Genomic DNA, 55,135 nt, shown 5'->3' with positions numbered 1-55,135 from the left:
CGGGCCTTCGCCGTGGGCGCCCGCGGGGTAGAGTCGGATCGATGTCTCTGCGAACTCTCGAATCCCTCGGTTCGGTCGCCGGCAAGCGCGTCATCGTGCGCTGCGACCTCAACGTCCCGCTCACGGACGGACGCATCACGGACGACGGGCGCGTGCGCGCGTCGCTCCCGACCCTGAACGCGCTGATCAACGCGGGCGCTCGCGTCGTGGTGTGCTCGCACCTCGGCCGCCCCAAGGGGGAGCCCGACCCGCAGTACAGCCTCGCGCCGGTCGCCCAGCGGCTGTCGGAGCTGCTGGGCAAGCCTGTCGCCTTCGCCCGCGACACGGTGGGCGAGTCCGCCCACGAGGCGGTCGAGGCGCTCGAGGACGGCGACGTCGCGGTGCTCGAGAACCTGCGCTTCAACGCGGGCGAGACCGCGAAGGACGATGCTGAGCGTCGTGCCTTCGCCGAGCAGCTCGCGGGTCTCGGCGATGTGATGGTGTCGGACGGCTTCGGCGTCGTGCACCGCAAGCAGGCGAGCGTGTACGACCTCGCCGAGCTGCTGCCGAGCGCGGCCGGCCTCCTGATCGCCGCCGAGCTCGACGTGCTGGACCGCCTCACCGAGAACCCCGAGCGTCCGTACACGGTCGTCCTGGGCGGATCGAAGGTGTCCGACAAGCTCGGTGTGATCGACCACCTCCTGCCGCGCGTCGACCGTCTGCTGATCGGCGGCGGCATGCTGTTCACCTTCCTCGCGGCGCAGGGGCACAAGGTGGGCGCGAGCCTGCTGGAGCAGGACCAGATCGATACCGTGCGCGGCTACATCCGCGCGGCGGAGGAGAAGGGCGTCGAGCTCGTGCTGCCGACCGACGTCGTCGTGGCGTCGGCCTTCGGCGCCGACGCCGAGCACGAGGTGACGGCGGCCGACGCGATCGAGGAGACGGCGTTCGGCGCGTCGGGTCTCGGCCTCGACATCGGCCCGGAGACCGCGGCCGCCTTCGCCGACGCGATCCGCGGCTCGAAGACGGTGTTCTGGAACGGTCCCATGGGGGTGTTCGAGCTCGCGCCGTTCGCGGCCGGCACCAAGGCCGTCGCGCAGGCGCTCACCGAGGTCGACGGCCTCAGCGTCGTGGGCGGCGGCGACTCGGCCGCGGCCGTGCGCCAGCTCGGCTTCGACGACGACCGCTTCGGCCACATCTCGACCGGCGGCGGTGCCAGCCTCGAGTTCCTCGAGGGCAAGAAGCTTCCCGGCCTGGAGGTGCTCGGATGGTCGCTGTGACGACGCGCACCCCGCTGATCGCGGGGAACTGGAAGATGAACCTGGACCACCTGCAGGCGGTCGCCTTCGTGCAGAAGCTGCACTGGGCCCTGAAGGACGCCAAGCACGAGTTCGACGCGGTCGACGTCTCGGTGTTCCCGCCGTTCACCGACATCCGCAGCGTGCAGACCCTGATCGACGCCGACAAGATCCCGTTCGGTCTCGGCGCGCAGGATCTGTCGGCGCACGACTCGGGCGCGTACACCGGCGAGATCTCGGGGGCGTTCCTGAAGCGGCTCGACGTGGCCCAGGTGATCATCGGTCATTCCGAGCGCCGCGAATACCACTCGGAGAGCGATGAGCTGGTCGCCGCCAAGGTCAAGGCCGCGCTGAAGCACGGGCTCGTGCCCGTCGTCTGCGTCGGCGAGACCGCCGAGGATCTCGAGAAGCATGGCGCGAGCGCCGTGCCGGTCGGACAGCTCGAGGTGGCGCTCGACGGCGTCGCCTCGACGGCGGAGATCGTCGTGGCGTACGAGCCGGTCTGGGCGATCGGCTCGGGCCAGGCGGCCACCCCCGACCAGGCGCAGGAGGTGTGCGCCACGCTGCGCGACGTCGTGCGCGCGAAGCTGGGTGACGACGCCGCGGCGCGCACGCGCATCCTGTACGGCGGCTCGGTCAAGGCGGCCAACATCGCGAGCTTCATGCGCCAGCCCGACGTCGACGGCGCGCTCGTCGGCGGAGCTAGCCTGCTGGTCGACGAGTTCGCGGCGATCATCCGCTTCCAGAAGCACGTGGGCGTGTAGGGTAATCCGGTGCAGATCATCGAATTCATCCTCCAGGTGCTGCTGGGCATCACCAGCCTGCTCCTGACGCTGCTGATCCTGCTTCACAAGGGCCGCGGCGGCGGACTGTCCGACATGTTCGGCGGCGGCATGTCGCAGGCGATCGGCTCGTCGGGCCTCGCCGAGCGCAACCTGAACATCATCACCATCGTGCTGGCGCTGGTGTGGTTCTTCTCCATCGTGGGCCTCGGCCTCGTGACCAAGTTCCAGGTGATCTGACATGGCTGTAGGAGGAAACGCGATCCGCGGCACCCGTGTGGGCTCGGGCCCGATGGGCGAGCAGGACCACGGTCACCACGCCGAGCGCATCGCCGTGAGCTACTGGGACGGCCTCGGCAATGAGACGGTCCGCTACTACGCCGCCGGGGTGCCCGAGGAGGAGATCCCGGACATCGTCGACCACCCGAACTCGGGTCTTCCCGCCGGTCGCGACAAGGACAACCCGCCGGCCGTGGCGAAGAACGAGCCGTACAAGACGCACCTCGCCTACGTGAAGGAGCGTCGCACCGACGACGAGGCCGAGCAGCTGCTCGACGAGGCGCTGCAGAAGCTCCGCGAGAAGCGCGGCCTCTGATCCGCATGACGAAGGCCCCCGCCGATGGCGGGGGCCTTCGTCATGCGTGGGGGAGCACCCTCAGTAGTCCGGGTCGATGAGATCCTCGGGCACGTGCGCGGCGGCCTCCCGGTCGACGAACACGATCGTGCCGGCGGTGCCCTCGGCTCCTGCGGCCGGCACGCCCGCATGTCCGGCGCCGGCGAGCATCAGCCCCAGCGCGGATGCCTTGTCGGCACCCGCGACGACCATCCAGATGTGCGCCGACGAGTTGATCACGGGCAGGGTGAACGTGATCCGCTCCGGCGGGGGCTTCGGCGACTCGCGCACGGGGAGCACGGCGCGATCGACGACCAGCACCTCGCCCCGGTCGGGGAACAGCGAGGCGATGTGGCCGTCGGGCCCGACCCCCAGGAAGCACACGTCGAACGCCGGCCACGGGTGCTCGGCGGTGCCGAAGCGCGCGAGTTCGGCCGCATACGCGTCGGCCGCCTCGTCGAGCGTCAGCTCCTCGCCGGTCGCCGCCGGCTCGTGCACGTTCTCGGCCGGCACCCCGACCCTGTCGAGCAGCGCGGCGCGTGCCTGGCCCGCGTTGCGCTCTGCGTCGTCACGCGGAACGAACCGCTCGTCGCTCCACCAGAAGTGCACGAGCGACCAGTCGATGTTGCCGGCCCAGCCGTGCTCGGCCGTGGCCTGCAGCACGGCGGACCCCATCGAGCCGCCTGTGAGCGAGACGTGCACCGTGCGACCCTCCTGGGTCAGCTGGGCGATCTTGCCGACGAACCGATTCGCGACGTTCTCCGCGAGCTGCGCCTTGTCGGGCAGCACCACCACTCTGCGATCCGTCATCAGGCGGATCCTCTCGGCTCGGCCAGTCGCGACCAGCCCTCGCTGATCACACGGCCGTAGAGCCGATCGGGGTCCAGGCGGCGCAGCTCCTCCGCGAGGCACTCGCGCAGGGAGCGACGCGGCAGGTGCAGCTCATGATCCGGCTGTCCGGGCTGGGTGAGCAGCGCGAGCGAGTCGGTCTGACGCTCGAGCACGATGTCGCCACCGGGGCGGGTGAGCCGCACCGAGTGGATCCCGTGATCCCAGACCGACGGGTCCTCGTACTGCCAGTCGACCGGCAGCTCGAGCGCGAGGCCGAGCCACGCGGCCAGCAGCGCGGTCGAGGGCGACGTGGAGGCGCCGCGCACCGACACCGCGGTGACCGGCTCGTAGGGCGGCTGATCGAGCACAGCCGCCAGCTGCTCGCGCCAGCGCGTGAGTCGCGTCCAGGCCAGGTCGGTGTCGCCCGGTGTGTACGAGCTCTCCAGCTCGGTCAGGCGGTCGGCCGAGTGCCGCGCGGTCGACGAATCGGTGATGCGGCGCTGCGCGATACGGCCGAGCGCCGAGGCGCCGGGCCGCACGGGCGGATCGTCCGGCCACCATGCGACCACGGGCGCGTCGGGCAGCAGCAGTCCGGTGAGCAGCGTCGACTCGTTGCTCGCGGCGTCGCCATACGCGCGCAGCACGATGACCTCGCTCGCGCCGGCATCGCCGCCCACGCGGATCTGCGCGTCCAGGCGTGCCTCCCCGCCGGGCTCGGTCATCAGCACGATCACGCGCATCGGGTGCTCGCGGGACGCGTCGTTGGCCGCCTCGATCGCATCCTCGCTGAGCCGGTGGTTCGACTTGATCACCAGGGTGAGCACACGTCCGAGGGCGACGGCGCCGCCCTCCTCGCGCGTGTCGATCAGCTGGCGTGCGACCTTGCTGACGGTGGTGTCGGGCAGATCGATGATCACGGGCGCCTCCAGACGCGGCCGTCGCGGGCCAGGAGCTCGTCAGCGGACGGCGGACCCCACGAGCCCGGGTCGTACTGTTCGACCGGGCCGCCCTGCGCGGCCCAGTACTCCTCGACGGGGTCGAGGATCTTCCACGACAGCTCCACTTCCTCGTGACGGGGGAACAGCGGCGGGTCGCCGAGAAGCACATCGAGGATGAGCCGCTCGTACGCCTCGGGACTCGCCTCCGTGAAGGCATGCCCGTAGCCGAAGTCCATGGTCACGTCGCGCACCTGCGTGCCGGTGCCGGGAACCTTCGATCCGAACCGGATCGTGACGCCCTCGTCGGGCTGGACGCGGATCACGAGCGCGTTCTGGCCGAGCTCGGCCGTCTGACCGCGCGAGAACAGGTGCTCGGGCGCGCGCTTGAACACGACCGCGATCTCCGTGACGCGACGTCCCAGTCGCTTGCCGGTGCGGAGGTAGAACGGAACGTCGGCCCAGCGGCGCGTGGCGATCTCGAGCTTGAGCGCGGCGTACGTCTCGGTGGCCGACTGCGGGTTCATGCCCTCCTCTTCGAGGAAGCCGCACACCCGCTCACCGCCCTGCCAGCCGCCCGCGTACTGGCCGCGGGCCGTGGCCGTCGACAGGTCGTCCGGCAGCCGCACGGCGGCGAGCACCTTCTCCTTCTCGGCACGCAGGTGCTCGGCCGACAGGCTGATCGGCTCCTCCATGGCCGTGAGCGCGAGCAGCTGAAGCAGATGGTTCTGGATCACGTCGCGGGCGGCGCCGACGCCGTCGTAGTAGCCCGCGCGCCCGCCCACGCCGATGTCCTCGGCCATCGTGATCTGCACGTGGTCGACGTAGTTGCGGTTCCAGATCGGCTCGTACAGCTCGTTGGCGAAGCGCAGGGCCAGGATGTTCTGGACCGTCTCCTTGCCGAGGTAGTGGTCGATTCGGAAGATCGAGTCGGCCGGGAAGGCCGCCTCGAGCGCGTCGTTCAGCTCTCGCGCCGACGCCAGGTCGTGCCCGAACGGCTTCTCGATCACGACGCGGCGCCACCGGTCGTCATCGGGATTGTCGTCCACGAGGCCCGAGTCGAGCAGCTGCTGCGCCACGACCGGGAACGCCTTGGGCGGGATCGACAGGTAGAACGCGTGGTTGCCCATGGTTCCGCGCTCGACGTCCAGCCGGTCGACGGTCTCGCGGAGACGACGGAACGCCGCGGCGTCGTCGAACTCGCCCTGCACGAAGCGGATGCCCTGCTGCAGCTGCTGCCAGGTCTCCTCGCGGAACTCCGTGCGCGCGTACTGCTTCACGGCATCGTGCACGACCTTCGCGAAGTCCTGGTCCTCCCAATCGCGGCGCGCGAACCCGACGAGCGCGAAGCCCGGCGGAAGCAGGCCGCGGTTGGCGAGATCGTAGACCGCGGGCATGAGCTTCTTGCGCGACAGGTCTCCCGTCACGCCGAAGATCACGAGCGCGCTCGGGCCCGCGATGCGGTTCAGCCGGCGATCGCCGGGATCGCGCAGCGGGTTGCGCCCGCGCGAGATGTCGACGGTCATCGCGTACGACCTTCCCGGGTGCTGGACGCGTGGGTCCGGGTCACTGCGCCGCCTCGAACAGCGCCAGCACCTCGGCCTGCGGGTCGGTGAGCGTCAGCGTCACGACCGGACGGCCGTGTTCGGCGAGAACGGCCGCGTCGCCGGCGGCCTGCGCCTCGATCAGCTGTCCGAACGTGAACGGGCGCTCGGGGATCTCGACATCGACCTCGGTGCGCTCGGTGATCTGCAGGAACACGCCCTGCGCCGGACCGCCCTTGTGATACTGGCCGGTCGAGTGCAGGAACCGCGGACCCCAGCCGAACGTCGTGGGCCGACCGGAGTCGGCCGCGACCATCTCGCGCAGACCCTGCAGCTGCGGGATCTCCAGGCGATTCACGTAGGCCTGGATCGAGACGTAGCCATCCTGCGGGAGCGTTGCCCACAGCGCGTCGAGCACGCTCTGGATCGTGCCGCCGGCCGCGAGGGCGGGGTCGCTCACGCGCACCTCGACGCCCGCCTCGACGAACGCCGGGGCGGTGGGCTCGGGACGCGCGTCCAGCAGACCGCGGGCGGCGACCTTGGCCGACTCGACGTCGGGCTGGTCGAACGGGTTGATGCCGATCATGCGCCCCGCGATGGCCGTGGCGTACTCCCACACCACGAGCTGCGCGCCGAGCGTGCCGCTGACGAGCACTTCGCCCGGATGGCGGTGCTCGACCTCGTCGGCGTCGTCGACCAGGCGCACGATCTGCAGGTCGCCCGGCTTGCTCTCGAGCTCGGGCGACACGGGCAGCAGCACCACGGGCAGGATGCCCGTGCCGAGCTTGCCGGTCGACTCGGCGATGAGCTGCTCGATCCAGTCGGGGAGACCGACGATGTGGGTGCCGTCGGTGATCAGTCCCAGCTTGTCGCGGCGGACGCCGTCCGGCGAGGAGGAGCCGGCGATCGCGGCCGCGAGCACCAGAGCCGGGTTCTCGGGGGCGTCGATCGCCACCTGCAGCAGCGACGCCTCGGCCTCGTCCAGCAGCTCGTCGATGTCGGCGCCGGCCAGGCCAGAAGGCACCAGGCCGAAGGCGGTCAGCGCCGAGTAGCGCCCGCCGACCGTCGGGTCCGCGTTGAAGACGCGGTAGCCCGCGGCGCGCGCCGACTCGTCGAGCGGCGAACCGGGATCGGTCACGACGATGATCCGCTCTGCGGGGTCGATGCCGAGGTCGCGGAACGCGGCCTCGAACGCCCGCCGCTGCGAGTCGGTCTCCACCGTGGAGCCCGACTTCGACGACACCACGAGCGCGGTGCGCTCCAGGCCGCCGTCGAGCGCCGCGAGCACCTGGCCGGGCGCCGTGGAGTCGAGGATGGTCAGGTCGACGCCGGCGGTCTGCGTGATGACCTCGGGGGCGAGCGACGAGCCGCCCATGCCCGCGAGCACGAAGCGGTCGACTCCCTTCGCGCGCAGCTGGTCACGCAGCTCGAGGATCTCCGGGACCAGCGGACGCGACACGGACACCGCCTGGACCCAGCCGAGGCGCTTCGACGCCTCGTCCTCGGCGTCCGGGCCCCAGAGGGTGGGGTCGAGGTTCGTGATGCGGGAGGCGACCATGTCCTCGATGAGCGCCGGCAGGTGCGTCGCGACCGCGGCCTCCGCAGCGCCCGACACGCGGATGGAGATGGTCACGCGTCCGTTCCCTTCGCCGCTCCCTCGAGCGCGCCGGCGACGGTGGCCTGCAGCTCGTGCCATGAGGCGATGAACTTCTCGACGCCCTCCGACTCGAGCACCTCGGTGACGTCGGAGAAGTCGACCCCGATGGCGGCCAGCTTGTCGAACAGCTCATGCGCCTCGGCGTATGCGCCGGTCACGGTGTCGCCCGTGACCTCGCCGTGGTCGAACGTCGCCTCGAGCGTCTTCTCGGGCATGGTGTTGACGGTGCCCGGCGCGACGAGCCCCGTGACGTAGAGCGTGTCGGGCAGCTCGGGGTCCTTGACGCCGGTCGAGGCCCAGAGCGGACGCTGCACGTTGGCGCCGGCGGCCACGAGGTCCGTGGCGCGGCTCTCCGCGAAGCGCTTCTCGTACAGCTCGTACGCGAGGCGCGCGTTCGCCAGGCCGGCCTGCGACGTGAGCGCCGTGGCCTCGTCGGTGCCGATCGCCGCCAGGCGCTTGTCGACCTCCGTGTCCACGCGCGACACGAAGAACGACGCGACCGAGTGGATGCCCGACAGGTCGATGCCCGCGTCGCGCGCCTTCTCGAGGCCCGCGAGGTAGGCGTCGATCACGGCGTCGTAGCGCTCGAGGCTGAAGATCAGCGTGACGTTGACGCTGATGCCGGCGCCGATGACCTCGGTGATCGCCGGCAGGCCGGCCTTCGTCGCGGGGATCTTGATCAGCACGTTCGGGCGGTCGACGCGCGCGGCCAGGTCCTTCGCCTGCGCGATGGTCCCCTCGGTGTCGTGCGCGAGATCGGGGGAGACCTCGATCGACACGCGCCCGTCCACGCCGTCCGTCTCGTCGTAGATCGGCCGGAACAGGTCGCACGCGTTGCGCACGTCGTCCGTGGTGATCGTGAAGATCGCCTCGTCGACGTCTGCGCCGGCGCGCGCCAGCTGCTCGACCTGGCCCTCGTAGGCCTCGCCCTTCGAGAGCGCGAGCGCGAAGATCGTCGGGTTGGTCGTCACGCCCACGACGTCGCGCGACCTCATGAGCTCTGCCAGGTTGCCCGACAGGATGCGCTGACGCGAGAGGTCGTCGAGCCAGATGCTCACGCCGGCGGCGGACAGCTCAGCGGTGGGGGTGGTCATGCGTTCTCCTTGATGGTCTCGCGGGCCGCGTCGACCACGGCCTCGGCGGTCACGCCGAACTTCTCGAACAGGGTCTTGTAGTCGGCCGACGCGCCGAAGTGCTCGATCGAGACCGAGCGGCCCGTGTCGCCGACGACGGGGCGCCAGCTGAGCGCGAGACCGGCCTCGACCGACACGCGCGCCTTGACCGACGCCGGCAGCACGCTCTCGCGGTAGGCCTCGTCCTGCTCGGCGAACCATTCGAGGGAGGGTGCCGACACGACGCGGGCGTTCACGCCCTCGGCGGCGAGCGTCTCGCGCGCGGCGACGGCCAGCTGCACCTCCGATCCCGTGGCGATGAGGATGACGTCGGGCGTGCCGTTCGGGGCCTCGGCGAGGATGTACGCGCCCTTCGCCGCGAGCGACGCCGAGGCGAACGTGTCGCCCGATGCCGCGCCGCCGTTCTGATCGTCGCTGGCGCGCTCGAACACCGGGATGTTCTGACGCGTGAGCGCGATGCCGGCCGGTCCCTTGCGGCGTCGCAGCATCTCGAGCCATACCGCGGCGGTCTCGTTCGCGTCGGCCGGGCGCACGACCGTGAAGTTGGGGATGGCGCGCAGGGCCGTGAGCTGCTCGATCGGCTGGTGCGTCGGGCCGTCCTCGCCGAGGGCGACGGAGTCGTGCGTCCAGACGAAGATGCTCGGGATGTCCATCAGCGCCGCCAGGCGGACCGAGGGACGCATGTAGTCGCTGAAGATCAGGAACGTGCCGCCGAAGGCACGCGTCGGCCCGTGCAGCACGATGCCGTTGACGATCGCGCCCATCGCGTGCTCGCGGATGCCGAAGTGCAGCACGCGACCGTAGGGGCTGCCCGACCACTCGTGCGTCGACCACTGCTCGGGGATGAACGACGGCGCGTCCTTGATCGTGGTCAGGTTCGACTCGGCGAGGTCGGCCGATCCGCCCCACAGCTCCGGAAGCCGCGCAGCGAGGGCGTTGATCACCTGGCCCGAGGCCGCGCGCGTCGAGACGTCCTTGCCGGCGTCGAACACCGGCAGCGCCGACTCGATGTCGTCGGGCAGCTCGCCGGTCTGGAGGCGGTCCCACAGCGCCTTGCGCTCGGGGTTCGCGTCGGCCCACGCGTCGAACCTCTCCTGCCACTCGGCCTTGGCGGCGGCGCCGCGCTCCGCGAGCGAGCGGGTGTGGGCGATCACGTCGTCCGCGACGGCGAACGTCTCGTCCGGGTCGAAGCCGAGGGCCTTCTTGGTGGCGGCCAGCTCGTCGGCGCCCAGGGCCGAGCCATGGATCTTGCCCGTGTTCTGCTTGCCCGGCGAGGGCCAGCCGATGATCGTCTTGAGCACGATGATCGAGGGCTTCGACGTCTCTGCCTTCGCGGCCTCGATCGCGTCGTACAGGGCGGCGACGTCCTCGACGTACTCGCCGGTCTTCTTCCAGTCGACGGTCTGCACGTGCCAGCCGAGCGCTTCGTAGCGGGCCGCGACGTCCTCGGTGAAGGCGACGTTGGTGTCGTCCTCGATCGAGATCTGGTTCGCGTCGTAGATGACGACGAGATTGCCGAGCTGCTGATGGCCGGCGAGCGAGGATGCCTCGTTGGTGACGCCCTCCTGGATGTCGCCGTCGGACGCGATCACGTAGACGAAGTGGTCGAACGGGCTCTCGCCCGCCGGAGCGTCGGGGTCGAACAGGCCGCGCTCGTAGCGCGCGGCGTAGGCGAATCCGACCGACGAGGCGAGGCCCTGGCCGAGCGGTCCTGTGGTGATCTCGACGCCGTCCGTGTGGCCGAACTCGGGGTGTCCCGGCGTCAGCGAGCCCCACGTGCGCAGCGCCTTGAGGTCGTCGAGCTCGAGGCCGAAGCCTCCCAGGTAGAGCTGCACGTACTGCGTGAGCGACGAGTGGCCCGCCGACAGGATGAAGCGATCGCGTCCCGCCCAGTGCACATCGGCCGGGTCGTGCCGCATGACCCGCTGATACAGCAGGTAGGCGGCGGGCGCGAGGCTCATCGCCGTGCCCGGGTGGCCGTTGCCGACCTTCTCCACGGCGTCCGCCGCGAGAGCGCGGGCCGTGTCCACGGCGCGCCTGTCGATCTCATCCCAACGCAGTTCCGTCACCGGATGCCCTTTCGTGGTGGGGTGGTGCGCCTGTGCGGGCCGCTCGGCGGGGCCGTGTGGGGCCACCGCGGGGCGCCCGGCCCGGGCGCGCGTGTGCCCCCAGCATAGTCCCGGGGCCCACCCCGGACGTGCCCCCTTGACGCCCGCCGAAAGGGGCCCCGCCGCGCCGCCGCGCGCACCCCGCGGAGGCGGCCGCACCCGCCGGATGCCCTAGACTGGACGGGCCTGTGCCTCTGTGTGCGCAGGCAGCGGGACATGGGTGCGGTGAGGAGAGGCATGGCCACGACGACCATCGGCGCCGAGCGCGACACGAGCGGCCGCGACAAGGCCGGGGTGGGGCGCAAGATCCGCGCCTACGTCGCGCTGACCAAGCCGCGCGTGCTCGAGCTGCTCCTCGTCTCGACCGTGCCCGTGATGTTCCTCGCCGCCGACGGGCTGCCGAACCTGTGGCTCGTGCTGGCGACCGTGATCGGCGGCTCGCTCAGCGCCGGCTCCGCGGCGGCCTTCAACATGTACATCGATCGCGACATCGACGCGCACATGCAGCGCACAGAGAAGCGGCCGATCGTCACCGGCGAGATCTCGCCGCGCAATGCGCTCGTCTTCGCGTGGACACTCGCGATCGTGTCGACCGTGTGGTTCCTGGTCACGACGAATCTGCTCACGGCAGCGCTGTCGGCGACCGCGATCTTCTTCTACGTCGTGATCTACACGATGATCCTGAAGCGCCGTACCGAGCAGAACATCGTGTGGGGCGGCATCGCCGGCTGCTTCCCGGTGCTGATCGGCTGGGCCGCCGTCGCGAACTCGCTGGACTGGGCTCCGTTCATCCTGTTCGCGCTGGTGTTCCTGTGGACGCCGCCGCACTACTGGCCGCTGTCGATCAAGTACGCGGCCGACTACGCCAACACCGACGTGCCGATGCTCGGCGCGACGCGCAACGGCGTGCAGGTCGGGCTGCAGATCATCCTCTACGCGTGGGCGACCGTGGCGTGCTCGCTGCTGCTGATCCCGGTCGCCGGCATGGGCGTCGTCTACACGGTCTCGGCGCTCGTGTTCGGCGGGTGGTTCCTCTACGAGTCCCACCGCCTCTACAACCGCACCGTGCGCGGTGAGGTCGCGGGGCCGATGCGCGTCTTCCACGCATCGATCACCTACCTGACCCTCGTCTTCGTCGCGGTCGCGATCGACCCGCTGCTGCCGTTCTGACGTGAGCGAGCCTGCCGAGCGGCGCTGGCCGGCATTCTGGGTCTGCGTCGGCGTCGCCGCCGTCACGCTCCTGGATCTCAGCAAGGTCAACGTCGCGATCCCGTCGATCGAGCACGGCTTCGACGTCGGATCCACCGAGCTGCAGCTCATCCTGTCGGGGTACGTGCTGGCCCTCGGCCTGCTCATGGTGCCGATGGGGCGCATCGGCGACCAGCGTTCCCGCCGCACCCTCTTCGTGGTGGGGCTCTCGCTCTTCACCGTCGCGAGCGCCGTCTGCGCGGTCGCCCCGGACGCGACGGTGCTGATGATCGGTCGCGTCGCGCAGGGCGTGGCGGCAGGCATCCACATGCCGCAGGTGATGGGGCTCATCCAGCAGCTGTTCCGGGGGCGCGAGCGCGGTCGGGCCTTCGGGCTCTTCGGAGCCACGGTCGGACTCGCCACGGCGCTGGGACCGGTCGTGGGCGGGATCTCCATCGCTCTGGCGGGCGAGGAGTGGGGCTGGCGGGCGATCTTCTGGATGAACGTGCCCCTGTGCGTCGTCGCCATCGTGTTCGCGCTCCGGCTGCTGCCGCGCGCGAGCGGCCCCCGACGCCGACTGGAGCTCGACCCCGTCGGCATCCTGCTGTTCGGCGGCGTGGTGGTCGCGCTCATGCTGCCGTTCCTGTTCACCACCGGCTCGCCGGACGACCCGCCGGCCCGGTGGTGGTCGCTGCTGCTGTTCGCGGCGCTGATGACGGTGCTGATCCTGTGGGAGCGCCGCTATGCGGCCAGCGGACGCACGCCCCTGCTGCCCCTCGGGCTGTTCGCCACCGCCTCGTTCCGCAATGGCGCGCTCGTGGGCAGCGCCTATTTCATGGGCATGCCCGCGATGTTCCTGATCACGACGCTGTACCTCCAGAGCGGCGTGCGCATGTCCGCGCTCGACGCCGCGCTCGTGGTGATCGGCTTCGCGCTCGCGAGCGCGGTGACGTCGTGGCTGGGAGGACGCATGGTCGCCGACCACGGACGGCGCCTGGTCGTGTTCGGCGTCGCGACCATGCTGGTGGGGATCGCGGGGCTCGTGGCGGCCGCGCTGCTGGCACCGCCCGAGCACGTGGGCTGGATCATGGGAGCCGTGATGGTGGTGGCCGGGCTCGGCGGAGGCTTCGTGGTCTCGCCCAATCAGACCCTGATGTACGCGGACATCCCTGTGAAGCAGGCGGGCCTCGCCGGTTCGGTGGGCCAGCTCGGGCAGCGGATCGGCTCCGCCATCGGCATGCCCGTGGCCATGTCGCTGTTCTACGCGACGATCTACCGGGAGCAGGATCACGAGGCGACGCTGGTCGTGTATCACGACGCCTACGCGTTCGGCATGCTGGCCGTGGGCGGGTTCATCCTGATCGCGCTGGCCGCCGCCGTGGTCGACCTCGCGCAGCGGCGCCGCGCACCCGACGGCCCGCCGGAGGTCTGACCCGGCCCGTGCCGACCGGTGTCCCGGCGCGGCGGGGTGAGCACGTGCGGACGCTGGGCGGCCTCTAGAGTCAGGATCGTGCAACGGAGCATCACCGCGTGGCCCCCTTTTCTGGCGTACGGCGCGATCGTCGCGATCCATCTCGCCCAGATCGTGATCGGCGACCCGGGCCGCGGCATCGGCAAGGCGCTGCTCATGCCGGTGCTGCTCGGCGTCGTGCTGTGGCTCGCGCTCGGTCGCCACCGAGCGGCGTTCCACGGTCGGCGGGAGCGGACGGGGCTCGTGCTGCTCTGCGTGGGCATCGCCTTCTCATGGGCGGGCGACGTGCTGCTCGAGATGTCGTTCCTGATCGGCCTGAGCGGCTTCGCACTCGCCCATATCACGTACATCCTGCTGTTCACGGGCCCGGCGCGCTCTCACCGGCCCACCGCCTGGGCCGTGGCGCCCGTCGCGTGGACGGCGCTGCTCGTGCCGGTGCTGTGGCCTCATCTCGGGGAGCTGGCCGTGGTCGTGCTGCTGTACGCCTTCGTGCTCGCCGGCACCGCGGCGACGTCGACGGGCGTCAGTGCCGCCGTGGGCATCGGCGGTGCGCTGTTCCTGGCGTCGGACTCGCTGCTGGCGTTCCGCCTGTTCTGGCCCGACTTCGCCTCGGTGTTCCCGGATCCGTGGCAGGACGTCACGGTCATGGCGCTGTACTGCGCGGGGGAGGGCCTGATCGCGTACGGGGTGGTGCGCCGGCTGATCGAGGGGCCGCTGTGCGAGGGGCCGCTGAGCGAGGGGTCGGCGACCGGCGGGCAGGTGCGCGAGCGAGGCGGGCTGGACGAGCCGGCGCCGAGCGGTCTGCCACGCCCGCGGCGGCGATAGCCTGGGCGAGGAAGGAGGCTCCATGTTCTCGTATGACCCATACGCCCAGCTGGCCACGTTGCGCGACTTCGCGCCGTTGACGCTCACCAGCACCGACATCGCTCATGACCAGCCCCTGCCGCGCGCGCAGTGGGGCGCTGCGGGCGGAGGATCGGACACCTCGCCCCAGCTCAGCTGGTCGGGGGCGCCCGAGGGGACCAAGTCGTTCGCGCTGTCGTGCTTCGACCCCGACGCCCCGACCGGATCCGGATTCTGGCACTGGGCGGTGTACGACATCCCGGCTGACGTGACGGAGTTCCCGACCGGTGAGACCCCGGCGGGCATCACGCTGCGCAACGAGACCGGCGTGCCCGGCTTCATCGGCGCCGGCCCGCCTCCCGGCACAGGCGTGCACCGGTACTTCTTCGTGGTGGACGCTCTGGACGTCGAGCATCTCGACATCGATGAGAGCGCGACGCCCGCGGTGCTCGGCTTCAACCGGCATTTCCATTCGCTCGCGCGGGGGATCCTGGTGTCGACGGCGACGAGCGACAGCTAGCAGGCCGCTCACGACCGTGCCGTTCGCGGGCGGTCGGGGAGATCTGCCCACCGTCGCGGCTCGGGGCGCAGGCGAAGAGCGGCCGATACTGGCAGTATGCCGTCATATCGTCGCCGCGCCCGTTGGGCACTGGCGGCGGCGGTGGGCATCGTGCTCGCGGCCGGCCTGACGCCCGCCGCCGCGGCAGACGAGAACGGACTGGACAGCGCGGCGCGCATCCTGACGTCCGGCGAGGTGGCGCTGCGCACCGCCGACGCGGACGACGAGGGCTTGGAGCGGGGCAGCGCGTACTGGGAGGTCGAGCTGGCTCTGGCTCCCGGAGCGGCGGGCTACGTCGCGACCTGGCAGCGCGAGGCGGGAACCTGGGGCTCGGCGCACGAGGCGCGTGCCGCGCTCGAGGAGCGCGGCGTGGTGCGCGCCTACGTCGAGCGCCGTCACTGCGTGTTCCGCGGGCTCTCCGACGCTCTGTTCACACGGATGGCGCCCGACGTCTTCATCCGCCGCTACGGCGACGAGCGGGGCGCGTGGCAGGCCCCGCCCGTGCTGCAGGATCGGCTCACGCGGGAGTGCCGCGAGAGCGTCCCCGCCGACGAGGGCGATTGGTCACCGGAACGGATGCCGGCCCGCACCGACCCGGCGACGGGGCACGTGCGCGTGCGGATCCCGGTGGCTGCGCTCGGTGAGGGCGAGCACACGCTGTTCGTCGTCCCCTACGGCTACGCGGACGACGGGTCGTGCGTGCACCGCTGGCCGGAGGGCGACTGGGTGTCGTGGGCGTGCGCGTTCGAATGGGGGGAGCCGTCGGTGGCCACCGTCACGGTGCCGGCCCCTGCGGCCATCAGCGCCTCGACCAGCGGACGCGGGGACCGGCCTGCGGCATCCGCGCTGCTGCTCGGCGTCGGCGGCGTGCTGGGTGTCGCGTTCGTCGGCGTGCTGATCACCCTGGTGACCGTGAGACGCCGCGAATCGGCACGGCGCTCGGCGGACGCGCCGGCGGCGGCCTTCAGTCGACCGGCTTCTTGAGGCGCAGCACGACGACCGTGAAAGCCGCGGCTGAGAGCGCCGCGAGCACCATGTGGATGCCGACGAGCAGCTCGGGCAGGCCGTTGCGCGCCTGGATGACGCCCACGACGACCTGCACGGCGATGATCGCGAGCAGCGCGACCAGCCAGCGCACAGGGCGCAGCCGGCGCACCGCGGCGGCCGCCGCGAGCACGACGACAAGCACGAGCAGGATGTACCCGGGCCACGAGTGCACGTGCGCGAGCACGGTGGCGTCGAAGCCGGTGCGGATCACGTCGGCGTCGCCCGAGTGCGGCCCGTTCGCGGTCGTCAGCACGCCGAAGAAGATGGTCGCCGCCAGGGCCAGCGTGGTGACGTGGGTCAGGATCGCGAACCAGGTCGGCACCACGCGCTCACGCGGCCCCGACCTCTCGGAGGCGCGCACGAGGTACGCGGCTGTCAGGGCGACCAGAGTGACCGACGCGACGTAGTGGAAGCCGACGATGAACGGGTTCAGCCCCGTCCACACCGTGACGCCGCCCACGACGGCCTGGGCGACGATGCCGCCGAGCACGACGGACGCGAGCACGACGAGGTCGCGGCGCGCCCGGCCGCGCCGGATGGTCAGGATGAGCACGGCCAGGGCGAGCAGACCGACCACGCCGGTCATGGTGCGGTTGCCGAACTCGATCAAGCCGTGCACCCCGAGCTCGGCCGTCGGCACCAGCGACTCCGGCGTGCACAGCGGCCACTCCGAGCAGCCCAGCCCGGATCCGGTGAGCCGCACGGCGCCGCCGGTGCCGATGATCGTGACCTCGGCGAGGAACGACAGCCACGCGAGCACGCGCAACAGGCGATCCCGGACGGGCCCGTGTACGACGGAGGCGTCGGCGGAGGCGGCGGAGGCGGTGGTGGTGGCGGCGGAGGCGGTGGTGGTGGCGGCGGACATGGCGGTGAGCCCTCCTGGCGAGCCCTGTGTGCGGGCCGATAGGGCCCTGTGCGCAGGGGCGGGCGGAGCCCCGTGAGGGGCGGAACCTGTAGAATCGTGAAGTGCTTGCGGATGCGCGCGAGAGTCTCGCCGCGCCGCTCCCAGTCTAAGGCGCGAGTTCTTCGCGTCTCATTGAAGGCCCACCACGACAACCGTCCGGTACCGCCGAGCGGGAGTCGGAGCGGCTGACACCGTCTGAGGCCTGAAGAGGAGAGTGTGACGCCATGTCCGATGTGCTGATCGACCGCCCCGAGCTCGAAGGTCTGGGGGTGTACGAGTTCGGCTGGCACGACCCCGATGCCGCCGGTGCCAGCGCGAAGCGCGGTCTCAACGAGGCCGTGGTGCGCGACATCTCGGCCCTGAAGGCCGAGCCCGAGTGGATGCTCAAGACCCGCTTGAAGGGCCTGGACCTGTTCGGGAAGAAGCCGATGCCGACCTGGGGCGCCGACCTCAGCGAGATCGACTTCGAGAACATCAAGTACTTCGTGCGATCCACCGAGAAGCAGGCCCAGTCCTGGGAGGACCTGCCCGAGGACATCCGCAACACGTACGAGAAGCTCGGCATCCCGGAGGCGGAGCGCCAGCGCCTCGTCGCGGGCGTCGCGGCCCAGTACGAGTCGGAGGTCGTGTACCACCAGATCCGCGAGGATCTGGAGGCTCAGGGCGTCATCTTCATGGACACCGACACCGCCCTGCGCGAGCACCCGGAGTTCTTCGAGGAGTACTTCGGAACGGTCATCCCGGCGGGCGACAACAAGTTCGCCGCCCTGAACACGGCCGTGTGGTCGGGCGGCTCGTTCGTCTACGTGCCGAAGGGCGTGCACGTCGAGATCCCGCTGCAGGCCTACTTCCGCATCAACACCGAGAACATGGGGCAGTTCGAGCGGACGCTCATCATCGCCGACGAGGGCTCGTACGTGCACTACATCGAGGGCTGCACGGCCCCGATCTACAAGAGCGACTCGCTGCACTCGGCCGTGGTCGAGATCATCGTGAAGAAGAACGCCCGCGTGCGTTACACGACGATCCAGAACTGGTCGAACAACGTCTACAACCTGGTCACCAAGCGCGCCGTGGCGCACGAGGGCGCCACCATGGAGTGGATCGACGGCAACATCGGCTCGAAGGTCACGATGAAGTACCCGTCGATCTTCCTGATGGGCGAGCACGCCAAGGGCGAGACGCTGTCGGTCGCGTTCGCAGGCCCCGGTCAGCACCAGGACGCCGGCGCGAAGATGATCCACATGGCCCCGTACACCCAGTCGTCGATCGTCTCGAAGTCGATCGCGCGCGGCGGCGGCCGTGCGGGCTACCGAGGAGAAGTGCGGGTGGATGCCAACGCGCACCACTCGGCCAACACCGTGCGCTGTGACGCGCTGCTGGTGGACACCATCTCGCGATCCGACACGTACCCGGCCATCGACATCCGGGTCGACGACGTGCAGCTCGGCCACGAGGCGACGGTCTCGAAGGTCAGCGAGGAGCAGCTGTTCTACCTGATGAGCCGTGGCCTGCCCGAGGACGAGGCGATGGCGATGATCGTGCGCGGGTTCATCGAGCCCATCGCCCGCGAGCTGCCCATGGAGTACGCCCTCGAGCTGAACAAGCTCATCGAGATGGGCATGGAAGGATCGGTCGGCTGATGACGATGTCGACGCAGGCGCCGGAGACGGCGCAGGATGCGCACGCCCACGTGGATCCCGCGGCGCAGGTCGCGCGCACCGGCGAGGCGACCGCCGTGCCGGTGCAGACCCGGTCCGAGCGCCTCCGCTCGTACGAGCCCGCCGACTTCGGCGTGCCGACGGGCCGCGAGGTCAACTGGAAGCACTCGCCGGTTTCGCGGCTGAAGCCGCTGTTCGAGCCCGCCGCCGCGAACGACGGCGTGACGGTCGAGATCACGGCCGGATCCGAGTACGTCTCGACGCCGCTCGCGATCGGCCAGGCGCCGCGCGGCGAGTTCTTCGTGCCGGAGGACCTGCCTGCTGCCGTGGCTTGGCAGGGTGCGTCCGAGGCGCTGCACGTGCGCGTGCCGCGGGAGGCCGAGGTCGCCGAGCCCATCGTGGTGCAGGTCACCGGCCAGGGGGCCGACCGCCGCGCCGACGGCCACTTCGTGATCGAGGCGCTCGAGCACAGCAAGGCCACGGTCGTCCTGCGCCACTCGGGTTCCGCGCAGTACGCGCAGAACGTCGAGATCATCGCCCGCGACGGGGCGAACCTCACGGTCGTGACGGTGCAGCAGTGGAACGACGACGCGGTCCACGCGTCCGCCCATCAGACCCGTGTCGACCGCGACGCGTCCGTGCGCCACATCGTCGTCAGCTTCGGCGGCGGCGTCGTGCGTGTGAACCCGAACCTCGAGCTGGCCGGCGCCGGCTCGAACGGCGAGATGTACGGCCTCGCGTTCAGCGACTCGGGCCAGCACCTCGAGAGCCAGGTCTACCTGCACCACAAGGGCATCGAGACCACGGGCGACGTGCTCTACAAGGGCGCGCTCCAGGGCGAGAGCGCCCGCACGGTGTGGATCGGCGACGTGCTGATCGGACCGGATGCGACCGGCACCGACTCCTACGAGGCCAACCGCAATCTGGTGCTGACGAACGGCGCGCGCGCCGACTCGATCCCGAACCTCGAGATCCAGACCGGCGACATCAAGGGCGCCGGCCACGCGTCGGCGACCGGTCGGTTCGACGACGAGCAGCTGTTCTACCTGCAGGCCCGCGGCATCGCCGAGGACGAGGCACGCCGCCTCGTGGTGCTCGGCTTCCTCGCCGAGACCGTGCAGAAGATCGGCATCCCCTCGCTCGAGGAGGAGCTCACGGCGCTCATCGAGAAGGAGCTCGCCGAGGGGGCGTCCGCGTGAGCGCGACGCGCGTCTGCGCGCTGAGCGACCTCGAGCAGGACACGCCCCTCAAGGTCGACGTCGACGGCGTCGCGATCGCCGTCGTGCTCGACTCGGCCGGCGAGGTGCACGCCATCGGCGACACCTGCACGCACGGCGACATCTCCCTCTCCGAGGGCTTCGTCGAGGGCGACACGCTCGAGTGCTGGGCCCACGGCTCGGCGTTCTCGCTGCGCACCGGCAAGCCCCTCAACCTCCCCGCTTACGAGCCCGTCCCCGTCTTCGTCGTGCAGATCGACGGCGACGACGTGCTCATCGATCCCACCCTGAAGAAGGAAATCTGAAATGGCTGTCCTCGAGATCCGCGACCTCCACGTCACGGTGGAGACCGACGAAGGCACGACCCCCATCCTCAACGGCGTGAACCTCACGGTGCGCTCCGGCGAGACCCACGCGATCATGGGCCCCAACGGCTCCGGCAAGTCGACGCTCGCGTCGACGATCGCGGGCCACCCGAAGTACACCGTCACGAGCGGCTCGATCACGCTCGACGGCGAGGACGTGCTCGAGATGGAGGTGGACGAGCGCGCCCGCGCCGGCCTCTTCCTCGCGATGCAGTACCCCGTGGAGATCCCGGGTGTCACGGTTACCAACTTCCTCCGCACGGCCAAGACCGCGATCGACGGCGAGGCGCCGTCGCTGCGCACGTGGACCAAGGAGGTCAAGGAGGGCATGAAGAACCTGCGCATGGACGACAAGTTCGCCCAGCGCAACGTGAACGAGGGCTTCTCGGGCGGCGAGAAGAAGCGCCACGAGATCCTGCAGCTCGAGCTGCTCAAGCCGCAGCTGGCGATCCTCGACGAGACCGACTCGGGTCTCGACGTCGACGCGCTGAAGATCGTGTCGGAGGGTGTGAACCGCGCCAAGGAGAACACCGGTCTCGGCGTGCTGCTCATCACGCACTACACGCGCATCCTGCGCTACATCAAGCCGGACTTCGTGCACGTCATGGTCAAGGGCCAGATCGTGGAAGAGGGCGGCCCCGAGCTTGCCGAGCGCCTGGAGGCGGAGGGCTACGCCGCCTACCTCCCTGCCGACGCTCCGCTCGAGGCGTAGGATCGCCGCATGAGCGCGACCCTGACCCCGGAGAAGTACGACGAGGTCACCGAGGCCCTCAAGGACGTCATGGACCCCGAGCTGGGGGTGAACGTCGTCGACCTCGGTCTGATCTACGACCTCGCGTGGGATGACGAGAACGACGCCCTGGTCATCCACATGACGCTGACGAGCGCCGGATGCCCGCTCACCGATGTGCTGGAGGAGCAGACGGCGCAGGCGCTGGACAACGTCGTGGAGCGCTTCCGGATCAACTGGGTCTGGATGCCGCCGTGGGGTCCTGAGCGGATCACCGACGATGGGCGCGACATGATGCGCGCACTCGGCTTCGCCATCTGAGGTGCCCTGAGACGATGCCCCCGGTCCGCCGGGGGCATCGTGGTGTCCGGCGCCGGTAGGCTCGAGCGGGTGAGCACCGCCCCTCTTGACGCCCTGCCCCTCGACGCGCTGCGGCAGCGCAGCAGCACCAAGTGGGCGAAGTACCCGGCGGATGTGCTTCCGCTGTTCGTCGCCGAGACCGACTTCCCCCTGGCGCCGGCCATCACGCGCGCTCTCTCCGCCGCGGTCGAGCGCGGTGACACGGGCTACACGCCCCCGCGCACACGGCTGCCCGAGGCGTTCGCGGCGTTCGCGCAGCGCCGGTTCGGGTGGCAGGTCGATCCCGCGCGGGTGCGCACCACATGCGACGTCATGATGGGGGTGGCCGAGCTGCTGCGCGCCGTCACGGAGCCCGGGGACCGCGTGATCGTGACGCCGCCTGTGTACCCGCCGTTCTTCGCGGTCAACGAGGAGTCGCACACCGAGGTCGTGCGCGTGCCGCTGCGCGCCGACGCCCGGGGGTGGGCGCTGGATCTCGACGGCATCGACGCCGCCTTCGCCGCGGGCGCGAAGGCGATGCTGCTCTGCAACCCGCACAACCCGACCGGCACGGTGCACGACCGCGAGACCCTCGCAGAGCTGGCGCGCATCGCGCACCGGCACGGCACCTGGATCATCAGCGACGAGATCCACGCGCCCCTGACGCTGCCGGGCGCGACGTTCACACCGTTCCTCGCGGCCGCGCCGGAGGCCGCCGAGGTGGGCTTCGCGCTCACGAGCGCGAGCAAGGCGTTCAACCTGGCGGGCCTGAAGTGCGCATTCGCCGTGACCGCCGCAGACGGCCCGGCGCGCATCGTGGCGAGCATCCCGGATGAGGTCGAGTGGCGCACGTCGCTGTTCGGCGTCTTCGCCGGCGTCGCGGCCTTCGACGAGGGCGACGCCTGGCTCGACGCACTGATCGCCCGGCTCGACCTGAACCGCTTCCTGCTGCGCGATCTGCTCGCGGAGCACGTGCCGGGCGCCCGCTACCTTCCGGGCGACGCCGGCTATCTCGCCTGGGTGGACCTGTCGGCGCTCGGCTGGGGAGACAACCCGGCCGGGAAGATCCTGCGCGAGGCGCGCGTCGCGCTGAACCCGGGTCCGGACTTCGGGGCCGAGGGGCGGGGGCACGCGCGGATCAATGTCGGGACGGGGCCGGAGATCCTGACCGAGGCGGTCACGCGCATCGGCGCGCTCGCCCGATGACCGATCCGCTCAGCGCGGACCCTCGGGGTTTCACCGGCCCCGTGCCGGTGGTCGGCGCGCACGTGCCTCACGTCCGCTCCCTGTGGGACCCCCGCGTGCTCTGGGTGACGCTCGGATCGGTGTCGCTGATCTTCCTCGCGGCGCTGACCTCGCTCGCCCTGACGACCGTCATGCCGATCGTCAGCGCGGATCTCGACGGCGACGCGCTCTACGCGCTGGCGTTCTCCGGCACGCTCGCGACGGGGGTGATCGGCATGGTCGCGGCCGGGGCCTGGTCGGATCGGTCGGGGCCGGTCACGCCTCTCGCCACTGCCGTGGCGCTGTTCGTGGCGGGTCTGGCGCTGGACGCCGCGGCGCCGTCGATGGAGCTGCTCGTGCTGGGGCGCCTGATCACGGGGCTCGGATCGGGTGCGCAGATCGTCGCACTCTACGTCGTGGTGGCGCGCGTGTATCCGGCCGACCTGCACGGTCGTGTCATGGCCCTGTTCTCCGCCGCCTGGGTCGTCCCGTCGCTCGTCGGGCCGTTCCTCGCCGGCCTCGTCACGGAACAGCTGCATTGGCGCTGGGTCTTCGGCGGTCTCGCCGCGCTGACGATCGTCGCGTTCGGGATGATCGCGCCGCGGCTGATGCACCTCTCGGAGCAATCGGCGACTCCCCGTGAGCCCGGAGTGGGGCGGCGGCTGCTGTTCGCGACGGTCATCGCGGCCGCGGCCCTGGCGTTGGGGCTCACGGGCGAGCTGACGGCGTCGATCTCGGCCGCTCTCGGATGGGCGATCGCGGTCGTCGCACTCGCCGTCGTGGGCGTGGCCATCCTGCCGCTGCTGCCGCGGCGCACCTTGCGCGGCGCGCCGGGGCTGCCCAGTGTCATCCTGATGCGCGGGCTGATCGCGGGGGCCCTGTTCGGGGCGGAGATCTACGTGCCGTACCTGCTGATCGACCGGTACGGCTTCTCGCCGGCATGGGCGGGGCTCGGCCTCACGACGGCCGCGATCGCGTGGGCGATCAGCGCACATGTGTCGGGTCGACATGGCGACCGGATCGGCAACGCGCGCATCGCGGTCATCGGCTCGCTCCTGCTGCTGACGGCCGCGGCGGCGTGCGCGGTGTCGGCCATCCTGACGCTGTCTCCCGTCGTGCCCATCGCGATGTGGTCGTTCGCGGGCTTCGGGATGGGGCTCATGTATCCGCGGCTCACGGTGCTGACGCTCGCGTACTCGGACCGCGCGAACGAGGGCTTCAACTCGTCGGCGCTGCAGATCAGCGACTCCGTCGGGGCCTCCGCCACCATCGCGGTCATGGGCTTGGCCTTCACCTCGCTGGCGGCCACCGGCTCCGGATTTCCGGTGGTGTTCGGCATCGCGGCGGTCCTCGCGCTGGCCGCCATCGTGCCGGGCCTGCGGCTGGGACATGCTCAGGAGAGAAGCTAAGGCTCACCTAACGTAGACTCTCGGGCGTGACCTCTCTCGCCCCCGAACTCGTGCGCCCCGCCTACCGCCCCTACCGCGTCGCGGTGAGCTCGGTCGAACGCCTGAGCCCGCACTTCGCGCGCGTGGTCTTCTCGAGCCCCGAGCTCGAGCACTTCGGCACGGCGGGACTGGACCAGCGGATCAAGGTGATCTTCCCGCTCGCCGACGGATCGCTGTGCGACGTGGGGCAGGACGACGAGGAGCGGCAGCTCGCGGGCGACTGGTACGACATCTGGCGCGGGCTCGACGACGCGCGCCGCAACCCGTTCCGCACGTACACGGTGCGTCGCATCGACACCGTCGCCCGCGAGCTCACAGTCGACTTCGTGGTGCATCACGACGCGGGGCCCGCGGGCACGTGGGCGGAGAATGCGCGAGCCGGCGAGGAGCTGGTGATCGTGGGGCCCGACGAGCGCAGCCCGCACGCCCGCGGCGGCATCGACTGGCGGCCCGCGAACGCCTCGCGGATGCTGCTGATCGGTGACGAGACCGCCGTACCGGCGATCGCCGGCATCCTGGCGACGCTGCCCGCGGACCGGATCGCCGACGTGTTCGTCGAGGTCCCGAGCCTGGCCGACTGCGGCGTGTTCGAGGCTCCGGCGCATGCCGACGTGCGCTGGATCGCGCGGGAGGCCGCTGGCATCGAGCGTGAGCACGGCGAGGCGCTGATCGAGGCCGTGACGGCATGGGCGGACGGGCACCGCGATGTGCTGGCTCTCGCGGCCGCGCCGCGGCCGCAGGAGCTCGCCGACGTGGACGTCGACCGCGACCTGCTGTGGGACAGCCCCGAGCCGATCGAGGGAGAGTTCTACGCGTGGATCGCGGGCGAAGCCGCGACCATCAAGCATCTGCGCCGGCTGCTGGTCTCCGGCCATGGCGTCGACCGGCGCCGAGTGGCCTTCATGGGCTACTGGCGTCGGGGCATCGCGGAGCGCACCGGGTAGCCGTCAGGCCTCCCGATCCCGTGCGGACCTCGCCTCACGAGGACGTGCGCTCCTGGCCCAGCCCGCTCAGGATCATCCGGATACCGGCAGTGAAGTCGGCCGCGGTCTCTGCGGCCACTTCGGCCTCGTCGCCCGCATAGGCGCCGTAGCGCGCTGCCTGGATGCGCTGCTGCACGAGCGAAGCGTGGCCGAAGATGAACTGCAGCAGCACGGTCGCCGCCGTTCGGGTGCGCGCATCCGGGGTGGGGGAGAGCGCGGTCACGAGCCTCTGGTGGGCGGCGTCGGAACCGAGCCCGAGGGCGTGCGTGCTCAGCACGACCTCCGCGCCGTCGCGGTGGGCGAGCAGCGCCTCGCGAAGCGAGAGCGCCACGGTGGCGACCTCGTCGGCGCCGCTCGATGCGCGCGCCACCGGACGGGCTGCGGCCACGATGCGGTCGGCGACCGCGGCCAGCAGCGACTGCTTGTTGTCGAAGTGCCAGTAGAGGGCGCTCGGCTGCACGCCGAGCGCGCCGGCCAGTCTGCGCATGGAGAGGTCGGGCAGGCCGACCTCGCTCAGGAGCGTCAGCGCGGCGTCGACGATCCCGTCGCGCGTATGGCGTTCCGTGTCACTCCGCTCTCGGCGCGTGTCACGGACATCCATGTGGCTCACTATACTGAACGCCGTTCAGGTGAACGGTGTTCAGGAGCCGCCGCGTGCGGCGGGAGAGGAGCGGCCATGGCGATCGGCAACGGGTTCGACGGGCGGGATCTGGCGCGAGTGGCGGTGTTCGCGGCACTCATCGTGGTGCTGGGCGTCGCGGGATCCATTCCTGGGCCGGGCGGCGTGCCCATCACGGCTCAGACCCTCGGCGTGATGCTGGCCGGCGTGGTGCTGGGACCGAAGCGGGGCGCCGTGGCCGTCGCGATCGTGATCCTGCTCGCGGCGGTCGGGCTGCCCGTGCTGTCGGGAGGTCGCGGCGGTCTCGGGGTGTTCTTCGGCCCTACGGTGGGATTCCTGCTCGGCTGGCTTCCGGGGGTGGTGGTCGCGGGCCTGATCGCCCGTCCCGCGGCCCGGCGCATCTCCTGGTGGCGCATCGCGGCCGGTGCCGCGGTCGGCGGCGTCATGGTCGTCTATCTCGTGGGGATCCCGCTCCAGGCGGCGATCATGGGGCTCTCGCTCCCGGCCGCGGCCGCCGGAAGCGCGATCTTCCTGCCGGGTGACGTCATCAAGGTCGTGGTCGCGACGCTGCTCGCGCTGGCGCTGCACCGGGCCTATCCGCGCGCGTTCGACTCGCGTGCGGATGCGGCGCCCGCGCGCGCGGCCCGATGACGCCGGTGCGGCCGACGATCGAGGTCGACGGCGTGTCCGTCGAGCTCGACGGGGCGCGCATCCTGCACGACATCTCCGTGCGGCTGGAGCAGCGCCGCATCGGCGTGATCGGCGACAACGGCTCGGGCAAGTCGACGTTCGCGCGGCTGCTGAACGGGCTGGTCACGCCGAGCAGTGGACGCCTCCTGGTGCACGGGCTGGACCCCGCGCGCGACGCGAAGGTGCGAGAGCGCGTCGGGTTCGTGTTCACCAACCCGGACGCCCAGATCCTGATGCCGACCGTGGCGGAGGACGTCGCGCTGTCGCTGCGCGGGTCGGGCCTGGCGCGCGCCGAGGTCGCACGCCGCGTCGCCGAGCAGCTCGAGCGGTACGGGCTGAGCGAACGCGCCGACCAGCCCGCCTACAGCCTGTCGGGGGGACAGAAGCAGCTGCTCGCGCTGATCTCCGTGCTGATCCGGGAGCCGCGGCTCGTGGTGGCCGACGAGCCGACCACGCTGCTCGACAGGCGCAACGCCGCCCGGATGGCGCACCTGCTCACCGCAGCACCGGCCGACGGCGGCATCGACGCGCAGGCCCTGATCGTCACCCACGATCTGGAGCTCGCGGCGCGCTGCGACGTCGTGCTGCGATTCTCAGGCGGGCGCCTTCTCGAGAGCGGCCCACCCGAACCGATCATCGCGCGCTACCGAGCGGACGCCGCGTGATCTCGCTCTATCGTCCGGGCGGCAGCCTGCTGCACCGGATGTCCGCGGGCCCGAAGATCCTCGGTCTCGCGGGCGTCGCGGTCCTGCTGTCCGTGTGGCCGCACACGGGCGTCACGGCCGCTGGCGCCCTGGTCGCCGTGATCGGGCTGTTCGCGCTCGGCGGGTTCGGGCCTCGCGTGTGGGCGGCTCAGCTGTGGTCGCTGCGCTGGATCATCCTGTTCGTCGCGGCGATGCAGCTGATCTTCGCGGGGCCGGCCGAGGCGTTCGTCACGACCGTCCGGATCGTCGCGGTCGTGATGCTCGCCGGCCTGCTCACGCTCACGACGCGATCGAGCGATCTGATCGACGCCCTGGAACGCGGGCTCAGGCCGCTGCGCATCGCAGGCATCGATCCGTGGCGTGCGGCGTTCGTGGTGTCGCTGACCATCGCGCTCGTGCCCGTCATCGCCGATTTCGCGCGACGTATCCGGGAGGCACAGCGCGCCCGCGGGGTGCGGCTCGGGTTCCGCGCCGTGGTGCCGCTGCTGGTCATGTCGCTGCGTCACGCGGACGACGTCGCCGACGCGCTGTCGGCCCGCGGCATCGCCTGAGCGCCCGCGCGGCCGTCCCCGGTCGGCGACCTATACTGGGAGGCTGGCCGTTCGGCCACGCTCCCACCCGATCGCCGCGCTCCGTGCGCGCAGAATGGATGCCGCCCTGTGCTTGCCGTGCACGACCTCGAGATCCGCGTCGGCGCGCGCCTGCTCATGTCGGATGTCTCCTTCCGCGTCGGACCGGGCGACAAGGTCGGCCTGGTGGGTCGCAACGGCGCCGGCAAGACCACGCTCACGAAGGTGCTTGCGGGGGATCTGATCCCCGCGAACGGCCGCGTGGACCGCACGGGCGAGCTCGGCTACCTGCCGCAGGATCCACGCAGCGGCGACCCGGAGGAGCTCGCGCGCACGCGCATCCTGAACGCGCGCGGACTCGGATCGCTGCAGCAGGGCATGCAGGAGGCGTCGATCGCGATGGCGTCGGACGACGAGAAGGTCGCGGCCAAGGCCATGAAGCGCTACGCCCACTTCATGGAGCGCTTCGAATCGCTCGGCGGCTATGCGGCCGAGGCCGAGGCGGCGACGATCGCCAACAACCTCTCGCTGCCCGACCGCATCCTGGACCAGCCGCTCAAGACGCTGTCAGGCGGACAGCGGCGCCGCATCGAGCTCGCGCGCATCCTGTTCTCGGACGCCGAGTCGATGATCCTCGACGAGCCGACCAACCACCTCGACGCCGACAGCGTGGTGTGGCTGCGCGAGTTCCTGAAGTCGTACAAGGGTGGGCTGATCGTGATCAGCCACGACGTCGACCTGGTCGAGGAGACCGTGAACCGCGTCTTCTACCTGGATGCGAACCGGCAGGTCATCGACATCTACAACATGGGGTGGAAGCACTACCTGCGCCAGCGCGTCGCCGATGAGGAGCGCCGCAAGAAGGAGCGCGCGAACGTCGAGAAGAAGGCCTCGGTGCTGCAGCAGCAGGCCGCGCGGTTCGGAGCCAAGGCGTCGAAGGCCGCCGCCGCCCACCAGATGGTGGCACGCGCCGAGAAGATGCTCGCCGGCCTGGATGAGGTGCGCCAGGACGAGCGCGTGGCCAAGCTGCGCTTCCCGAAGCCGGCCCCGTGCGGCAAGACCCCGCTCATGGCCTCATCGCTGTCGAAGTCGTATGGCGCGCTGGAGATCTTCGCAGGCGTCGACCTCGCGATCGACCGGGGATCGAAGGTCGTCGTCCTCGGGCTCAACGGCGCCGGCAAGACGACGCTGCTGCGGATCCTCGCCGGTGTCGACAAGAGCGACACGGGGAAGATCGAGCCGGGCCACGGGCTCAAGATCGGCTACTACGCCCAGGAGCACGAGAACCTCGACGTGCACCGCTCGGTGCTCGAGAACATGATCTCCGCCGCGCCGAACCTGAACGAGACCGAGGCCCGCAAGGTGCTCGGATCGTTCCTGTTCACGGGTGACGACGTGCTCAAGCCCGCCGGCGTGCTCTCGGGTGGCGAGAAGACCCGGCTGTCGCTCGCGACGCTCGTGGTCTCGAGTGCGAACGTGCTGCTGCTCGACGAGCCCACGAACAACCTGGACCCCGCCTCGCGCGAGGAGATCCTGGGCGCGCTGTCGCACTATGAGGGCGCGGTCGTGCTCGTGTCGCACGACGAGGGCGCCGTGGAGGCGCTCAACCCCGAGCGCGTGCTGCTGCTGCCCGACGGCGTCGAGGACATCTGGAACAAGTCGTACCTCGATCTCATCACGCTGGCCTGAGTCTCTCCGCCGCGCGGGAGCGCGACGGGCCGTCTCGTGGCCGAGCGCACGTAGCGACCGAGCGGGCGGCTGTCGAGGGGCTTTCCCGTCGCCCTCTCTCCGAGTGGGATGGAGTCGATCCATCCGCGAAGGAGAGAGGAGCAGTCATGGCCCTGAACGACAAGAAGGTCGCGTTCCTGCTGACCAAGGGCGTCGAGCAGGTCGAGCTGACGAGCCCCCGGGAGGCGCTCGACGAGGCCGGCGCCACCACGGTGCTGATCTCGCCCGAAGAGGGCAGTCTGCAGGCGATGCAGGGGGACTGGGAGCACGGTGACGTCTTCGACGTCGACGTGCCGCTCGCGGAGGCCCGCGCCGACGACTACGACATGCTCGTGCTGCCGGGCGGCACCCTCAACGCCGACTCCCTGCGGCTCGAGCAGCGGGCGGTCGAGTTCGTGAAGGAGTTCTTCGCGACCGGCAAGCCGGTGGCCGCGATCTGCCATGCCCCGTGGATCCTCGCCAATGCGGGCCTCGCAGACGGGCGCACCCTCACGGCATACGCGTCGCTCGAGACCGACCTGCGCAACGCGGGCGCCGAGTGGCGCGACGAGGAGGTCGTGGTCGACGGGCAGCTGATCACGTCGCGCAACCCCGGCGACCTCGACGCCTTCAACGCGGCCATCGCGCAGGCGCTCGAGACGCCCGAGCCCTGAGCCCCCTGCGTTCTCCGGAGCGGGGCGCACCGTCACGGTGCGTCCCGCTTCACGCGTCGGCGTCGAGAAGCGCGTCCTCTTCGTCTGCGTCGCGATCGCGGCGGCGGGGCCGCTTCGGGCGATGCCGCCGCGCGGCATGAACGGGAGCGGCGCCGGGCGTGCGCGCGAGCTCGTCGTCGGGTTCCTCCGCGTCCTCGCGGCGCGCACGGATCTCGGTGCGGATCATGTAAGCGATGAAGCCGAAGCCCATGATCGCGAACAGGATCCACTGGATCGCGTACGACAGGTGCGGGCCGGGATCCTCGGTCGGCGGCGACAGCTCGGCCGGCCGTTGGGCGGGCGCCGGATCCTCGCTCACCATGAGGCCGTAGAAGTCGGTCTCGGCATCGGCGCCGGACAGCTCTGCGACGGTCGGCAGGTGGATGGTCGGCACCTGGCCCTCGGGAGCGGTGCGGCCCGATGACGGCAGCGGCTCACCCGGGCGCACACGTGCGATCACCGTGACCTCACCCCCTGGCGCCTCCGGTACGGCGTCCGGCACCGCGTCCTCGCCCGGCGGCACCCATCCGCGATCGACCACGACGACGCGCCCATCGGTGAGCTCGAACGGCACCAGCACCTCGAACGCGCTCGTCCCTCCTTGTGCGCGGTTGCGCACGAGCAGCTGGTCGTCGGCGAGGTAGCGTCCGGACAGGCGCACCGGCCGCCACTCGTCGCCGGGGGAGTAGCCGCGATCCAGCAGGCTCTCGACGGCGACGGGCTCGGCATCGTAGTTGCGCTCTACGAGCGCCAGCATCGCCGCGCGCTGCTCGTTGCGCTCGAACTGCCAGTGCGACAGGAAGCCGCAGGCGATCGCGAACAGCACGGCGACCAGTGCGTAGACGCTCCAGCGGGCGGCCGGCTTCTGCATGAAGCCCGAGCGGCTCACGAGGATCTCCCGTCGCGCGTCGCAGCTCGGGGAACTCCCGCGTGCACCTCGAGGGGGAAATCGCGCGCGGCGAGGAACTCGCGCAGGTAGCCGACGTGGGCGTCGCACGCGAGCCAGTGCTTGCGTCGATCGCTCGCGTGGATCTTCGGGTTGCGCCACGCGATCGTCCACGTCGCGGTGGCAGTGCAGCCCGCGCGGGAGCACGTCGCCTGTGCGGGCTCGAGCCCGCCGAGGAAAGCCGCCGTCATGCGCGGTCCGTCGGATCCGGCGACGGTGCGCCGTCGCCGGGGGAGCGCTCGGCAGCAGGGGCGGGCGATTCGACGATGCGGATCACCGTGGGCGCTTCCGCCTGGTCATCCCGCGGCCCCTGTGTCGGCGGGGCGTCGATCGCCGCGGCATCGGGACGCACGGCGACGGCTGCGGAGCGTCCGCTGGCGGCGTTCGCGCCGACGACGGCGAAGTAGGGCAGGAAGATCGCCCCGGCCGCGAACACGAAGCTGTACCAGCCGTACGGCTGCACGAAGACCATGAGCACCAGGCATGCGATGCGGATGCCCATGGTCAGCAGATAGTTGCGCACGCGAACGCCCGCGTCGTCTGCCGGGGCGATCGGCAGCGACGTCGCCGACTGCGCGGCGGAAGGCGGATTGCGGGGGGTCTTCACGGTCATCCCAGCCTACGCCGCCGCACCGCCGCATCGGCCCGGGTTGGTCGGGGGGTACAGGGTCCCGACGGGACGCTTGTGCAGGATCTCACGGCGGCGCGGGAGCTGCCCCTCATAGGCTGGCGGAAGGTCGACCGCGCAGGTCGCAATCGAACAGGAGACACCACACCGTGAGCACCGACACCCCCGTCCCCGCTGGCCGCGTCGCACTCGTCACCGGCGGGAACCGCGGTATCGGCCGTGCGATCGCCGAGCGCCTCGTGAGCGAGGGATACCGCGTCGCCGTCACAGCGCGCAGCGGTGAGGGCCCGGAGGGGACGCTGACCGTGCGCGCCGACGTGACGGACGCGGCGGCGATCGATGCGGCGTTCACGGAGGTCGAGCAGCAGCTCGGGTCGGTCGAGATCGTCGTCGCCAATGCGGGCATCACCAAGGACACCCTGCTGATGCGGATGAGCGAGGACGATTTCGACAGCGTCGTGGCCACCAACCTCGGCGGATCGTTCCGCGTCGTCAAGCGCGCGTCGAAGGGCATGCTGAAGGCGCGGTTCGGCCGCGTCATCCTGATCTCGAGCGTCGTGGGGCTGTATGGATCGGCCGGTCAGGTCAACTACGCGTCGTCGAAGAGCGCACTGGTGGGGTTCGCCCGCTCGCTGACGCGCGAGCTCGGCGCCCGAGGCATCACGGCCAACGTGGTGGCGCCTGGCTTCATCGAGACCGACATGACCGCCGAGCTGTCCGAGGAGACGCAGGCCGAGTATCGCAAGGCGATTCCCGCGGGGCGCTACGGCACCGCCGATGAGGTCGCCGCCGCGGTGACATGGCTGGCGTCGGACGACGCGGCCTACATCTCGGGCGCGGTGATCCCGGTCGACGGTGGGCTGGGCATGGGCCACTGAGCCTGGCTCAGGAAGGGACGGCGGCGACGATCGCCTGGGCCAGCACCTCGGGCCGCGTGAACTGCGGCCAGTGACCGGTGCCGAGCCGGACCACCTCGACGGACTCGATCGCGTCGAAGGCGTCGCGCCAGGCGGGCCACTGCGAGATCAACTCCCGGAGCGCGGCCTCGTCGTGCCCGCCGGAGAGCACCGTGACGGGCACGGTGAACCGCGCATCGTCCACGAGCAGCAGCTCATCCGTGGGCACGTGCGCCGGCACCGTCTTCATGCGCGGCGCCGTGCGCTCACGCGTCGGCGCGTCGATGTCGTAGACGTCCTCTTCATCGAAGAAGTCCCAGCCGGGGAACGGCACGACGCCGTCGACGGCCGGGAACTCCGAGATGGACGCGCCGCTCGCCGGCGGCATCGTGTCGACGAGCACGACGCGTGCGACCTTGCCAACACACCGATCCGCCGCGCCGTAGGCGACGTTGCCGCCGCCTGAGTGCCCCACGAGCACCACAGGTCCGTCGAGGTCGTCGATGCGCGCCACGACCGCGTCGATCCAGTCGGCGAGGCGGATGTGCGCAGACTGCTCGGCGGGCGCGCCGACGCCCGGCAAGGTCACCGGATGCGGGCGATGCCCCGCCGCTTCGAGGGCGGGGAGGATCGGCTCCCACGACGACGCGTCGAGCCAGAGACCGGGGATGAGGATGAGGTCCGTCATGTGCGCAGGCTACGGCCGGCCACGGACATCGCGATAGACGCCGGCTCAGCCCGGGTCGCGCATCACCACGACGGGAGTCATCCGCCCAGTCAGGCTCGCTCGCTCCTCGGACCGGACGACGCGCATCCCCAGGTGCTCGTACAGTGCGATGTTGCCCGGCTCGTCCGCGCGCACGCTGCACTCGAGCCCCGAGAGGCCGAGATCGAGCGCATGCGCCCGCAGCGCGCGCACCAGCGCGCTGGCCAGCCCCAGCCCCCGCGACGAGGGGAGCACACCGAGGCGGCCGAAGTACACGCGGTCGCCGGCGACGCGGTGCTTCGCCACGGCGACCATCCTGCCGTCGCGTCGCACGACCGCGAGTCCCTGGCCCTCGCGCATCTCGGATCGCAGCGATGCGGCGGTCTCGAGCAGCGCACCGGACGGATGGCCTGCGGAGTACTGCGCGAAGGCGGCGTGCATCACCGCGATCGCCTCCTCGGCGTCGCCCGGCGCGGCATCGAGCGTGATGTCGGTCACGGCAGCAGGGGGATGACCTGGCTCAGGTCGACGGGTCCGATCACGAGGGGCGCGGCAGCGCGCACGGCGGGCTTGGCGTTGAACGCCAGGCCCAGCCCCGCAGCCTCGAGCATGAGCAGGTCGTTCGCGCCGTCGCCGATCGCGATGGTGCGCGCCGACGGCACGCCGTGCTCGCCGGCCCAGCGGATCAGCCAGTCGCGCTTGGCCGCCGCGTCGACGATGGGGCCGTCGACCGCGCCGGTCAGCACGCCGTCGGCGGCGACCAGGCGGTTGGCCCGCCACAGGTCGACCCCGAGGCGGGGGGCGAGGTCGTCGAGGATCTCGTGGAACCCGCCCGACACCACAGCCACCAGGCCGCCCCGCTCGTGCACGGCATCGATGAGCGCGGTCACGCCGGGGGTCGGCTCGATCCGGGCACGCACACGTGCGAATGCCGCGACGGGCACGCCCGAGAGCTCCCGCACCCGCGAGCGCAGGCTCTGCGCGAAGTCGACCTCGCCTCGCATGGCGGCCTCGGTCGCGGCCGCGACCTCGGCTCCGCGGCCGGCTTCGTCGGCGATGAGCTCGATCACCTCGTTGCGGATGAGCGTGGAATCGGCATCGAGCACGACGAGGAGACGAGCGGTCACGTCTCCCGAGCGTAGCGGCACACGCCGATCGGCCTGGCGCAGGGGGGATGCCGGCGACGGCACCGCGCGTCAGGCCAGGACGCCCGATCCGACTCGGTAGGCTGATGGCATGCCTTCTGTGCTCTCCTTCGATGACGTCGTTGTCCGCCGAGAAGGCCGGAACATCGTGGATGGACTCACGTGGACGGTGAACGACGACGAGCGCTGGGTGATCCTGGGGCCCAACGGTGCGGGGAAGACGACGCTGCTTCAGCTCGCCGACACGCTGATCCACCCCACGTCCGGTTCCGTGGACATCCTGGACGAGCGACTCGGGCGGACCGACGTGTTCGAGCTGCGCCCGCGCATCGGCTTCGCGTCAGCGGCCCTCGCAAAGCGCATCCCCGCCGACGAGACCGTGCTCGACGCGGTGCTCACCGCGGCCTACTCGGTGCTCGGGCGCTGGAACGAGCAGTACGAGAACATCGACGAGCGCCGCGCGCTGCGCGTCCTGCAGGAGTGGCGGCTGGATCACCTCGCCGATCGCACCTTCGGCACGCTCAGCGAGGGTGAGCAGAAGCGCGTGCAGATCGCCCGCGCCATCATGACCGACCCCGAGCTGCTGCTGCTCGACGAGCCCACGGCGAGTCTGGACCTCGGCTCGCGCGAGGTCATCGTGGGCCTGCTCGGCGAGTATGCGAAGTCGCCCGTCACGCCGGCGCTCGTGATGGTGACGCACCACGTGGAGGAGATCCCCGAGGGCTTCACCCATGTGCTGCTGCTGAGGGACGGCGTCGCGGTGGCGGCCGGCCCGATCGCGGAGACGCTGACCGCCGAGAACCTCTCGGACGCGTTCGGACTGCCCATCGTGCTGACCGAGGACGGCGGCCGCTACGCGGCCCGCGCCGCCTGAGTGTCTGCGAGGGAATCTCTGGTAGAGTTGTTCGCTGGTGCCCAAGCACCGGAAGACTTTCGAAACCTCTTGGCAAGGAACCCCATGAAGACTGACATCCACCCCGAGTACAAGGCGGTCGTGTTCCGCGACCTCGGTTCGGGCGAGACCTTCCTCACCCGTTCGACCGTGACCAGCGAGAAGACCATCGAGCTCGATGGCGTCGAGTACCCGGTCATCGATGTCGAGATCTCGTCGGCGTCGCACCCGTTCTACACGGGCAAGCAGCGCATCATGGACTCGGCCGGCCGCGTCGAGAAGTTCAACCAGCGCTTCAAGAACTTCGGCGCCAAGTAAGCCACCAGGTTCTCGCGACCTTCGCTCTCGCGCAAAGGCCCCGCTTCGGCGGGGCCTTTTGCGCGTCTGGGGACGTCAGCCCGGCCCGTCAGGATGGCCCGTCAGGGCGACTCGTCCAGTGCGATCTCGATGGTGCCGTTCTCGAAGTCCACGACGCCCGGCCCCCTGTCCGGAGTGGGAGCGGGGACGGGGATGATCCTGAGCGACGCCGCCTCCATGTCGGCGTCATGCGCGGAAGGTCTCCAGACCGCGTCCACGCCTCCGCCGATGCCCTGCAACGGGTATCGGCGGCGCAGCCGCTCCCACGCGTCATCCGGCATGGCAGGAGGATACGTCAGCGGACCGGCCAGCTGCCGTCGAGCGCCTCGGACGGCTCGAGACGGCCGATGCGGATGAAGTGCTCGGTGAGGCTCTCGGCCTGCTCGCGCGCCCAGTCGATCTGCTGAGTGTGCAGCTCGAGCGGGTCGTCCGGCAGGCGGTCGGCGTAGCGCTCGGCGAGCGCCAAGGCGACCCGACCGGCCGCGATGGCGTCGGCGGACGCCTCGTGCGCCGACTCGAGCGGCACGGCGTAGTGGGCCGCGACGACATCGAGCGTGCGCTTGCCCTTGCGGAACCGGTCGCACGACTTGTCGATCACCAGAGGGTCGATGACGGGCGCGGGCGATTCGATGCCCTCGATCCCATGACGCGCGCACTCGTTCTTCAGCAGCGAGAAGTCGTAGGCGGCGTTGTAGGCGACGACCGGGATGCCCGCGGAGAGCAGCGTGCGCAGCGCCGCCGTCACCTCGGCGATCACCTCGCAGGCAGGGCGCCCTTCCGCGCGTGCGTGTGCCGTCGTGATGCCGTGCACCTCCGTGGCTCCCTCAGGGATGTCGATGCCCGGATCTGCGAGCCAGTGCTCCTCATGCACGATCGCTCCCGAGGAGTCCAGGAGACCGACGTAGGCGGTGACGATGCGGTCCTCGACGACGTCGACGCCCGTGGTCTCGAGGTCGAACACCCCCACGCGGCTGGTCCACCGCTCGGGCAGCGCCCGGACGGTGGTCTGCTCGACGACGGTCTCGTGCACGATCGCGGTGCCGGTCACGACCGTCACATCCGTGACGGAGGTCTCGCTGAAGAGCACCTCCTCGTCCGGCGGGTGGGTCGGCGCCTCGTCACGCGGGAACCAGGTGGTCGTCTCGCCCGGGTGGTCGAGCTCGTCCAGCTCGAACAGCGGGGGCGGATTCGGCCACGACCTCGTCATACCACCACACGGTAGGGCGCCGCGCCGACATCGGCCGGTCGCCACACCGGCGAGGCGCCGAGGTGGCGCAAAGGGGCGGGTACGTAGACTCGAACCGTGCCCGTCGCCTCGCCCTACGCCCCCCGGCTCGACGCCATCGCGATCGAGCGCCGAGAGGCGGAGGTGCTGGGGGGACCGACGGTGTACTGGGTCTACGGGCCGGCCGACGCCGGCACGACCATCCTGGCCGTGCACGGCTTCCGCGGCGAGCATCACGGACTCGAGCCCGTGGTGGCGTTCCTGCCCGGCGTGCGCGTGATCATGCCGGACCTGCCGGGGTTCGGCGAGACGCCGCCGTTGACTGGACGGCGGCACGACATCGCGACCTACGCAGACTGGCTCGACGCGTTCGCCGCGACGGTCGCGCCGGGCGCGATCGTGCTCGGCCATTCGTTCGGCTCGATCGTGTCGTCGGCGGCCGTCGCGCGCGGACTGGCGACACCGCGGCTCATCCTGGTGAACCCGATCGGCGCGCCGGCTCTGGAAGGCCCCCGCGGCGTTCTGACCCGCCTGGCGATCTTCTACTACTGGGCAGGGGCCCGCCTGCCTCGCGCGATCGGCACGTGGCTTCTGCGCAACCCCATCGTGGTCCGCGTCATGTCGGAGGCGATGGCCAAGACGCGCGATCGCGGGCTGCGCGCCTTCATCCACGATCAGCACCACCGGTACTTCTCCCTGTTCGCGGACCGCGACGTGCTGCATGACGCCTTCGTCACGAGCGTGTCGCACGATGTCAGCGAATACGCCGAGCGGATCACGGTGCCCACGCTGCTGATCGCGGCCGACCGCGACGACATCACGCCGATCGAGGCCGAGCGGGTGCTGGCGAAGCGATTCGCCGACGCGGCGCTCGTCGAGATCGCGGACGTGGGCCACCTCATCCACTACGAGAAGCCCGCGGAGGCCGCCGCCGCCATCCGCGACTGGCTGCCGTGACGGCGCGTCAGGGCTCGCGGCGGGCGAGCTGCATGAGCCCGTTGACGCGATAGGGAACAGCCTCGCTCATCACGAGGGAGGTCTCGGTGCGCTCCACGCCCTCGATGCCCAGGATGCGCGCGTCCACATCGAACAGGTGCCGCGCGTCGCGGCAGGCGACGAGTGCGAGCAGGTCCGTCTGCCCCGACATGCCGTGCACCTGCACGACCTCGGGCACCGCCGCCAGCTCGCTCGTGATGCGGGGGAGGTCGACCTGGCGCACACCGATCGCGAGGAACGCCTCGAGCGGGAACCCCAGCGCGGCCGTCGAGATCGAGCGCTCGAACGAACGGAAGACGCCGGCCTTGTCGAGTCGCGCCATGCGCGCCTGAACCGTGTTGCGCGAGAGGCGCAGCCGCTCTGCGAGCGCCACGACCGTGGCTCGCGGGTCCTCGCTCAGGGCGGCGAGCAGCTCGAGGTCGACGTGATCCAGGGAAGCCATAGTGCGAGACATTAGCAGGATCGCGGCGGCGGTATTGCGCATCCTGCTCAGTCGTTATGGGATCGAGTGCGCGGGGTGGCCTGTTCGCGCCGAGCTGCGGATTCGCGATCCGCTCAGCTGTCGTCCTGCTCCCGGATGAGCCGGATCGTGGCGCGTTCGAGAGCCAGCTGGCGTTCGTCGGGGCTGTCGTACGAGCGCCTCACGACGGTGCCGATGGTGCGGCCCTCTTCGAAGGCCGAGATCACGCGGGGATCGACGTACGACGTGCGTGCGAGCGTGGGGGTGTTGCCGAGGAAGTCGGCGACCTCGCGCATCGCCTCGGTCACGATGCGGCGTCTGCGGGTGACGCCTCCGCGCCCCGAGCGCTCGAGCTCGTCGGCTCCCGCGGCGATCTCCGCCGCCGCGAGCACCGTGGCGTGCCACGTGCGGAAGTCCTTCGCGGTCGCGTCCATGCCGGTGATCTCGCGCACGTACTCGTTGACCATGGCCGAGCTCAGCGTGCGCCAAGAGCCGTCGCGGCACGCGAGCAGCGTGACGGCGTCGTCGCGCCGGCGGCGCAGCGTCTCGACCGCCGCGGTGACCGGCTCGTCCTCGATCTCGATGCGGTGGTCCACGCCCGACTTGCCCGTGAAGGCGAAGACGAGCGTGCGTCCCCGCCGGGTGACGTGGTCGCGGCGCAGCGTGGTGAGGCCGAAGCTGCCGTTCGCGTCGGCATAGACGTCGTTGCCGATGCGGAAGCAGCCGAGGTCGAGCAGCCGCACCGCGAGCGCGCACGCGCGCTCCCGCGGCATGCCGTCACGCGTCAGGTCGGCCAGCACGCGGGAGCGCGCGGCCCCGAGGGCGCGCCCGAAGTCGAGCACGCGGTCGAACTTCGCCGCGTCACGTCTCGTGCGCCAATCGGGGTGGTACAGGTACTGACGCCGCCCGGCGGCGTCGGTGCCGACGGCCTGCAGGTGACCGTTCGGGAACGGCGTGATCCACACATCGCGCCACGCAGGCGGGATCGCCAGAGACCGGACGCGCTCGACCGCCTCGGGCGGCAGCCGCTGACCGTGCTCGTCCAGGTAGGCGAAGCCGCGGCCCGCGCCGCGGCGCGTCCAGCCGGGCTGATCGGGTGATGTGCGGCGCAGGCGCACCATGGGTCATCCGTCCGGGGTCAGGCCCCGGACGCCTCGCGGTCGGAGGGGGTGAGCACGGGCGTGTCCAGAGACGCGCTCTCGAGTGCGAGCCCCTCCTCGGTCAGGCGGAACACGGTGACGGAGGCGTTCTCGATGCGCTCGCCCGGGCGCGGGAGGGCCCCGTCGGTGGCGATGCCCAGGAGCGCCCGGATGACCCCGCCGTGCGCCACGACGATGGTCGCCTCGCCCGGTGCGTCGTCGGCCACGGCACCGAGGGCCTGCAGCGCCCGCTCGGCGAGGTGCTCGGCGGACTCGCCGCCCGGCACGGGGCCCGTGCCGAACCGCTCGAGGAAGTCGGACACGAGCGTTCCCTCGCCGACGCCGTAATCGCGCTCGACGAGGCCCGCGTGCGTGGAGGGGGCTTCGAGCCCCAGGGCCTCGGCGATGATCTCGGCCGTCTCCCGTGCCCGCTGCAGCGGGCTGGAGGCGATGTGCGTCCACGAGCCGTCGCGCAGGGCGTCGGCGGCGATGAGCGCCTGCGCGCGCCCGGTGTCGTTCAGGGGGATGTCGGTGCGGCCCTGAATGCGCCGCTCGGCGTTCCAATCGGTCTGGCCGTGGCGGACGAGCGCGAGAAGGGTCACCGTCCGAGCCTACGTCGCGCGGGCCGCAGCGAGGGCGGTGGGCGGCGGATCAGCGGGACGCGGGCAGAGCGCGCGCCAGCTCCTGCAGCACCTCGCTGGTGCCGGCGTCGATCTTCACGGTCACGCGCGCGTCGGCACGCGTCTCGCCCCGGTTCACGATGACCACGGGGAGGCGGCGGCGGCGCGCGCGCTCCACGAAGCGGATGCCGGAGTTGACCACGAGCGAGGAGCCCGCGATGAGGAGAGCTTCGCTGCTGTGCAGCAGCTGCTCGGCCTCCCGGAACTTCTCGGCGGGGATGAACTCGCCGAAGAACACCACATCCGGCTTCAGCATGCCGCCGCACACCGTGCACGCCGGGATCACGAAGTCGACGGCCGACTCGGGCAGCACGTCGCCATCCGGGCCGAGCTTGACGTTCTCGGGGACCGTGATCCACGGGTTGTCGCTCTCGAGACGCTGGGCGATGTCCCGACGGTCGAACACCTGCCCGCAGTGCGTGCAGAACACGCGGCGCATCGTGCCGTGCAGCTCCACGACGCGGTGGCTCCCGGCCCGCAGATGCAGTCCGTCGACGTTCTGCGTGATGACGCCGCTGACGATGCCCTCCCGCTCCAGTGAAGCCAGCGCCGCGTGGCCCGCGTTGGGCGAGGCGGCCGAGAAGGCGCGCCATCCCAGGTGAGAGCCGACCCAGTAGCGGCGCCGCGCGCCCTCGTCGGTCAGGAACGTCTGGGCCGTCATGGGGGAGCGGCGCGGCGCGCCCTTGCCGCGGTAGTCGGGGATGCCCGAGTCCGTCGACACGCCCGCGCCCGTGAGCACGGCGACCCGCCGGCCCGCGAGGGCTTCGACCGCGCGGCCGAGGTCCGCCGCCGTGGCGTCGTCGAGGTCGGGCACGAGAGGCACGGAGCCGAGTCTATGGCGTCGCCGCGCGCGCGGGCGGCGGAGCGGCAGGCGGCGCCGTGGCGTGCGGGATGCTGGTGGGATGAGGATGCTGCACATCGCCGATCCGGCGGACCCACGGCTCGCCGACTTCCGAGACCTGACGGATGTCGCGCTGCGCCGCGTGCTCGAGCCTGAGGGCGGTCTCTACATGGCCGAGTCGTCGAAGGTGCTCTCGCGCGCGCTGGCGGCCGGTCACCGCCCGCGCGCGGTGCTCACGCAGGAGCGATGGCTCGGCGAGCTGGCGGAGATCCTGGCGGACGAGCCGGATGTGCCGGTGTACGTGGTGCCCGCGCAGACGGCCGAAGCGCTCACGGGGTATGCGGTGCACCGCGGCGTGCTGGCATCGATGCACCGCCCTCCCGTGCGCGGCGTGGCCGATGTGCTCGCGGGCGCCCGGCTGGCGGTCATCCTGGAGGACATCGTCGATCACACGAACGTCGGGGCGGCGTTCCGCGCAGCGGCGGGGCTCGGCGCCGACGCCGTGCTCGTGACACCGCGCTGTGCCGACCCGCTCTACCGGCGCAGCGTGCGCGTCAGCATGGGCACCGTGTTCCAGGTGCCCTGGACGCGCCTGCCCGAGTGGCAGGGCGACGACGGCGCGCGTGTCCAGCTGCACGCCGCGGGGTTCCATATCGCCGCCCTGGCGCTGGCCGAGGACGCGGTGTCGCTCGACGACTTCGCGGCGGCGCCGCCTGAGCGTGTGGCCCTGCTGATGGGCGCGGAGGGAGACGGGCTGTCGCGGCGTGCGCTGGCCGCAGCGGACAGCGTCGTGACCATCCCGATGGCCGGCGGCGTCGACTCGCTCAACGTGGCGTCGGCGAGCGCGGTCGCGCTGTGGGCGGTGAGTCGCGGCCAGGGCGGCGCCCGCTGACGGGGAGCCGGTTCAGTCCGGAAGATCGAGAGCGCGGATCGGCGTCGGCTCGGGGCGCTTGGCGGTGATGTTGTCGCCCGACGACTGGTGACGCAGGCGCCGCAGCACCCAGGGCACCAGGTGCGCGCGAGCCCACACCAGGTCGTTCACGCGCGCCGCGCGCCAGGTCGACTGCGGCAGGGGATCGGGCCGCATGGGCAGCAGATCGTTCTCGACGTTGAGGGCGCGCAGCACCATCCGGGCGACCTCGTGGTGGCCGAGCGCGTTCATGTGCAGGCGGTCGTCGTCGAAGAACCGCCGGTCCTGGACCGTCTTCAGCGCCCACTGGTCGGCGACGATGCAGTCGTACTTGTCGGCGATCGCGCGGATGTTCTCGTTGTAGATCGCGACCCGCCCGCGCAGGGGACGGAACACCGGCGTGAACGAGGTGTCGATGCCGGTGAAGACCACCACCGTGGCGCCCTCGCTGCCGAGCCGTTCGACCGCGGACTCGAACATGACGGCCACCTCGTCCGGGTCGCCACCGGGGCGGATCACGTCGTTGCCGCCCGCGCAGAACGTCACGAGGTCGGGCTTGAGGGCGAGCGCCGGCTCGATCTGCTCGTCGATGATCTGGCCGATCAGCCGGCCGCGCACGGCGAGGTTGGCGTACGCGAAGTCGCCGACCTGGCCGCCGAGCACCTCGGCGACGCGGTCGGCCCAGCCCCGGTGTCCGCCGGGAGAACCGGGCTCGGGATCGCCGATGCCCTCCGTGAACGAGTCGCCGAGCGCGACGAAGCGGCGCCACGGGTGCGGACCCTCGTTCGCCACGAACGGGGTGCGCACGGAGGTGCCGGGGGCGATGTGGACGGGCATCGATGCGTCGAGGGACATGGAGACCTCCCTGGGAATCGGAGACGGCCCGGGGACGGGGATGGGCCGGTGAGCCGGGATGGGCGTCAGCAGACTACTCCGAGCGCCGGGCCGGACGGATCCCCCGCGCGGCGGAGTGTTCGGCGGCTCCCGGACGAATGTCGGCGGCGTCCGGTTATCGTTGTTGTCCCATGCTGTCACCGTCCTACCCGCAGAGAGCTCCGTGGGGCACCGCGGGCAAGCTGCGCGCCTGGCAGCAGGAGGCCCTCGAGGCGTACTTCGAGGCGGACAAGCGCGACTTCCTGGTGGCCGCCACGCCGGGCGCCGGCAAGACGACGTTCGCCCTGACGCTCGCGGGGGAGCTGCTGCGCACGCGCGAGGTCGACCGGATCATCGTCGTCGCACCGACCGAGCACCTCAAGACGCAGTGGGCCGACGCCGCGGCTCGCGCGCACATCCGGCTCGATCCGTACTTCCGCAACAGCCACACCACGTTCTCGCGTCAGTATCACGGCGTGGTCGTGACCTACGCTCAGGTCGCGGTCAAGGCATCTGTCCACCGCTCGCTCACCGAGGGCGGCCGCACGCTCGTGATCCTCGACGAGGTGCATCACGGCGGCGAGGCGCTGAGCTGGGGTGACGCGCTGCGCGAGGCGTACGGACCGGCGAAGCGTCGTCTGCTGCTCAGCGGCACGCCGTTCCGCAGCGACGATGCCCCCATCCCGTTCGTCGAGTACGCGCCCGACGCGCAGGGACTGCGCACGTCTGTCACCGACTACGCGTACGGCTACGGCCGGGCCCTGGCCGACGGCGTCGTGCGCCCCGTGCTGTTCCACGTCTACTCGGGCCACATGAAGTGGCGCACGCGGGCCGGCGACGAGCTCGAGGCGCACCTCGGCCAGGACAACATCAAGGACATCACCTCGCAGGCCTGGCGCACCGCTCTCGATCCCCAGGGCGAGTGGATGCAGGCCGTGCTGCGCTCGGCCGACCAGCGGCTCACGGAGATCCGGCAGCACGTGCCCGATGCCGGCGGGCTGGTGCTCGCGACCGATCAGACCGCGGCGCGCGCGTACGCGAAGCTCCTCCACTCGATCACAGGGCAGAGGGCGACCATCGTGCTGTCCGACGACGCGGAGGCGTCGCAGCGGATCGAGCGCTTCTCCGAGGGAGCGGACCGCTGGATGGTCGCCGTGCGCATGGTGTCGGAGGGCGTCGACGTGCCGCGCCTCGCGGTCGGCGTCTACGCGACCTCGTCGTCGACGCCGCTGTTCTTCGCGCAGGCGATCGGGCGCTTCGTACGGGCCCGGCGCAGGGGCGAGGCGGCGAGCGTGTTCCTGCCGCACGTGCCCGTGCTGATGTCGCTCGCCAACGAGATGGAGCGCCAGCGCGATCATGTGCTGGACCGGCTCGAGAAGGACGAGGACGGGCTCGACGACTCGCTGCTCGAAGCCGCGGAGCGCGAGGACAAGGCATCCGACGCCCTCACCGAGGAGGGATCGTTCGAGGCGCTCGGCTCGGTCGCGCACTTCGACCGCGTCGTGTTCGACGGCAAGGAGTTCGGCCAGCTCGCGGTGCCTGGGACCGACGAGGAGCAGGAGTTCATCGGCTTGCCCGGCCTGCTCGAGCCCGAGCATGTGCACGAGCTGCTGATGCAGCGGGTCGCGCACCAGTCGCGGCACCGTCAGGTGCGTGAGGCCCGGGAGGCCGACGGGGTCGAGCCGGTCTCGACGCTTCCCGCGCCGCTGCACCGCACCCTCAAGGAGCAGCGCCAGCTTCTCAACAGCCTGGTCGGCGTCTACGCGCGCCAGACGGGTGAGCCGCACGGGGTGATCCACGCCGAGCTGCGGCGCCGCTGCGGGGGTCCCGAGGTCGCGAAGGCCACCGTCGCGCAGCTGCAGGCGCGCATCGACCTGCTGCGCAAGCGCGTGCGCTCGTGATGCGGGCCGCCCGGGCTCGCCGCAGATCCGCCGAGTACTCGTTCCGCACGCGGTGGGTGCTCGACGCCGCGCCGGCGCGGTGCTGGGGCGAGCTCGAGCGCTCGATCACCGGGGCGTCACCGCCCTGGTGGCCCGGGATGACGATCGTCACGCCGGCCGTCCGGCTCGCGCCCGGCGAGCGGGTGCGGATCGAGGTGCGCGCCCCGCTCGGCTACACCCTGCGGTGCGACCTGCGGCTGACTCAGGTCGGCGCAGCGCGGACGCTCGCGGCCCGCAGCGAAGGCGACCTCGCCGGCGACGGCGGCGTCGACATCCGCTCCTGCGACCGCGGCACCGAGATCCGCTTCCGCTGGGATGTCGCGGTGCGAAAGCGCTGGATGCGCGTGCTCAGCCCGGTGCTGCGTCCCGTCTTCGCGCTCGCGCACGGGCGCGTGATGCGTGCGGGGGAGCGCGGACTGCGCCGCGCGCTCGGTTCGGGGGTCCGAAAACCTGTCAATCCCGCGCCCCGCGCGGGGAGCGGAGCCCCGGCTCGGTAGCGTGGAGGGCATCCCATCCCGTCCCTCTCAGGAGGTCCCTTGAGCGCGCCCTCACCCGCCGACCACGTCGATCGCCGCCGTTGGGCCCAGTACCTCGCCGACGAGCGCGCGGAGGCGAACGTGTACCACAGGCTCGCCGCGTCGAAGGAGGGCGAGACGCGCGAGATCCTCGAGCAGCTCGCCGCCGCGGAGGGGCGCCACGAGGCGCACTGGCTGGGCCTGCTGGGGGGTGAGCCCGAGCGGATGCCGCGCGCCAGTCTGCGCACCCGCATGCTCGGCGCGATGGCGGGCCGCTTCGGCACCCTGTTCGTGCTCGCGCTCGCGCAGAACGCGGAGGCGCGCTCGCCCTACGACGGCGAGCGCTTCGCGACGCCCGCGATGCGCGCCGATGAGAAGGTGCACCACGAGGTCGTGCGCGGCCTGGCCGCGCGCGGGCGGCGGCGCCTGTCGGGGACGTTCCGCGCGGCGGTGTTCGGGGCGAACGACGGGCTCGTCTCCAACCTCGCCCTGGTCCTCGGCATCGGGGCGACGGGCGTCGCGCCGCAGTTCGTGCTCTTCAGCGGCATCGCGGGCCTCCTCGCCGGGGCGCTGTCGATGGGGGCGGGGGAGTTCGTCTCGGTGCGGTCGCAGCGCGAGCTTCTCGAGGCGACCGAGCCGACGGCCTTCGGCGGTCGGACGCTGCCGGATCTCGACATCGACTCGAACGAGCTCGCGCTCGTCTACCGCGCGCGCGGCATGGGACACGACGAGGCGGTCGAGCGCGCCCGCCGGGTGATCGCGGAGGCGCACACGGGTGGGCGGGTGCCCACTCGTACGGGAGCGACCGACATCGGCGAGGTCGTGGGCGGTGCCTGGCGTGCGGCCGCGTCGAGCTTCCTGTTCTTCGCGAGCGGCGCGATCATCCCGGTTCTGCCGTGGCTGTTCGGGCTGTCCGGCGTCGCGGCCGTGATCCTGGCGCTGGTGCTGGTGGGACTGGCACTTCTCGGCACGGGGGCGACGGTCGGCCTGTTGTCGGGGGCGTCCCCGCTCAAGCGGGCGCTGCGCCAGCTCGGCATCGGGCTGGGGGCCGCGGCCGTCACGTACCTGCTCGGCCTGGCGTTCGGGGTATCGGTCGCCTGAGTCCGATGTGGCCGCGCAGACACGCGCGGGATGCGAGGAAGACGCTGGCGATTCGGCGCGCCGTGCCGACCGTGGTAATGTCTCTCTTCGGTCGCGAAAGCGATCGAGCGCCGGTCTCAGGACCGGTCACCCAGTTGCGCGGGTGGCGGAATAGGTAGACGCGCTAGCTTGAGGTGCTAGTGCCCGTATAGGGCGTGGGGGTTCAAGTCCCCCCTCGCGCACAGTAGAAGGCCCCGGAGAGATCCGGGGCCTTCGTCGTTCCGGGCTACGGTGGAGCCCATGTCGACGAACGCGCTGCCGGAGACGGAACTGCCCGAGGTCGCGCGGATCGCGCGTGATCTGATCCGGATGGACACCACGAACTGGGGCGGCGGCCGATCGAACGGCGAGCGGCAGGCCGCAGAATACGTCGGGGCGCACCTGGAGAGCCTCGGGCTCGCACCGCAGTACTACGAGCCGATCGCGGGTCGCACCAACGTGATGGCGCGCGTCCCCGGTCGCGATGCGTCGAAGCCGGCGCTCGTGCTGCACGGGCACCTGGACGTCGTGCCCGCGGTCGCCGACGACTGGTCGGTCGACCCGTTCGGCGGCGTCATCCGCGACGCCATGCTGTGGGGACGCGGCGCGGTCGACATGAAGGACATGGACGCGATGATCCTTGCCGCGGTCGGCGGGATGCTCCGCGCCGGCGAGCAGCCCGAGCGCGACCTCGTGCTGGCGTTCTTCGCCGACGAGGAGAACGGGGGCGTCGAGGGATCGCAGCTGGTCGTGCGCGACCGCCCGGAGTGGTTCGCAGGGGCGACGGAGGCGATCAGCGAGGTCGGCGGATACTCGATCCCCGTGGGAGACCGCAGCGCCTACCTGCTCCAGGTGGGCGAGAAGGCCCTGATGTGGGTGACGCTGGTGGCGCGGGGCCGTGCGGGACACGGCAGCCGGGTGCATCCCGACAACGCCGTGACGCGCCTCGCGGCCGCAGTCGCCCGCCTCGGCTCGACCGACTGGCCCGTCGAGATGACCGCCACCACGGAACGCCTCCTCGCCGGCATCGCCGAGGTCGCGGGCCTCGACCCGGCCGCGCATCCCGACGAGCTGGCGGCCTGCACGGGCCCGGCGGCCGCGTTCGTCGCCTCGACGTTCCGCACCATCACGAATCCCACCGGTCTGACCGCCGGGTACAAGCACAACGTGATCCCGGATGCCGCCTCGGCGACCGTCGACATCCGCGTGCTCCCAGGGGCCGAGGACGCCGTGCTCGCCGAGGTGCAGCGGATCGTCGGCGACGACATCGAGATCCGGATGTTCCATCGCGACATCGGGCTCGAGATCCCGTTCGAGGGCGCGCTCGTCGACGCGATGGTCGGGGCTCTCGACCGCCATGACCCCGGGGTGCCCGTGCTGCCCTACCTGCTGGGCGCGGGCACGGACAACAAGGCGCTCGCAACGCTCGGCATCGACGGCTACGGCTTCGCGCCGCTGAAGCTGCCCGCCGGGCTCGACTTCACGGGCATGTTCCATGGGGTCGACGAGCGCGTGCCGCTGGATGCCCTCGACTTCGGGGTGCGCGTGCTGACGGACCTCATCCGCTCGTACTGACCGGATCATCCGGAAGACTGATCCTGCGGGAGTCGGACGGCCCGTCCAGCGGGCGTGACCTAGAGTCGACTCTCGTGCCGTTCATCGAAGCGATCATCCTCGGCCTCGTGCAGGGCCTCACCGAGTTCCTGCCCATCTCGTCGAGCGCCCACATCCGCATCCTCGGAGAGTTCCTGCCGTCGGCGACCGATCCGGGGGCGACCTTCACGGCGATCACGCAGATCGGCACCGAGGCCGCCGTGCTGGTCTACTTCTGGAAGCGGATCACGCGCATCATCGCGCGGTGGGCGCAGTCGCTCGCGGGCAAGGTGCCGCACAGCGACCCGGATGCCCGCATGGGCTGGCTGGTCATCATCGGCACCCTGCCCATCGGCGCGCTGGGCTTCCTGTTCCAGGACGTGATCCGCGATGTCTTCCGCAACCTGTGGCTCGTCGCGATCGTGCTGATCGTATTCGGCATCATCCTGGGCGTGGCCGATCGATACGGCCGTCGCGAGCGAGACCTCGACGACATCACGTATCCGAGCGGCGTGGCCATGGGGTTCGCGCAGGCGCTCGCCCTCGTGCCGGGCGTCTCTCGCTCGGGGGCCACGACGACCGCCGCCCGCCTGCTGGGGTACAACCGCACCGCGGCGGCCGAGTACGCGTTCCTGCTCGCGGTTCCGGCCGTGTTCGGCAGCGGCCTCTACGAGCTGCTGCACGCGGTCACCGAGCCGGCCACGGGGCCATACGGCCTCCTGGAGACGGCCGTGGCCACGATCGTGGCGTTCGTCGTCGGATGGGTCGTGATCGCCTACCTGATGCGCTACCTGAAGACCGGCAGCTTCCTGCCGTTCGTGATCTACCGGGTCGCGCTCGGCGGCATGCTGATCGTGCTGCTGGCCACGGGAGTGCTCGCCGCGTACTGAGGTCGTCCGTTCGGGGACCCGCGCATCAGCGACCAGCCTCAGCGACCGGGGCGGTCGTCGCGCCCGCGGCCGTCGCTGCGGCGCAGGTAGCTCTCGAACGCCTGGGCGATGGCGTCGCCGGAGGCCTCGGGCGAGTCCCAGGTGTCACGCGCCTGCTCGAGCTGCTGGATGTACTCGCGCATCTCGTCGTCCTCGGCGGCGGCCGCGTCGATCGTCGCCTCCCATGTGGCCGCCTCCGCGGCGAGGGTGCCGCGGGGCACGTCGGCGGCGGCGAGCTCCTCGAGGCGGTCGAGCAGTGCGAGCGTCGCCTTGGGCGACGGCGTGTGGCCCGCGACGTAGTGCGGCACACTCGCCCACAGGCTGGCCGAGGGGATGCCGGCGGCCTCGGCGGCGTCGCCCAGCACGCTGAGCACTCCCACGGGGCCCTCGTAGCCGCTGCGCTCCAGCCCGAGCGACGCGCGCAGCGAGTCGTTGTCGCTCCCCGCGAAGATCGAGATCGGCCGCGTGTGCGGCACATCCGCCATCATCGATCCGAGCGTCACGAACCCTGTGACGTCCTCCCGCAGCGCCGCGTCGATGAACTCGGCGGCGAACGCCTGCCAAGCGCGGGCGGGCTCCACGCCCGTCAGCACCCAGAACTCGGTGCCGCCCGTGCGCCGCACCGGCCGGTGCAGCGTCGCCTCGGGCCAGCGCAGGCGTCGGCGCCCTTCGCTGTCGGTCTCGACGGTGGGTCGCGTGTACTGATAGTCGAAGTACAGCTCGGGGTCGACGCTCGCGACCCTCTCGTACTCGCCGTGCGCAAGCAGCAGGTTCACGGCGCTCGTCGCGGCCTCGCCCGCGTCGTTCCACCCGTCGAACGCGGCGACGACGATCCTGCGCCCCAGGCTGAGCGGCTCGGGGGGCGTCGCGCCCGTCGTGTCGGCCTCGTGCTCCACTCGGCTCCTCTCCGTCCGCCGCGCCTCCCGCCCGACGGAGCTTCGTCTCAGGATAGGCGCCCGGGGCGCAACGGTGGCGGCGCGCGCGGAGATCGCGGCCAGGGTTCGCCGAGGGCGTGACGGCTAGGCTGTCTCGGTGACTTCACCGCATCCCGTCCCCTCCGCCGAGAGCGCCCCGCGCCCCGCCGCCGTCCTCTGGGACATGGACGGCACGCTCGTCGACACCGAGCCGTACTGGATCGCCGCGGAGGCCCCGCTGGTCGAGGAGTACGGCGGCACGTGGACGCACGAGGACGCCCTGCAGCTGGTGGGTCTGAGTCTCGAGCAGTCGGCGCGCATCCTGCAGGAGGCAGGCGTGCGCCTGAGCGTCGACGAGATCATCGCGACGCTCTCGGACAGGGTCGTCGCGATGTGCGCCGAGAAGGGCGTGCCGTTCCGGCCCGGTGCGATCGAGCTGCTGCGCGACCTGCGTGCGGCCGGGGTGAAGACGGGCCTCGTGACCATGTCGTATCGCCACATGGCGCTGGCGATCGTCGAGCTGATCGGCTTCGAGGCGTTCGACGTCGTCGTCGCGGGTGATGACGCGCGCCGCCCCAAGCCCTTCCCCGACCCGTACCTCCAGGCGGCCGAGGCGCTCGGGATCGACATCGCCGATGCGGTCGCCGTCGAGGACTCGCCGAACGGCCTGCGCTCGGCGATCGCATCGGGCGCGGTCGCCCTCGGCGTGCCGAACATCCTGCCCCTGGAGGGCCTGGGCGCACATGCGCTGTGGCCCACGCTGGCGGATCGCACGACTGCGGACATGGCCCGGCTGCACCGGGAGATCCGGATGAGCGCGAACCCGACGAGCGGCCGTGTGCAGGAGGTCCAGGCGTGAGCGACTTCCCGCGACCCCGCGGCCCGTTCCGGTACGGCGACCGCGTGCAGCTGACGGGCCCCAAGGCGCGCATGCACACGATCACGCTGCGCGAGGGCGGCGAGCTGCATACCCACCACGGTGTGCTGAAGCACGAGCAGCTCATCGGCCACCCCGACGGCTCGGTGTTCGCGAACAGCTCGGGTCACGAGTACCTAGCCCTGCGCCCGCTGCTGCGCGACTTCGTGATGTCGATGCCCCGTGGCGCCGCGATCGTCTACCCCAAGGACGCAGCGGCCATCGTCGCGCAGGCCGACATCTTCCCGGGCGCCGTCGTGGTCGAAGCGGGAGTCGGCTCCGGCGCCCTCTCGCTGTCGCTGCTGCGGGCAATCGGCCGCGAGGGCCGGCTGATCTCGTTCGAGCGGCGCGGCGAGTTCGCCGAGGTGGCGAAGGCGAACGTCGAGACGTTCTTCGGCGAGACGCCCGACACCTGGCAGGTCGTGGAGGGCGATCTGGCGGAGGAGCTGCCGCTGGCGGTCGCGCCGGGATCGGTCGACCGCGTCGTGCTCGACATGCTCGCGCCGTGGGAGGTCATGGACGCCGTGGCCGATGCGCTTGCGCCCGGCGGCGTGGTGATCTGCTACGTCGCGACGGCGACCCAGCTGTCTCGCGTGGCGGAGTACATCCGCGGCACGGGCGGCTTCACCGACCCCGAGGCGAACGAGACCATGGTGCGCGGCTGGCACGTCGAGGGCCTGGCCGTGCGGCCGGATCACCGCATGGTCGCTCACACCGGCTTCCTGATCTCGGCGCGCCGACTCGCGCCCGGCGTGGTGCCTCCCGAGGTCAAGCGTCGTGCGTCGAAGAAGAGCTTCTCGGACGAGGACGTCGAGCTGTGGACGCCCGGCGCCGTGGGCGACCGCGAGATCACCGACAAGAACCTGCGCAAGCGCATCCGCGAGGCCCAGAAGGGCGCCCGCGGCGCCCGCATCGCCGCCGGGCGAGAGGTCGACGAGGACGTGGAGGGGGCCTCCGACGCGTCGGGGGCACCCGGCGCGGACGCATAGACTGAACCGCATGCGGAGAACTTCGGCCGTCCTGTCGATCGTCGCCCTCGCGGGCCTGGGCCTCGTGGGCTGCGCGCCCGCCGGTACCGCCGGCGCGACGTGCGAGCGCGTCGCTGACAGCGACCCCGACGTGATGTCGCAGATCGACGTCTCCGGCGCTCTGGACGAAGCGCCGTCGGTCGACGTGCGCACGCCCTTCGTCGCGAAGAGCGACGAGCACGCGGATGTCGCGCGGGGAGAGGGACCGGCGATCACCGACCTCGGTCAGCCCGGTGTGCTGGACATCACGCTCTACGACGGGCAGACGGGTCAGACCCTGCTCGGCACCGCCTACAGCGGGGATGTCTCGAGCGTCGGCTCGCTGCGCGGCTGGACCGACCAGTTCCCCGCGCTCGAGGACGCCCTCCTGTGCGCGACCGAGGGGTCGCGCATCGCCGTCGCGATCTCGCAGGACGGCGTCACGGAGGAGACCCGCGCGTACTACGCCCAGGCCGGTCTGCCCGCCGAGGGGTCGCTCATCGCCGTGGTCGATGTGCGCAAGGTGCTGCCGCGCGCCGCATCGGGTCAGCTGCAGTTCAACGACGGGCTGGGGCTTCCCACGGTGGTGCGCGCCCCCGACGGCACTCCGGGCATCATCGTCCCGAACGCGACGGCGCCCGACGAGGTCGTGGTGCAGACGCTGATCAAGGGCGACGGGGCCGTGCTCGCTCCCGACGACCAGGTGGTGCTGCAGTACACGGGCGTCACGTGGGACGAGCGCGAGGTGTTCGACTCGACCTGGGAGGGTGACGCGGGCGCACCGGGCACTCCGGCCGTCCTCTCGGCCGATCAGGTCGTGCCGGGCTTCGCGCAGGCGCTCGAGGGGCAGACGGTCGGCTCGCAGGTGATGGTGGTCATCCCGCCGGACCAGGGCTACGGCGACCAGGCGCAGGGCTCGATCCCGGCGAACTCGACGCTGGTGTTCGTGATCGACATCCTGGGCACCGTGCCGGCCGCCCAGGCCCCGGCGCAGTAGTCCGACGCCGCCCCGCGAGGCGCCGGCCACGGCCTAGGATGGCGTGGTGGCCGAGAGGATCCAGGCGGAAGAGCGCCAGCTGAATCTGATCGTGGCCCTCATGGCCACGGAGTTCGGGCTGACCAAGCAGCAGATCCTCGAGACGGTCTCGGGCTACCGTCAGCGCGCGGGAGCCAAAGCCGATGCGCTCGAGAAGATGTTCGAGCGCGACAAGGACGACCTGCGCGACCTCGGCGTGCCGATCGAGACGATCGGGGACAGCGCGGATCCGAATGACTTGCGCGAGGCCCGCTATCGCATCCCGAAGGCGGAATACGACCTGCCGTCCGACATCACGTTCACACCGGCCGAGGTCGCCATCCTCGCGTTGGCCGGCTCGGTGTGGAGCGAGGGCTCGATGTCGAAGGACGCGCACAGCGGGCTGCGAAAGATCCGCGCGCTCGGTATCGAGGTCGACGAGCCGATCATCGGCTTCGCCCCGCGGATGACGGCGCGCGAGCCCTCGTTCGCGACGCTGCGCGATGCGATCGAGGCGTGCCGCGTGGTGGCCTTCGACTATCTCAAGCCGGGCGAGGAGCACGCGCGACGGCGCACGGTGCGCCCGCTGGCGCTGATCGACTACGAGGGGCGCTGGCACGTCTCGGCACACGACGTCGACGCCGATGGCGAGCGCCTGTTCCTGCTGTCGCGCATCGTGGGGGAGGTCGTGCCGCAGCGCGAGCGCTTCGACCCGGAGCTGCGCGAGGGCGCGGGCGAGCGCGCCACACGAGGACTGCAGGAGGTCGCCGCGCGCAACCAGGCGCTGCTGGAGGTGACTCCCGGCAGCGAGGGGGCGCTGCGACTCACGCGGCGAGGCGTCCCGGCCGCGCAGGGCATCCGGGTCCCGTATGTCGACCTCCACATCTTCGCCGACGAGCTGGCGTCATACGGGCCGGAGGTGCGCGTGGTCGAACCGGCCGCCCTGCGCGACGCGGTCATCGGCCGGCTGCGCGCGGCCCGGCACGCGCACCTCGACGAAGGGAGCGCCGTGTGAACCGCCTGCTCACGCCCGACCGCGTGTCGCTGTACCTCACGCTGGTTCCCTACCTGGTGGAGCGAGGCGAGGTGTCGCTGGAGGACGCCGCGCGCGACTTCGACGTCACGCCCGCGCAGATGCGCAGCATGGTGGAGAAGCTCACCGTGATCGGCCGACCCGAGCAGATGCCGGATGACCTGTTCGACATCAACTGGGACCTGCTGGACGAGCAGGGGATCATCGAGATCACGCAGGCGGTCGGGCTGGAGCGCTCCCCTCGCCTCACGGCCCGGGAGGCGGCGGCGCTGCTCGGCGGCCTGCGCCTGGCGGGATCGCTGCCGGGAACTTCATATTGATGAGATGCTCCAATTGTATTTGACTGGAATGGGAATCTACACAGGTAGATCAGCGGAATTAAACTTACAGCTGAAAAATACCCTTTTGAAGCTTGAAAAGCAGTTGCCAGCTACTTACAGGCCTGATATAAACAAAATCAAACAAAGGTTTTATTTTGATGATACCCCTTGGTGGGAGCCACCTAAGTTAATCCCTTTCATAGGGCAACTGCGTAGTGTAGTTTTACGTTCTCAAAAAATAAGTATTGAATACGCTAAAGTTAATGGGGAGCGTTCTTTTCGCGTGATTTCTCCTTATGGTCTTGTTGTGAAGCAAATGGACTGGTATGTTGTGGCTTATTGTGAGCAAGCTGAGGAGGTACGTTCTTTTAAGTGTGAGAGAATTCTGAGTGTCAAGGTAACAGGAGATGAATTCAGTATCCCAACTCATTTTCATCTTGAACAGTATTGGAAAACACAAAATAACAGCTTTAAACAACAGCGGCGTCTAGAAGAACAATATATTGTAACGATTGTAATCTCCGAAAATCATATCAAGATGCTTGATCAATGGGAGGTTGTAAAACTAAAGCAGGTAGGCAGAGAATGGCTTGTAGATATCAACATGTATAGCGAGGAGCAAGCTATTCAGCTTGTGATGAGGATAATAGGAGAAGCAGAGGTACTGCGACCTATGCATTTACGCCAAAAGATTAGAGTGAAATTAGAAAATTTGCAGAAGGTATATAATAAATAGCTAAATGAAGTTGCTACTACCCAAACTTATTTTAATAGTGGATAAGAAATTAAAGGGGCGCAACCTTTGTTAGCGCCCTAAATCTCTCTTTAGCTTATATCTTATTTTTTTCGAACAGGCAGCCAAATCTCGCTTACATAATCTTCGCTTTCGGTATCCCCATCGGTATAATATTCAAAATCATAATCAGGGACTAATTCGTAGTCTGATTGTGGTAGCCACTCACGATAAATACGTTCCCATGTATCTTGAATCGCATAGGGTACTTTTCCCACACATTTGAAAACTGCCCAGGTATAAGCGGGAACAGTGAGTATCTCAAACCCTGTAGGAACCTCTCTATCTTGTTCATAAAAGCAACCAATTCCATAACGAAACTCATTACGTCCCGTTTTTGTTTCCTCGCAAATGCCTAGCGCTCCAGGTACTTGTTTAAATAAACCATCAGCAAAATATTGTGACCAAAACTTAGGGATCTCTTGTTCACTCGTATCTAATGTAAATATTTTTGTTTTTGCTATCACCTCAAACGACTCTTTTTGC

General features: G+C 70.5%; 61 protein-coding genes and 1 tRNA gene. 39 read left to right on the top strand and 23 right to left on the bottom strand.

Going from position 1 to position 55,135, the window contains the following annotated elements; translation table 11 throughout:
* The first annotated feature begins 41 nt into the window (after positions 1-41).
* Genes ABTW64_RS10875 through ABTW64_RS10860 form a run of 4 tightly spaced genes read left to right on the top strand, consistent with a single transcriptional unit; the run spans position 42 to position 2,654 of the window.
* The gene (locus ABTW64_RS10875) at positions 42-1,259 is read left to right on the top strand and encodes a phosphoglycerate kinase (RefSeq protein WP_350622249.1); all 1,218 of its coding nucleotides are present in this window, start codon (positions 42-44) and stop codon (positions 1,257-1,259) included.
* On the top strand, positions 1,247-2,041 hold the full coding sequence (gene tpiA, locus ABTW64_RS10870; protein WP_350622247.1) for a triose-phosphate isomerase: 795 nt from the start codon (positions 1,247-1,249) through the stop codon (positions 2,039-2,041). Before ABTW64_RS10875 ends, tpiA begins: the two co-directional genes overlap by 13 nt.
* Positions 2,042-2,050: 9 nt before the next feature.
* The gene (gene secG / locus ABTW64_RS10865; protein WP_350622245.1) at positions 2,051-2,299 is read left to right on the top strand and encodes a preprotein translocase subunit SecG; all 249 of its coding nucleotides are present in this window, start codon (positions 2,051-2,053) and stop codon (positions 2,297-2,299) included.
* Between the two features lies 1 nt (position 2,300).
* The gene (locus tag ABTW64_RS10860) at positions 2,301-2,654 is read left to right on the top strand and encodes an RNA polymerase-binding protein RbpA (RefSeq protein WP_350622243.1); all 354 of its coding nucleotides are present in this window, start codon (positions 2,301-2,303) and stop codon (positions 2,652-2,654) included.
* A 60-nt stretch (positions 2,655-2,714) separates the two neighbouring features.
* On the opposite strand, the gene pgl is transcribed toward ABTW64_RS10860, so the two are convergent.
* From pgl to tkt, 6 genes are read right to left on the bottom strand one after another with little or no spacing between them, the layout of a single operon-like run.
* Positions 2,715-3,482, bottom strand: a complete 768-nt coding sequence (gene pgl / locus ABTW64_RS10855; protein WP_350622241.1) for a 6-phosphogluconolactonase — start codon at positions 3,480-3,482, stop codon at positions 2,715-2,717.
* Positions 3,482-4,420, bottom strand: coding sequence for a glucose-6-phosphate dehydrogenase assembly protein OpcA (locus ABTW64_RS10850; protein WP_350622239.1), 939 nt, complete (start codon positions 4,418-4,420; stop codon positions 3,482-3,484). Before ABTW64_RS10850 ends, pgl begins: the two co-directional genes overlap by 1 nt.
* A complete protein-coding gene (zwf, locus tag ABTW64_RS10845) occupies positions 4,417-5,964 on the bottom strand; it encodes a glucose-6-phosphate dehydrogenase (protein WP_350622237.1) in 1,548 nt (515 codons plus the stop codon). The genes ABTW64_RS10850 and zwf overlap by 4 nt, the downstream gene beginning before the upstream one ends.
* A 40-nt stretch (positions 5,965-6,004) precedes the next feature.
* Complete coding sequence (locus ABTW64_RS10840) at positions 6,005-7,615, bottom strand: glucose-6-phosphate isomerase (RefSeq protein ID WP_350622235.1); 1,611 nt, start codon at positions 7,613-7,615, stop codon at positions 6,005-6,007.
* A complete protein-coding gene (tal, locus tag ABTW64_RS10835) occupies positions 7,612-8,733 on the bottom strand; it encodes a transaldolase (RefSeq protein ID WP_350622233.1) in 1,122 nt (373 codons plus the stop codon). The genes ABTW64_RS10840 and tal overlap by 4 nt, the downstream gene beginning before the upstream one ends.
* Positions 8,730-10,841, bottom strand: coding sequence for a transketolase (tkt, locus tag ABTW64_RS10830; protein ID WP_350622231.1), 2,112 nt, complete (start codon positions 10,839-10,841; stop codon positions 8,730-8,732). The genes tal and tkt overlap by 4 nt, the downstream gene beginning before the upstream one ends.
* 276 nt (positions 10,842-11,117) lie before the next feature.
* Here tkt and ABTW64_RS10825 point away from each other — a divergent pair, with 276 nt between their 5' ends.
* The 5 genes from ABTW64_RS10825 (at position 11,118) to ABTW64_RS10805 (ending at position 15,925) form a co-directional block, all read left to right on the top strand.
* Positions 11,118-12,050: a heme o synthase gene (locus tag ABTW64_RS10825; RefSeq protein WP_350622229.1), complete on the top strand. Its 933-nt coding sequence runs from the start codon at positions 11,118-11,120 to the stop codon at positions 12,048-12,050.
* 1 nt (position 12,051) lies between these two features.
* The gene (locus ABTW64_RS10820; protein WP_350622227.1) at positions 12,052-13,500 is read left to right on the top strand and encodes an MFS transporter; all 1,449 of its coding nucleotides are present in this window, start codon (positions 12,052-12,054) and stop codon (positions 13,498-13,500) included.
* A 78-nt stretch (positions 13,501-13,578) separates the two neighbouring features.
* Positions 13,579-14,364, top strand: coding sequence for a lysoplasmalogenase (locus tag ABTW64_RS10815; RefSeq protein ID WP_350622225.1), 786 nt, complete (start codon positions 13,579-13,581; stop codon positions 14,362-14,364).
* Between the two features lie 22 nt (positions 14,365-14,386).
* Positions 14,387-14,902 (top strand): YbhB/YbcL family Raf kinase inhibitor-like protein, encoded by a 516-nt coding sequence (locus ABTW64_RS10810; protein ID WP_350622223.1) that lies wholly within the window; start codon positions 14,387-14,389, stop codon positions 14,900-14,902.
* Between the two features lie 96 nt (positions 14,903-14,998).
* Positions 14,999-15,925 (top strand): hypothetical protein, encoded by a 927-nt coding sequence (locus tag ABTW64_RS10805; RefSeq protein ID WP_350622221.1) that lies wholly within the window; start codon positions 14,999-15,001, stop codon positions 15,923-15,925.
* On the opposite strand, the gene ABTW64_RS10800 is transcribed toward ABTW64_RS10805, so the two are convergent.
* Positions 15,906-16,853, bottom strand: a complete 948-nt coding sequence (locus tag ABTW64_RS10800; RefSeq protein ID WP_350622219.1) for a COX15/CtaA family protein — start codon at positions 16,851-16,853, stop codon at positions 15,906-15,908. The genes ABTW64_RS10805 and ABTW64_RS10800 overlap by 20 nt on opposite strands.
* Before the next feature lie 263 nt (positions 16,854-17,116).
* Between ABTW64_RS10800 and sufB the strand changes: the two genes are divergently transcribed.
* The 8 genes from sufB to ABTW64_RS10760 all read left to right on the top strand — a co-directional run bounded on the left by sufB (position 17,117) and on the right by ABTW64_RS10760 (position 24,820).
* Positions 17,117-18,535 (top strand): Fe-S cluster assembly protein SufB, encoded by a 1,419-nt coding sequence (gene sufB, locus ABTW64_RS10795; RefSeq protein ID WP_350622217.1) that lies wholly within the window; start codon positions 17,117-17,119, stop codon positions 18,533-18,535.
* A complete protein-coding gene (gene sufD, locus ABTW64_RS10790) occupies positions 18,535-19,752 on the top strand; it encodes a Fe-S cluster assembly protein SufD (RefSeq protein WP_350622215.1) in 1,218 nt (405 codons plus the stop codon). Before sufB ends, sufD begins: the two co-directional genes overlap by 1 nt.
* On the top strand, positions 19,749-20,075 hold the full coding sequence (locus ABTW64_RS10785) for a non-heme iron oxygenase ferredoxin subunit (protein ID WP_350622213.1): 327 nt from the start codon (positions 19,749-19,751) through the stop codon (positions 20,073-20,075). Before sufD ends, ABTW64_RS10785 begins: the two co-directional genes overlap by 4 nt.
* 1 nt (position 20,076) lies before the next feature.
* A complete protein-coding gene (gene sufC, locus ABTW64_RS10780) occupies positions 20,077-20,847 on the top strand; it encodes a Fe-S cluster assembly ATPase SufC (RefSeq protein ID WP_350622211.1) in 771 nt (256 codons plus the stop codon).
* A gap of 9 nt (positions 20,848-20,856) precedes the next feature.
* Entirely contained in the window at positions 20,857-21,186 is a 330-nt protein-coding gene (locus tag ABTW64_RS10775) for a metal-sulfur cluster assembly factor (protein WP_350622209.1), read from the top strand.
* 69 nt (positions 21,187-21,255) lie between these two features.
* A complete protein-coding gene (locus ABTW64_RS10770) occupies positions 21,256-22,410 on the top strand; it encodes a MalY/PatB family protein (RefSeq protein WP_350622207.1) in 1,155 nt (384 codons plus the stop codon).
* Positions 22,407-23,837 carry an MFS transporter gene (locus tag ABTW64_RS10765; protein WP_350622205.1) on the top strand — a complete coding sequence of 477 codons (1,431 nt, stop codon included), beginning with the start codon at positions 22,407-22,409 and terminating at the stop codon, positions 23,835-23,837. Before ABTW64_RS10770 ends, ABTW64_RS10765 begins: the two co-directional genes overlap by 4 nt.
* Positions 23,838-23,863: 26 nt before the next feature.
* Entirely contained in the window at positions 23,864-24,820 is a 957-nt protein-coding gene (locus ABTW64_RS10760; RefSeq protein ID WP_350622203.1) for a siderophore-interacting protein, read from the top strand.
* A 34-nt stretch (positions 24,821-24,854) separates the two neighbouring features.
* Here ABTW64_RS10760 and ABTW64_RS10755 read toward each other — a convergent pair whose 3' ends face one another.
* Positions 24,855-25,460: a TetR family transcriptional regulator gene (locus ABTW64_RS10755; RefSeq protein WP_350622201.1), complete on the bottom strand. Its 606-nt coding sequence runs from the start codon at positions 25,458-25,460 to the stop codon at positions 24,855-24,857.
* A gap of 75 nt (positions 25,461-25,535) precedes the next feature.
* Here ABTW64_RS10755 and ABTW64_RS10750 point away from each other — a divergent pair, with 75 nt between their 5' ends.
* The 5 genes from ABTW64_RS10750 to ABTW64_RS10730 all read left to right on the top strand — a co-directional run bounded on the left by ABTW64_RS10750 (position 25,536) and on the right by ABTW64_RS10730 (position 29,822).
* Positions 25,536-26,129, top strand: a complete 594-nt coding sequence (locus ABTW64_RS10750; protein WP_350622199.1) for a biotin transporter BioY — start codon at positions 25,536-25,538, stop codon at positions 26,127-26,129.
* The gene (locus tag ABTW64_RS10745) at positions 26,126-26,833 is read left to right on the top strand and encodes an energy-coupling factor ABC transporter ATP-binding protein (protein WP_350622197.1); all 708 of its coding nucleotides are present in this window, start codon (positions 26,126-26,128) and stop codon (positions 26,831-26,833) included. The genes ABTW64_RS10750 and ABTW64_RS10745 overlap by 4 nt, the downstream gene beginning before the upstream one ends.
* On the top strand, positions 26,830-27,423 hold the full coding sequence (locus tag ABTW64_RS10740) for an energy-coupling factor transporter transmembrane component T family protein (protein WP_350622195.1): 594 nt from the start codon (positions 26,830-26,832) through the stop codon (positions 27,421-27,423). The genes ABTW64_RS10745 and ABTW64_RS10740 overlap by 4 nt, the downstream gene beginning before the upstream one ends.
* A 108-nt stretch (positions 27,424-27,531) precedes the next feature.
* Positions 27,532-29,130: an ABC-F family ATP-binding cassette domain-containing protein gene (locus ABTW64_RS10735; RefSeq protein WP_350622193.1), complete on the top strand. Its 1,599-nt coding sequence runs from the start codon at positions 27,532-27,534 to the stop codon at positions 29,128-29,130.
* A 146-nt stretch (positions 29,131-29,276) separates the two neighbouring features.
* Entirely contained in the window at positions 29,277-29,822 is a 546-nt protein-coding gene (locus ABTW64_RS10730; RefSeq protein WP_350622191.1) for a type 1 glutamine amidotransferase domain-containing protein, read from the top strand.
* Positions 29,823-29,871: 49 nt separating this feature from the next.
* Here the strand turns inward: ABTW64_RS10730 and ABTW64_RS10725 are convergent, their stop codons facing one another.
* From ABTW64_RS10725 to ABTW64_RS10715, 3 genes are read right to left on the bottom strand one after another with little or no spacing between them, the layout of a single operon-like run.
* Positions 29,872-30,732 (bottom strand): SURF1 family cytochrome oxidase biogenesis protein, encoded by an 861-nt coding sequence (locus ABTW64_RS10725; protein WP_350622511.1) that lies wholly within the window; start codon positions 30,730-30,732, stop codon positions 29,872-29,874.
* A gap of 14 nt (positions 30,733-30,746) precedes the next feature.
* The gene (locus ABTW64_RS10720; RefSeq protein WP_350622189.1) at positions 30,747-30,998 is read right to left on the bottom strand and encodes a hypothetical protein; all 252 of its coding nucleotides are present in this window, start codon (positions 30,996-30,998) and stop codon (positions 30,747-30,749) included.
* A complete protein-coding gene (locus tag ABTW64_RS10715) occupies positions 30,995-31,420 on the bottom strand; it encodes a DUF3099 domain-containing protein (RefSeq protein ID WP_350622187.1) in 426 nt (141 codons plus the stop codon). The genes ABTW64_RS10720 and ABTW64_RS10715 overlap by 4 nt, the downstream gene beginning before the upstream one ends.
* A gap of 164 nt (positions 31,421-31,584) precedes the next feature.
* Between ABTW64_RS10715 and ABTW64_RS10710 the strand changes: the two genes are divergently transcribed.
* Complete coding sequence (locus ABTW64_RS10710; RefSeq protein WP_350622185.1) at positions 31,585-32,313, top strand: beta-ketoacyl-ACP reductase; 729 nt, start codon at positions 31,585-31,587, stop codon at positions 32,311-32,313.
* Between the two features lie 7 nt (positions 32,314-32,320).
* Here the strand turns inward: ABTW64_RS10710 and ABTW64_RS10705 are convergent, their stop codons facing one another.
* The 3 genes from ABTW64_RS10705 to serB are packed head-to-tail and all read right to left on the bottom strand — an operon-like array spanning position 32,321 to position 34,164.
* Positions 32,321-33,019, bottom strand: a complete 699-nt coding sequence (locus tag ABTW64_RS10705; protein ID WP_350622183.1) for an alpha/beta fold hydrolase — start codon at positions 33,017-33,019, stop codon at positions 32,321-32,323.
* A gap of 45 nt (positions 33,020-33,064) precedes the next feature.
* Positions 33,065-33,535 carry a GNAT family N-acetyltransferase gene (locus ABTW64_RS10700; protein ID WP_350622182.1) on the bottom strand — a complete coding sequence of 157 codons (471 nt, stop codon included), beginning with the start codon at positions 33,533-33,535 and terminating at the stop codon, positions 33,065-33,067.
* Positions 33,532-34,164: a phosphoserine phosphatase SerB gene (gene serB, locus ABTW64_RS10695; RefSeq protein ID WP_350622180.1), complete on the bottom strand. Its 633-nt coding sequence runs from the start codon at positions 34,162-34,164 to the stop codon at positions 33,532-33,534. Before serB ends, ABTW64_RS10700 begins: the two co-directional genes overlap by 4 nt.
* Positions 34,165-34,273: 109 nt before the next feature.
* Here serB and ABTW64_RS10690 point away from each other — a divergent pair, with 109 nt between their 5' ends.
* Positions 34,274-35,056, top strand: coding sequence for an ABC transporter ATP-binding protein (locus ABTW64_RS10690; RefSeq protein WP_350622178.1), 783 nt, complete (start codon positions 34,274-34,276; stop codon positions 35,054-35,056).
* Positions 35,057-35,140: 84 nt separating this feature from the next.
* Positions 35,141-35,392: a type B 50S ribosomal protein L31 gene (locus ABTW64_RS10685; RefSeq protein WP_350622176.1), complete on the top strand. Its 252-nt coding sequence runs from the start codon at positions 35,141-35,143 to the stop codon at positions 35,390-35,392.
* Between the two features lie 101 nt (positions 35,393-35,493).
* Here ABTW64_RS10685 and ABTW64_RS10680 read toward each other — a convergent pair whose 3' ends face one another.
* Both ABTW64_RS10680 and ABTW64_RS10675 read right to left on the bottom strand, forming a co-directional pair.
* On the bottom strand, positions 35,494-35,712 hold the full coding sequence (locus ABTW64_RS10680; RefSeq protein WP_350622174.1) for a hypothetical protein: 219 nt from the start codon (positions 35,710-35,712) through the stop codon (positions 35,494-35,496).
* Between the two features lie 14 nt (positions 35,713-35,726).
* Positions 35,727-36,422 carry a 3'-5' exonuclease gene (locus tag ABTW64_RS10675; RefSeq protein ID WP_502892332.1) on the bottom strand — a complete coding sequence of 232 codons (696 nt, stop codon included), beginning with the start codon at positions 36,420-36,422 and terminating at the stop codon, positions 35,727-35,729.
* A 312-nt stretch (positions 36,423-36,734) separates the two neighbouring features.
* On the opposite strand from ABTW64_RS10675, the gene ABTW64_RS10670 reads away from it, so the two are divergent.
* Positions 36,735-37,613 carry an alpha/beta fold hydrolase gene (locus ABTW64_RS10670; RefSeq protein ID WP_350622172.1) on the top strand — a complete coding sequence of 293 codons (879 nt, stop codon included), beginning with the start codon at positions 36,735-36,737 and terminating at the stop codon, positions 37,611-37,613.
* A gap of 7 nt (positions 37,614-37,620) precedes the next feature.
* On the opposite strand, the gene ABTW64_RS10665 is transcribed toward ABTW64_RS10670, so the two are convergent.
* The 4 genes from ABTW64_RS10665 to ABTW64_RS10650 form a co-directional block, all read right to left on the bottom strand.
* A complete protein-coding gene (locus ABTW64_RS10665; protein ID WP_350622171.1) occupies positions 37,621-38,094 on the bottom strand; it encodes an Lrp/AsnC family transcriptional regulator in 474 nt (157 codons plus the stop codon).
* 113 nt (positions 38,095-38,207) lie between these two features.
* On the bottom strand, positions 38,208-39,233 hold the full coding sequence (locus ABTW64_RS10660; protein ID WP_350622169.1) for a DNA topoisomerase IB: 1,026 nt from the start codon (positions 39,231-39,233) through the stop codon (positions 38,208-38,210).
* Between the two features lie 17 nt (positions 39,234-39,250).
* Complete coding sequence (locus tag ABTW64_RS10655; RefSeq protein ID WP_350622167.1) at positions 39,251-39,853, bottom strand: histidine phosphatase family protein; 603 nt, start codon at positions 39,851-39,853, stop codon at positions 39,251-39,253.
* A gap of 49 nt (positions 39,854-39,902) precedes the next feature.
* Complete coding sequence (locus ABTW64_RS10650; RefSeq protein ID WP_350622165.1) at positions 39,903-40,754, bottom strand: Sir2 family NAD-dependent protein deacetylase; 852 nt, start codon at positions 40,752-40,754, stop codon at positions 39,903-39,905.
* Between the two features lie 79 nt (positions 40,755-40,833).
* Between ABTW64_RS10650 and ABTW64_RS10645 the strand changes: the two genes are divergently transcribed.
* Positions 40,834-41,664 carry a TrmH family RNA methyltransferase gene (locus ABTW64_RS10645; protein ID WP_350622163.1) on the top strand — a complete coding sequence of 277 codons (831 nt, stop codon included), beginning with the start codon at positions 40,834-40,836 and terminating at the stop codon, positions 41,662-41,664.
* Positions 41,665-41,676: 12 nt separating this feature from the next.
* Here the strand turns inward: ABTW64_RS10645 and ABTW64_RS10640 are convergent, their stop codons facing one another.
* Positions 41,677-42,519, bottom strand: a complete 843-nt coding sequence (locus ABTW64_RS10640; protein WP_502892331.1) for an SGNH/GDSL hydrolase family protein — start codon at positions 42,517-42,519, stop codon at positions 41,677-41,679.
* A gap of 188 nt (positions 42,520-42,707) precedes the next feature.
* Here ABTW64_RS10640 and ABTW64_RS10635 point away from each other — a divergent pair, with 188 nt between their 5' ends.
* The 6 genes from ABTW64_RS10635 to ABTW64_RS10610 all read left to right on the top strand — a co-directional run bounded on the left by ABTW64_RS10635 (position 42,708) and on the right by ABTW64_RS10610 (position 48,612).
* A complete protein-coding gene (locus tag ABTW64_RS10635) occupies positions 42,708-44,456 on the top strand; it encodes a DEAD/DEAH box helicase (protein WP_350622159.1) in 1,749 nt (582 codons plus the stop codon).
* Positions 44,453-44,992 carry an SRPBCC family protein gene (locus tag ABTW64_RS10630; RefSeq protein ID WP_350622157.1) on the top strand — a complete coding sequence of 180 codons (540 nt, stop codon included), beginning with the start codon at positions 44,453-44,455 and terminating at the stop codon, positions 44,990-44,992. The genes ABTW64_RS10635 and ABTW64_RS10630 overlap by 4 nt, the downstream gene beginning before the upstream one ends.
* Before the next feature lie 39 nt (positions 44,993-45,031).
* Positions 45,032-46,111 carry a VIT1/CCC1 transporter family protein gene (locus tag ABTW64_RS10625; protein WP_350622155.1) on the top strand — a complete coding sequence of 360 codons (1,080 nt, stop codon included), beginning with the start codon at positions 45,032-45,034 and terminating at the stop codon, positions 46,109-46,111.
* Between the two features lie 136 nt (positions 46,112-46,247).
* Positions 46,248-46,332 (top strand) — tRNA-Leu (locus ABTW64_RS10620).
* Positions 46,333-46,390: 58 nt separating this feature from the next.
* Positions 46,391-47,704, top strand: coding sequence for a M20/M25/M40 family metallo-hydrolase (locus ABTW64_RS10615; protein WP_350622153.1), 1,314 nt, complete (start codon positions 46,391-46,393; stop codon positions 47,702-47,704).
* A gap of 74 nt (positions 47,705-47,778) precedes the next feature.
* Positions 47,779-48,612, top strand: a complete 834-nt coding sequence (locus tag ABTW64_RS10610; protein ID WP_350622151.1) for an undecaprenyl-diphosphate phosphatase — start codon at positions 47,779-47,781, stop codon at positions 48,610-48,612.
* A 38-nt stretch (positions 48,613-48,650) separates the two neighbouring features.
* On the opposite strand, the gene ABTW64_RS10605 is transcribed toward ABTW64_RS10610, so the two are convergent.
* Complete coding sequence (locus tag ABTW64_RS10605) at positions 48,651-49,547, bottom strand: PAC2 family protein (protein WP_350622149.1); 897 nt, start codon at positions 49,545-49,547, stop codon at positions 48,651-48,653.
* Between the two features lie 136 nt (positions 49,548-49,683).
* On the opposite strand from ABTW64_RS10605, the gene ABTW64_RS10600 reads away from it, so the two are divergent.
* The 6 genes from ABTW64_RS10600 to ABTW64_RS10575 are packed head-to-tail and all read left to right on the top strand — an operon-like array spanning position 49,684 to position 54,592.
* Positions 49,684-50,424 carry an HAD family hydrolase gene (locus ABTW64_RS10600; RefSeq protein WP_350622147.1) on the top strand — a complete coding sequence of 247 codons (741 nt, stop codon included), beginning with the start codon at positions 49,684-49,686 and terminating at the stop codon, positions 50,422-50,424.
* A complete protein-coding gene (locus ABTW64_RS10595; RefSeq protein WP_350622145.1) occupies positions 50,421-51,470 on the top strand; it encodes a tRNA (adenine-N1)-methyltransferase in 1,050 nt (349 codons plus the stop codon). The genes ABTW64_RS10600 and ABTW64_RS10595 overlap by 4 nt, the downstream gene beginning before the upstream one ends.
* Before the next feature lie 10 nt (positions 51,471-51,480).
* The gene (locus ABTW64_RS10590; protein ID WP_350622143.1) at positions 51,481-52,485 is read left to right on the top strand and encodes an FKBP-type peptidyl-prolyl cis-trans isomerase; all 1,005 of its coding nucleotides are present in this window, start codon (positions 51,481-51,483) and stop codon (positions 52,483-52,485) included.
* Positions 52,486-52,531: 46 nt separating this feature from the next.
* Positions 52,532-53,518 carry a helix-turn-helix transcriptional regulator gene (locus tag ABTW64_RS10585; protein ID WP_350622141.1) on the top strand — a complete coding sequence of 329 codons (987 nt, stop codon included), beginning with the start codon at positions 52,532-52,534 and terminating at the stop codon, positions 53,516-53,518.
* The gene (locus ABTW64_RS10580) at positions 53,515-53,856 is read left to right on the top strand and encodes a FeoC-like transcriptional regulator (protein ID WP_350622139.1); all 342 of its coding nucleotides are present in this window, start codon (positions 53,515-53,517) and stop codon (positions 53,854-53,856) included. Before ABTW64_RS10585 ends, ABTW64_RS10580 begins: the two co-directional genes overlap by 4 nt.
* Before the next feature lie 4 nt (positions 53,857-53,860).
* On the top strand, positions 53,861-54,592 hold the full coding sequence (locus ABTW64_RS10575) for a helix-turn-helix transcriptional regulator (RefSeq protein WP_350622137.1): 732 nt from the start codon (positions 53,861-53,863) through the stop codon (positions 54,590-54,592).
* Positions 54,593-54,693: 101 nt separating this feature from the next.
* Here ABTW64_RS10575 and ABTW64_RS10570 read toward each other — a convergent pair.
* The coding region (locus tag ABTW64_RS10570; RefSeq protein WP_350622135.1) for a GyrI-like domain-containing protein at positions 54,694-55,135 on the bottom strand (442 nt) is incomplete at its 5' end.

Origin of the sequence: Microbacterium sp. NPDC096154 (assembly GCF_040302945.1) — a bacterium.
Taxonomy (GTDB): domain Bacteria; phylum Actinomycetota; class Actinomycetes; order Actinomycetales; family Microbacteriaceae; genus Microbacterium.
Note: the sequence above shows the minus strand (reverse complement) of the source record. Positions and strands in the feature narration are given on the sequence as shown.

Coding starts and splice junctions, on each gene's coding strand:
- ABTW64_RS10875 (WP_350622249.1), top strand. CDS start 42: ATGTCTCTGCGAACTCTCGAATCCCTCGGTTCGGTCGCCGGCAAGCGC.
- tpiA (WP_350622247.1), top strand. CDS start 1,247: ATGGTCGCTGTGACGACGCGCACCCCGCTGATCGCGGGGAACTGGAAG.
- ABTW64_RS10860 (WP_350622243.1), top strand. CDS start 2,301: ATGGCTGTAGGAGGAAACGCGATCCGCGGCACCCGTGTGGGCTCGGGC.
- pgl (WP_350622241.1), bottom strand. CDS start 3,482: ATGACGGATCGCAGAGTGGTGGTGCTGCCCGACAAGGCGCAGCTCGCG.
- zwf (WP_350622237.1), bottom strand. CDS start 5,964: ATGACCGTCGACATCTCGCGCGGGCGCAACCCGCTGCGCGATCCCGGC.
- tal (WP_350622233.1), bottom strand. CDS start 8,733: ATGACCACCCCCACCGCTGAGCTGTCCGCCGCCGGCGTGAGCATCTGG.
- ABTW64_RS10825 (WP_350622229.1), top strand. CDS start 11,118: ATGGCCACGACGACCATCGGCGCCGAGCGCGACACGAGCGGCCGCGAC.
- ABTW64_RS10810 (WP_350622223.1), top strand. CDS start 14,387: ATGTTCTCGTATGACCCATACGCCCAGCTGGCCACGTTGCGCGACTTC.
- ABTW64_RS10805 (WP_350622221.1), top strand. CDS start 14,999: ATGCCGTCATATCGTCGCCGCGCCCGTTGGGCACTGGCGGCGGCGGTG.
- ABTW64_RS10800 (WP_350622219.1), bottom strand. CDS start 16,853: ATGTCCGCCGCCACCACCACCGCCTCCGCCGCCACCACCACCGCCTCC.
- sufB (WP_350622217.1), top strand. CDS start 17,117: ATGTCCGATGTGCTGATCGACCGCCCCGAGCTCGAAGGTCTGGGGGTG.
- sufD (WP_350622215.1), top strand. CDS start 18,535: ATGACGATGTCGACGCAGGCGCCGGAGACGGCGCAGGATGCGCACGCC.
- sufC (WP_350622211.1), top strand. CDS start 20,077: ATGGCTGTCCTCGAGATCCGCGACCTCCACGTCACGGTGGAGACCGAC.
- ABTW64_RS10775 (WP_350622209.1), top strand. CDS start 20,857: ATGAGCGCGACCCTGACCCCGGAGAAGTACGACGAGGTCACCGAGGCC.
- ABTW64_RS10765 (WP_350622205.1), top strand. CDS start 22,407: ATGACCGATCCGCTCAGCGCGGACCCTCGGGGTTTCACCGGCCCCGTG.
- ABTW64_RS10755 (WP_350622201.1), bottom strand. CDS start 25,460: ATGGATGTCCGTGACACGCGCCGAGAGCGGAGTGACACGGAACGCCAT.
- ABTW64_RS10750 (WP_350622199.1), top strand. CDS start 25,536: ATGGCGATCGGCAACGGGTTCGACGGGCGGGATCTGGCGCGAGTGGCG.
- ABTW64_RS10745 (WP_350622197.1), top strand. CDS start 26,126: ATGACGCCGGTGCGGCCGACGATCGAGGTCGACGGCGTGTCCGTCGAG.
- ABTW64_RS10730 (WP_350622191.1), top strand. CDS start 29,277: ATGGCCCTGAACGACAAGAAGGTCGCGTTCCTGCTGACCAAGGGCGTC.
- ABTW64_RS10725 (WP_350622511.1), bottom strand. CDS start 30,732: ATGCAGAAGCCGGCCGCCCGCTGGAGCGTCTACGCACTGGTCGCCGTG.
- ABTW64_RS10720 (WP_350622189.1), bottom strand. CDS start 30,998: ATGACGGCGGCTTTCCTCGGCGGGCTCGAGCCCGCACAGGCGACGTGC.
- ABTW64_RS10715 (WP_350622187.1), bottom strand. CDS start 31,420: ATGACCGTGAAGACCCCCCGCAATCCGCCTTCCGCCGCGCAGTCGGCG.
- ABTW64_RS10705 (WP_350622183.1), bottom strand. CDS start 33,019: ATGACGGACCTCATCCTCATCCCCGGTCTCTGGCTCGACGCGTCGTCG.
- ABTW64_RS10690 (WP_350622178.1), top strand. CDS start 34,274: ATGCCTTCTGTGCTCTCCTTCGATGACGTCGTTGTCCGCCGAGAAGGC.
- ABTW64_RS10685 (WP_350622176.1), top strand. CDS start 35,141: ATGAAGACTGACATCCACCCCGAGTACAAGGCGGTCGTGTTCCGCGAC.
- ABTW64_RS10680 (WP_350622174.1), bottom strand. CDS start 35,712: ATGCCGGATGACGCGTGGGAGCGGCTGCGCCGCCGATACCCGTTGCAG.
- ABTW64_RS10665 (WP_350622171.1), bottom strand. CDS start 38,094: ATGGCTTCCCTGGATCACGTCGACCTCGAGCTGCTCGCCGCCCTGAGC.
- ABTW64_RS10660 (WP_350622169.1), bottom strand. CDS start 39,233: ATGGTGCGCCTGCGCCGCACATCACCCGATCAGCCCGGCTGGACGCGC.
- ABTW64_RS10645 (WP_350622163.1), top strand. CDS start 40,834: ATGAGGATGCTGCACATCGCCGATCCGGCGGACCCACGGCTCGCCGAC.
- ABTW64_RS10640 (WP_502892331.1), bottom strand. CDS start 42,519: ATGCCCGTCCACATCGCCCCCGGCACCTCCGTGCGCACCCCGTTCGTG.
- ABTW64_RS10635 (WP_350622159.1), top strand. CDS start 42,708: ATGCTGTCACCGTCCTACCCGCAGAGAGCTCCGTGGGGCACCGCGGGC.
- ABTW64_RS10615 (WP_350622153.1), top strand. CDS start 46,391: ATGTCGACGAACGCGCTGCCGGAGACGGAACTGCCCGAGGTCGCGCGG.
- ABTW64_RS10590 (WP_350622143.1), top strand. CDS start 51,481: ATGCGGAGAACTTCGGCCGTCCTGTCGATCGTCGCCCTCGCGGGCCTG.
- ABTW64_RS10575 (WP_350622137.1), top strand. CDS start 53,861: ATGCTCCAATTGTATTTGACTGGAATGGGAATCTACACAGGTAGATCA.